The 54,604-nt window shown below is 35.5% G+C and carries 45 protein-coding genes, 2 tRNA genes and 1 pseudogene (1 of these 48 only partly in view); 26 read left to right on the forward strand and 22 right to left on the reverse strand.

Annotated elements, in window-relative coordinates; all coding sequences use genetic code 11:
- From clpX to GTZ96_RS04160, 7 genes are all read left to right on the forward strand, one after another.
- Window positions 1–285, forward strand: the 3' portion of a protein-coding gene (clpX, locus tag GTZ96_RS04130; protein ID WP_161641323.1) for an ATP-dependent Clp protease ATP-binding subunit ClpX. The gene continues 948 nt to the left of window position 1, outside the view; the window shows 285 of its 1,233 coding nt (coding positions 949–1,233); its start codon lies off the left edge, out of view; the stop codon is at window positions 283–285.
- 147 nt (window positions 286–432) lie between these two features.
- Window positions 433–2,337, forward strand: a complete 1,905-nt coding sequence (locus GTZ96_RS04135) for an NHL repeat-containing protein (protein WP_161641324.1) — start codon at window positions 433–435, stop codon at window positions 2,335–2,337.
- Between the two features lie 219 nt (window positions 2,338–2,556).
- Window positions 2,557–3,795 (forward strand): phosphoserine phosphatase SerB, encoded by a 1,239-nt coding sequence (gene serB / locus GTZ96_RS04140; protein ID WP_161641325.1) that lies wholly within the window; start codon window positions 2,557–2,559, stop codon window positions 3,793–3,795.
- Window positions 3,796–3,906: 111 nt separating this feature from the next.
- A complete protein-coding gene (locus tag GTZ96_RS04145) occupies window positions 3,907–4,308 on the forward strand; it encodes an SRPBCC domain-containing protein (RefSeq protein ID WP_161641326.1) in 402 nt (133 codons plus the stop codon).
- Between the two features lie 21 nt (window positions 4,309–4,329).
- Complete coding sequence (locus GTZ96_RS04150) at window positions 4,330–4,737, forward strand: VOC family protein (RefSeq protein WP_161641327.1); 408 nt, start codon at window positions 4,330–4,332, stop codon at window positions 4,735–4,737.
- A gap of 97 nt (window positions 4,738–4,834) precedes the next feature.
- The gene (locus tag GTZ96_RS04155) at window positions 4,835–5,269 is read left to right on the forward strand and encodes a VOC family protein (protein WP_161641328.1); all 435 of its coding nucleotides are present in this window, start codon (window positions 4,835–4,837) and stop codon (window positions 5,267–5,269) included.
- A 2-nt stretch (window positions 5,270–5,271) separates the two neighbouring features.
- The gene (locus GTZ96_RS04160; protein ID WP_161641329.1) at window positions 5,272–5,802 is read left to right on the forward strand and encodes an SRPBCC family protein; all 531 of its coding nucleotides are present in this window, start codon (window positions 5,272–5,274) and stop codon (window positions 5,800–5,802) included.
- Window positions 5,803–5,885: 83 nt separating this feature from the next.
- On the opposite strand, the gene GTZ96_RS04165 is transcribed toward GTZ96_RS04160, so the two are convergent.
- From GTZ96_RS04165 to GTZ96_RS04175, 3 genes are read right to left on the reverse strand one after another with little or no spacing between them, the layout of a single operon-like run.
- A complete protein-coding gene (locus tag GTZ96_RS04165; protein WP_161641330.1) occupies window positions 5,886–6,368 on the reverse strand; it encodes a GNAT family N-acetyltransferase in 483 nt (160 codons plus the stop codon).
- Between the two features lie 47 nt (window positions 6,369–6,415).
- Window positions 6,416–7,042 (reverse strand): hypothetical protein, encoded by a 627-nt coding sequence (locus tag GTZ96_RS04170; RefSeq protein ID WP_161641331.1) that lies wholly within the window; start codon window positions 7,040–7,042, stop codon window positions 6,416–6,418.
- Window positions 7,043–7,058: 16 nt separating this feature from the next.
- Window positions 7,059–8,582 (reverse strand): GH3 auxin-responsive promoter family protein, encoded by a 1,524-nt coding sequence (locus tag GTZ96_RS04175; RefSeq protein WP_161641332.1) that lies wholly within the window; start codon window positions 8,580–8,582, stop codon window positions 7,059–7,061.
- A gap of 96 nt (window positions 8,583–8,678) precedes the next feature.
- Here GTZ96_RS04175 and GTZ96_RS04180 point away from each other — a divergent pair, with 96 nt between their 5' ends.
- From GTZ96_RS04180 to GTZ96_RS04190, 3 genes are all read left to right on the forward strand, one after another.
- Window positions 8,679–9,473: a DUF2797 domain-containing protein gene (locus GTZ96_RS04180; RefSeq protein WP_161641333.1), complete on the forward strand. Its 795-nt coding sequence runs from the start codon at window positions 8,679–8,681 to the stop codon at window positions 9,471–9,473.
- Between the two features lie 157 nt (window positions 9,474–9,630).
- Window positions 9,631–9,927: a nucleotidyltransferase family protein gene (locus GTZ96_RS04185; RefSeq protein WP_161641334.1), complete on the forward strand. Its 297-nt coding sequence runs from the start codon at window positions 9,631–9,633 to the stop codon at window positions 9,925–9,927.
- Window positions 9,920–10,258, forward strand: a complete 339-nt coding sequence (locus GTZ96_RS04190) for a HepT-like ribonuclease domain-containing protein (protein WP_161641373.1) — start codon at window positions 9,920–9,922, stop codon at window positions 10,256–10,258. Before GTZ96_RS04185 ends, GTZ96_RS04190 begins: the two co-directional genes overlap by 8 nt.
- Window positions 10,259–10,369: 111 nt before the next feature.
- On the opposite strand, the gene GTZ96_RS04195 is transcribed toward GTZ96_RS04190, so the two are convergent.
- Complete coding sequence (locus GTZ96_RS04195) at window positions 10,370–13,030, reverse strand: AsmA-like C-terminal region-containing protein (protein ID WP_161641335.1); 2,661 nt, start codon at window positions 13,028–13,030, stop codon at window positions 10,370–10,372.
- 186 nt (window positions 13,031–13,216) lie between these two features.
- The gene (gene sppA, locus GTZ96_RS04200; protein ID WP_161641336.1) at window positions 13,217–14,977 is read right to left on the reverse strand and encodes a signal peptide peptidase SppA; all 1,761 of its coding nucleotides are present in this window, start codon (window positions 14,975–14,977) and stop codon (window positions 13,217–13,219) included.
- Window positions 14,978–15,101: 124 nt separating this feature from the next.
- Between sppA and folK the strand changes: the two genes are divergently transcribed.
- Window positions 15,102–16,238, forward strand: coding sequence for a 2-amino-4-hydroxy-6-hydroxymethyldihydropteridine diphosphokinase (folK, locus tag GTZ96_RS04205; RefSeq protein ID WP_161641337.1), 1,137 nt, complete (start codon window positions 15,102–15,104; stop codon window positions 16,236–16,238).
- Window position 16,239: 1 nt separating this feature from the next.
- On the opposite strand, the gene GTZ96_RS04210 is transcribed toward folK, so the two are convergent.
- The 3 genes from GTZ96_RS04210 to GTZ96_RS04220 form a co-directional block, all read right to left on the reverse strand.
- A complete protein-coding gene (locus GTZ96_RS04210; RefSeq protein ID WP_181033136.1) occupies window positions 16,240–19,488 on the reverse strand; it encodes a T9SS type B sorting domain-containing protein in 3,249 nt (1,082 codons plus the stop codon).
- A 73-nt stretch (window positions 19,489–19,561) separates the two neighbouring features.
- Window positions 19,562–20,098, reverse strand: coding sequence for an RNA methyltransferase (locus GTZ96_RS04215; RefSeq protein ID WP_161641339.1), 537 nt, complete (start codon window positions 20,096–20,098; stop codon window positions 19,562–19,564).
- Between the two features lie 82 nt (window positions 20,099–20,180).
- A complete protein-coding gene (locus tag GTZ96_RS04220; protein WP_161641340.1) occupies window positions 20,181–20,627 on the reverse strand; it encodes a DUF1573 domain-containing protein in 447 nt (148 codons plus the stop codon).
- Between the two features lie 163 nt (window positions 20,628–20,790).
- Here GTZ96_RS04220 and mutS point away from each other — a divergent pair, with 163 nt between their 5' ends.
- The 5 genes from mutS (at window position 20,791) to GTZ96_RS04245 (ending at window position 24,854) form a co-directional block, all read left to right on the forward strand.
- Window positions 20,791–23,397: a DNA mismatch repair protein MutS gene (mutS, locus tag GTZ96_RS04225; protein ID WP_181033137.1), complete on the forward strand. Its 2,607-nt coding sequence runs from the start codon at window positions 20,791–20,793 to the stop codon at window positions 23,395–23,397.
- A gap of 151 nt (window positions 23,398–23,548) precedes the next feature.
- Window positions 23,549–23,621 (forward strand) — tRNA-Gly (locus GTZ96_RS04230).
- Window positions 23,622–23,635: 14 nt separating this feature from the next.
- Window positions 23,636–23,721 (forward strand) — tRNA-Leu (locus GTZ96_RS04235).
- A 167-nt stretch (window positions 23,722–23,888) separates the two neighbouring features.
- Window positions 23,889–24,182 (forward strand): Bor family protein, encoded by a 294-nt coding sequence (locus GTZ96_RS04240; protein WP_161641341.1) that lies wholly within the window; start codon window positions 23,889–23,891, stop codon window positions 24,180–24,182.
- Between the two features lie 324 nt (window positions 24,183–24,506).
- The gene (locus tag GTZ96_RS04245) at window positions 24,507–24,854 is read left to right on the forward strand and encodes a YegP family protein (RefSeq protein WP_161641342.1); all 348 of its coding nucleotides are present in this window, start codon (window positions 24,507–24,509) and stop codon (window positions 24,852–24,854) included.
- Between the two features lie 104 nt (window positions 24,855–24,958).
- On the opposite strand, the gene GTZ96_RS04250 is transcribed toward GTZ96_RS04245, so the two are convergent.
- Together GTZ96_RS04250 and GTZ96_RS04255 are read right to left on the reverse strand one after the other, a co-directional pair.
- The gene (locus GTZ96_RS04250) at window positions 24,959–25,168 is read right to left on the reverse strand and encodes a hypothetical protein (protein ID WP_161641343.1); all 210 of its coding nucleotides are present in this window, start codon (window positions 25,166–25,168) and stop codon (window positions 24,959–24,961) included.
- A gap of 360 nt (window positions 25,169–25,528) precedes the next feature.
- The gene (locus GTZ96_RS04255; RefSeq protein WP_161641344.1) at window positions 25,529–26,776 is read right to left on the reverse strand and encodes a 3-deoxy-D-manno-octulosonic acid transferase; all 1,248 of its coding nucleotides are present in this window, start codon (window positions 26,774–26,776) and stop codon (window positions 25,529–25,531) included.
- Window positions 26,777–26,947: 171 nt separating this feature from the next.
- On the opposite strand from GTZ96_RS04255, the gene GTZ96_RS04260 reads away from it, so the two are divergent.
- Window positions 26,948–28,078 (forward strand): DegT/DnrJ/EryC1/StrS family aminotransferase, encoded by a 1,131-nt coding sequence (locus GTZ96_RS04260; protein WP_161641345.1) that lies wholly within the window; start codon window positions 26,948–26,950, stop codon window positions 28,076–28,078.
- Between the two features lie 129 nt (window positions 28,079–28,207).
- Here GTZ96_RS04260 and GTZ96_RS04265 read toward each other — a convergent pair whose 3' ends face one another.
- Window positions 28,208–29,545 (reverse strand): IS5 family transposase, encoded by a 1,338-nt coding sequence (locus GTZ96_RS04265; protein WP_161641346.1) that lies wholly within the window; start codon window positions 29,543–29,545, stop codon window positions 28,208–28,210.
- A gap of 127 nt (window positions 29,546–29,672) precedes the next feature.
- Here GTZ96_RS04265 and GTZ96_RS04270 point away from each other — a divergent pair.
- The 4 genes and pseudogenes from GTZ96_RS04270 (at window position 29,673) to GTZ96_RS04285 (ending at window position 35,623) form a co-directional block, all read left to right on the forward strand.
- A pseudogene (locus GTZ96_RS04270) lies at window positions 29,673–31,210 on the forward strand (IS1182 family transposase).
- A 139-nt stretch (window positions 31,211–31,349) separates the two neighbouring features.
- Window positions 31,350–32,363 carry a UDP-glucose 4-epimerase GalE gene (gene galE, locus GTZ96_RS04275; RefSeq protein ID WP_161641347.1) on the forward strand — a complete coding sequence of 338 codons (1,014 nt, stop codon included), beginning with the start codon at window positions 31,350–31,352 and terminating at the stop codon, window positions 32,361–32,363.
- A 537-nt stretch (window positions 32,364–32,900) separates the two neighbouring features.
- Window positions 32,901–34,265 carry a sigma-54-dependent transcriptional regulator gene (locus GTZ96_RS04280; protein WP_161641348.1) on the forward strand — a complete coding sequence of 455 codons (1,365 nt, stop codon included), beginning with the start codon at window positions 32,901–32,903 and terminating at the stop codon, window positions 34,263–34,265.
- A gap of 2 nt (window positions 34,266–34,267) precedes the next feature.
- Window positions 34,268–35,623, forward strand: a complete 1,356-nt coding sequence (locus GTZ96_RS04285; RefSeq protein WP_161641349.1) for a sensor histidine kinase — start codon at window positions 34,268–34,270, stop codon at window positions 35,621–35,623.
- A 14-nt stretch (window positions 35,624–35,637) separates the two neighbouring features.
- Here GTZ96_RS04285 and GTZ96_RS04290 read toward each other — a convergent pair whose 3' ends face one another.
- The 10 genes from GTZ96_RS04290 to GTZ96_RS04335 all read right to left on the reverse strand — a co-directional run bounded on the left by GTZ96_RS04290 (window position 35,638) and on the right by GTZ96_RS04335 (window position 45,212).
- The gene (locus tag GTZ96_RS04290; protein ID WP_161641350.1) at window positions 35,638–38,043 is read right to left on the reverse strand and encodes an ABC transporter permease; all 2,406 of its coding nucleotides are present in this window, start codon (window positions 38,041–38,043) and stop codon (window positions 35,638–35,640) included.
- A 21-nt stretch (window positions 38,044–38,064) separates the two neighbouring features.
- Window positions 38,065–38,754 (reverse strand): ABC transporter ATP-binding protein, encoded by a 690-nt coding sequence (locus GTZ96_RS04295; RefSeq protein WP_161641351.1) that lies wholly within the window; start codon window positions 38,752–38,754, stop codon window positions 38,065–38,067.
- Between the two features lie 50 nt (window positions 38,755–38,804).
- Window positions 38,805–40,055, reverse strand: coding sequence for an efflux RND transporter periplasmic adaptor subunit (locus GTZ96_RS04300; protein ID WP_161641352.1), 1,251 nt, complete (start codon window positions 40,053–40,055; stop codon window positions 38,805–38,807).
- A gap of 42 nt (window positions 40,056–40,097) precedes the next feature.
- Window positions 40,098–41,420 carry a TolC family protein gene (locus GTZ96_RS04305; protein WP_161641353.1) on the reverse strand — a complete coding sequence of 441 codons (1,323 nt, stop codon included), beginning with the start codon at window positions 41,418–41,420 and terminating at the stop codon, window positions 40,098–40,100.
- A gap of 394 nt (window positions 41,421–41,814) precedes the next feature.
- The gene (gene fabD, locus GTZ96_RS04310; RefSeq protein ID WP_161641354.1) at window positions 41,815–42,690 is read right to left on the reverse strand and encodes an ACP S-malonyltransferase; all 876 of its coding nucleotides are present in this window, start codon (window positions 42,688–42,690) and stop codon (window positions 41,815–41,817) included.
- A gap of 143 nt (window positions 42,691–42,833) precedes the next feature.
- A complete protein-coding gene (locus tag GTZ96_RS04315) occupies window positions 42,834–43,058 on the reverse strand; it encodes a (4Fe-4S)-binding protein (protein ID WP_161641355.1) in 225 nt (74 codons plus the stop codon).
- A 2-nt stretch (window positions 43,059–43,060) separates the two neighbouring features.
- Entirely contained in the window at window positions 43,061–43,468 is a 408-nt protein-coding gene (locus GTZ96_RS04320) for an OsmC family protein (protein ID WP_181033138.1), read from the reverse strand.
- Window position 43,469: 1 nt separating this feature from the next.
- Window positions 43,470–43,754 (reverse strand): GNAT family N-acetyltransferase, encoded by a 285-nt coding sequence (locus GTZ96_RS04325; protein WP_161641357.1) that lies wholly within the window; start codon window positions 43,752–43,754, stop codon window positions 43,470–43,472.
- A gap of 14 nt (window positions 43,755–43,768) precedes the next feature.
- Complete coding sequence (locus GTZ96_RS04330; RefSeq protein ID WP_161641358.1) at window positions 43,769–44,485, reverse strand: pirin family protein; 717 nt, start codon at window positions 44,483–44,485, stop codon at window positions 43,769–43,771.
- Window positions 44,486–44,636: 151 nt separating this feature from the next.
- A complete protein-coding gene (locus GTZ96_RS04335) occupies window positions 44,637–45,212 on the reverse strand; it encodes a Crp/Fnr family transcriptional regulator (protein WP_161641375.1) in 576 nt (191 codons plus the stop codon).
- Between the two features lie 402 nt (window positions 45,213–45,614).
- Here GTZ96_RS04335 and GTZ96_RS04340 point away from each other — a divergent pair, with 402 nt between their 5' ends.
- The 4 genes from GTZ96_RS04340 to GTZ96_RS04355 all read left to right on the forward strand — a co-directional run bounded on the left by GTZ96_RS04340 (window position 45,615) and on the right by GTZ96_RS04355 (window position 52,583).
- Window positions 45,615–46,214 carry an RNA polymerase sigma factor gene (locus tag GTZ96_RS04340; RefSeq protein ID WP_161641359.1) on the forward strand — a complete coding sequence of 200 codons (600 nt, stop codon included), beginning with the start codon at window positions 45,615–45,617 and terminating at the stop codon, window positions 46,212–46,214.
- A gap of 170 nt (window positions 46,215–46,384) precedes the next feature.
- Window positions 46,385–47,569, forward strand: a complete 1,185-nt coding sequence (locus GTZ96_RS04345; RefSeq protein WP_161641360.1) for a FecR family protein — start codon at window positions 46,385–46,387, stop codon at window positions 47,567–47,569.
- Window positions 47,570–47,662: 93 nt separating this feature from the next.
- On the forward strand, window positions 47,663–51,142 hold the full coding sequence (locus tag GTZ96_RS04350; RefSeq protein WP_161641361.1) for a SusC/RagA family TonB-linked outer membrane protein: 3,480 nt from the start codon (window positions 47,663–47,665) through the stop codon (window positions 51,140–51,142).
- Between the two features lie 31 nt (window positions 51,143–51,173).
- Window positions 51,174–52,583: a RagB/SusD family nutrient uptake outer membrane protein gene (locus GTZ96_RS04355; RefSeq protein WP_161641362.1), complete on the forward strand. Its 1,410-nt coding sequence runs from the start codon at window positions 51,174–51,176 to the stop codon at window positions 52,581–52,583.
- A 510-nt stretch (window positions 52,584–53,093) separates the two neighbouring features.
- Here the strand turns inward: GTZ96_RS04355 and GTZ96_RS04360 are convergent.
- Window positions 53,094–53,456, reverse strand: a complete 363-nt coding sequence (locus GTZ96_RS04360) for a DUF983 domain-containing protein (protein WP_161641363.1) — start codon at window positions 53,454–53,456, stop codon at window positions 53,094–53,096.
- An 89-nt stretch (window positions 53,457–53,545) separates the two neighbouring features.
- On the opposite strand from GTZ96_RS04360, the gene GTZ96_RS04365 reads away from it, so the two are divergent.
- Window positions 53,546–54,412 carry a helix-turn-helix domain-containing protein gene (locus GTZ96_RS04365; RefSeq protein WP_161641364.1) on the forward strand — a complete coding sequence of 289 codons (867 nt, stop codon included), beginning with the start codon at window positions 53,546–53,548 and terminating at the stop codon, window positions 54,410–54,412.
- Window positions 54,413–54,604 lie beyond the last annotated feature (192 nt).

Genomic DNA, 54,604 nt, shown 5'->3' on the forward strand with positions numbered 1-54,604 from the left:
ATTTTAACGCAGCCTAAAAATGCGTTAATCAAACAATACCAAAAGTTGTTCTTAATGGATGATGTGGAATTCACTATCACCAATGATGCTTTGGATTTTATTGTGGATAAAGCATTAGAATACAAATTAGGAGCTCGTGGATTGCGTTCGCTTTGTGAGGCTATCTTAACTGATGCAATGTATGAATTACCAAGTTCTGATGATAAAATATTAGAAATTGATGTAGATTATGCTAAGGAAACTTTGAATAAAAATTTATTGAAGCGTTTAGAAATTGCTTCTTAGTTAAATTTCAAGATCAAATCAAAATAAAACAAAGCTCAAAAACATTCGTTTTTGGGCTTTGTTTGTTTATGTCAATGATTTAAATGTGGATAAGAAAAGTTTTATATATTTGAAAGGTGTTTCAATTCATTATAATTAAGAAAATTTATGATAAAAAAAATCTCAGTCTCTATAGTAATCCTTGTTATCGCAAGTTGTTCATCTGTCAAAAAGAACACACAAGCCAACACAACAAACAAAATAAATCTTATTGAAAAAGTATCAGGAAATAATATAAAACCATCGAGGTCAACTCAAATTATAAATTACTCTGGGATATATGGAATTAACGATGCCTCTTTTAACGTTGCATCAAGTGCTATTAATTATAAAGGGAGCATATTACTAACCGACACAAATAATAATCTAATTAGGCAGATTAAAGACAATAAGATTACAACTTATGTTGGGAACGGTCAAAAAGAGAATATAGCAGGACAATATACTAAAGCTTCATTAAATAATCCAGAAAATATTACTGTTGACAGTAAAAAAAATATTTACGTTTCGGTAAATTATAATCAAATAAAAAAAATTGACAATTTTGGAAATGTTACACATTTTGCTGGGAAATATTCTCCAGGTTGGATTGATGGTGGAGTAGATAGCGCCAAAGAAACGGCATCATTTAAATTTATTTCAAGTTTAGTTGTAAATAAAAATGATGAAATATATGTGGCAGATAAAAATAAAATCAGAAAAATTGGTCTTGATGGAAAAGTAACAACTATTGCTGGAGGTGATCAAGGTGGAGATAAGCAAGGAAAAGCACTTGAATCTCTTTTTAATCAAATTTCTGATATAGAATTAAATAATGAACAAGAACTTTATATTGTAGATCAAGTAAATGGAAAAATAAAAAAATTAGGCACTGACGGATTGATTACAACTTTTATTCCCAAAGGAATAATTAAATGGCCTTCATCAATTGCCGTAAGTAATAAAGGATTTGTTTTAGTATTTGATAGTTCTGATAAAATACTGTATGTGTTTGATAAACAAGGAAAATTAATAAAAACATTAAAAAGTAATATCTTGGCTTCACAAGATTATTCTTTTCAAATGAAAATTACAGTTGATGAATATGACAATGTAATAATTCCTTCAAAAGATTTTATAAATATTATAAATAAAGATTCTCAAATAACCAAAATAGGTGAAAAAAATGGAAATTGTAGAAATGGAATTATAAATGAGGCCACGTTCAATTATCCATATGATGGTGTTTTTGATACGAATGGTAATCTCTATGTTATAGAGAAAGGAAATAGAGTCATTCGAAAAATTTCAGAAAAAGGTTTAGTAAGTACTTTTTCGGGAAATGGTAAATATGGTAGGACAGTTGGTGTAGCACAAAATACAAGTTTTATTAATACAGAAGCAGTAGCAATTGATAGTTTTGGAAATCTGTATGTTGTAGATGGAGACTGGAAAGAAGTATGTGTTAAAAAAATAGATGCTAATGGTACGTCTTCTGTCTTTATAGATCCTAAAAGTAAAAATTTAGAAATCGGAAGGTGGAACGATTTGGTTTTTGATTCTCAAAATAATCTATATGTTTCTGATAATGTTAAGAATAAGGTGTTTAGGTTTGATTCATTAGGAAACATAATTGAGTTTAATTTATCGGTAAAACTTAATGGACCAGCTGGACTTGCTATGGATAAAAATGATAATTTATTTATTTGTGACTCTAATAATAATAGAATTGTAAAAGTATCAAAGGATAATAAAACAGAAATAATTGTTGCTAATAATTATATTTTCTTTGATGAGCCAGAGAATATAACTATTGATAATTTAGGAAATCTGTATGTTACCGATAGAAATAGAACTAGAATAATCAAAATGGATTTGAATTTGGATTCAGAAATTTTTCTTGAGGAATCTTCTTTGGGGAAAAACAAGAATCATAATTTTAGTGAATATACTAATACATTAAAAATTGAAGCTTTCAAGAATGAGATTTATGTTTTTGACAAGTATGATAACCAGATATCTAAATTAAAATGATGTTGAGTTTTTCTTGTTTTGATAGACAAAACCTTAGTTTTGGAATTATTGATAAGAGAGATAATTTTGAAGAAATATGTCTTTTGAAGATTTTAAATAAATAGATTTTTTAGAATTAAATAAAAGAAGGTTATCTCTTTGTAAAAAACACAAAATCTGTTTTTTTATACGCAATATATTGTCGATTTTTGTCGCTTCTAAAATCAATATAGATTAAAAATGGCAATTGAGGATAAAGAGATTATTTTATTAAAAGTTTCTGGTCAGGATAAACCAGGGGTAACTGCTGGTTTAACATCAGTGTTGGCAACGTATAATGCCATTGTTTTAGACATTGGACAAGCTGATATTCACGATACACTTTCGTTAGGGATTTTGTTCGAAATCGAAGCAGGTTCTTCTTCAGCACCTGTTTTAAAAGACTTGTTGTTTAAAGCGTATGAATTAGGGATTAAAGTAAAATTTATTCCAATTACTATTGCTGATTACGAAAAATGGGTAAAAGCCCAATCTAAACAACGCTATATCATTAATATTTTAGGGGAAACATTGGCTGCGGTACAACTGGCTGCTGTGACTAAAATAATGTCCGACCAAAATTTAAATATTGATTCCATAAAAAGATTAACTGGAAGAACTTCGATTGTTGAAACAGAAGTATATCCTCGTTCTTGCGTGCAATTGTCCGTTTCCGGAGAAATTGTAGATAAGACTGTTATGACGGCTAGTTTTATGGAAATTTCCAGAACCTTAGACGTTGATATCTCTTTCCAGGAAGATAACATTTATAGAAGAAACCGTCGTTTAGTCTGTTTCGATATGGATTCTACATTGATTCAAACCGAAGTAATTGATGAATTAGCCGAATTGGCAGGTGTTGGTGAGCAAGTAAGAGCCATCACTGAATCGGCGATGAATGGTGAGATTGATTTTAGCGAAAGCTTTAAGAAACGTATGGCTTTGTTAGAAGGTTTAAGTGAAGATGTGTTGCACAATGTGGCTATCAATTTGCCAATAACAAAAGGAGCGCACCGATTGATGAAAGCCTTGAAATATTACGGTTATAAAACCGCTATTTTATCAGGAGGATTTACTTATTTTGGAAATTATTTGCAAAAAGAATTAGGTATTGATTATGTTCATGCCAATGAATTGGAAATTAAAGACGGTAAGTTAACAGGTAAATATATTGGCGAAATTGTTGATGGTCAAAAGAAAGCCGAATATTTGAAAGCTATTGCCGAAAAAGAAGGCATTCACATCAATCAAACTATTGCTGTGGGTGATGGAGCGAACGATTTACCAATGATTAATTTAGCTGGATTAGGAATTGCTTTTCATGCTAAACCTACGGTAAAAGAAAGCGCAGCTACTTCTATTTCGAGTTTGGGTCTTGATGGTGTTTTATACTTATTAGGCTACCACGACAGGCACATCGATATGATGGACGAAATTTAAACAACATAATAATAACATTTAAGAAACCTTAGTTCTGATTTTGAACTAAGGTTTTTTTATGGCGTTTAATTTAAAATCGTATTTTTATAATACGGACTTAAATAGAGCACAATGATAACAGTACAAACTAAAATTCAAGCTCCCATAGAAAAGGTTTGGAGTTTGTGGACATCGCCTGAGCATATTACAAGCTGGAATGCAGCTTCAGAAGATTGGCATACACCTTATGCAGAGAATGATTTGAAAGTAGGAGGGAAATTCAAATACACTATGGCTTCCAAAGATGGAACAATGAGTTTTGACTTTGTAGGTACTTATTCGGCTATTCTAGACAAAAAATTAATTGCTTATAGTATCGAAGACGGCAGGATGGTCATTGTTGTTTTTGAGGAGCAGGAAGATGGATTTGAAATAAGGGAATATTTTGAGCCGGAATCAGTAAATTCAGAAGAGTTACAACATCAGGGATGGCAGGCTATATTAGATAATTTCAAAAAGTACGTTGAAAACTAATCCGATATAAATTCAATAAAGATGACTAAACAAATATGGCTTAATCTTCCGGTAAAAGATATTAAGCAATCCAAGATGTTTTTTTCTAAACTTGGTTTTTCTTTTAACGAGGAACATGATACAGAATATTCTACCTGTATGTTGGTTGGGGGAAATAATTTTGTCATCATGCTTTTTGAACAAACAACCTTTCAGGAGTTTATAAAAAATAAAATAACCGATACACAGCAAAGTTCAGAAATGTTAATTTCGATAGATGCTGAAAGTTGGGAAGAAGTAGATGCAATCGCCTATAAGGTTGAGGAAGCTGGAGGAACAGTCTTTTCAAAACCGGCTTTGAGTCAGGGCTGGATGTATGGTTGTGGTTTTGCTGATTTAGATGGGCATCGTTGGGGTGTGCTGTATATGGATTTTAGTAAATTGTCTTAATTCATACGGATATGAAAACACTACATTTTTAAAGGCATTAGCGATAGTAAAGGAACTTTCAGAAGAATAAATAAATCAATAATTTAAAATTAGAATTATGGCAACAATCAACCCTTATTTAATTTTTAACGGTAACTGCGAAGAAGCCTTTTTGTTTTACAAATCAGTTTTTGGTGGCGAATTTCCATACATTGGAAAGTTTAAAGACATGCCTGCGGGAGACAATACTCCTGAATTATCCGAAGAGGAGGGGAATAGAATCATGCACGTTTGTTTGCCTATTGGCCACGCTGTTTTGATGGGAAGTGATAGTAATTCGGCTAGTGGCGATGTGGTTTTTGGTGGAAATGTATCTATTTCTATTAATGTGGAAAGTAAAGACGAAGCCGATCGAATTTTTAACGGATTGTCAGTAGGAGGAAATGCTTATATGCCGATGGCTGATACTTTTTGGGGTGCTTATTTTGGAATGTTTACCGATAAATTTGGGATAAACTGGATGGTGAATTTTGATAAAAACGAAAAACAATAAGTATGAGAATCATTAAAAAAATAGTATTTGGAATTTTAGCCTTAGTAGCTTTGCTTTTACTAGTAGCTTTATTTATCCCAAATGATTATACGGTTTCGGTTTCAACCACTATTAATAAGCCAAAAGCCGAGGTTTTTGATTATGTGAAAAATATTAAAAATCAGGAAAAGTACAGTGTTTGGGTAATGCAAGATCCTAATGTGGTTATGGATTACCAAGGGACAGACGGTACAACAGGTTTTAAGGCTTCATGGAATAGTAAGGATGATAATGTGGGCGAAGGATCACAACAAATTGTAGCTATTTCTGATGGACGAATTGATGTTGATTTGCATTTTGAACGACCAATGAAAGGCGATGATAAAGCCGCTACAATTGTAGAGGCAGTTTCAGAAAATCAAACAAAAGTTACAGCTGAATTTTATGGTCATGCCGCTTATCCAATGAATTTAATGTCACTGATAGGGAAGAAATTTATAACAGATGCACAGACGCAAAATTTGGCTAATTTGAAGAAGATTTTAGAAGAATAATTCTGTTTCAGTTTAGATAATTGAATAAAAATATAGAGTTACACACGAGTGCGATAATCTTATCGTACTTGTGTGTTTATGATTTAAATAAGTTTTTTTTCCATGTATGCTGTGCCTTCCAAAGCTACGGGCTGATATGGTTCAATTGAATAGAATCCGAACGAATAGTAGAGTTCTTTAGCTCTTGTTAAAGTAGGGATTACTTCCAAACGCAGGTAATGAAATTGTAATTGTTTTGCATTTTCTACAGCTGTTTCTAAAAGTCTCGCTCCAACTTTAAATTTTCGAAATTCAGGCTTGACATAGAATCTTTTTAATTCAGCAGTTTCTTGTTGTGTTTTTTTAACTGCTACACAACCAATCGCTTCATTGTTTTTATAAGCTAATAGTAGACATCCATTTGGTGCAGAATAGTGAATACTCAAAGATGTTAGTTCTTCATTGAAATTTTTAAATCCAGCATCAAAATTAATAGCTTTTGCATATTCTTTAAATAATTCAATCGCATCGTCAAATTCTTGTTGTGAGCCAGCAAGTCGAATTATAATATTGTCTGTATGGTTCATTACTTTTGTTTAATGTGAATTTTCAGTTGAGTCAAAAAAAGTAATTTCTATTTCTTTATGAAAGTATATGTTTTTAACGATTTTTTGTTTGGTAATATATTTTCCTCGAAGTCAATTTTACAAAATCCGAATTTTTTAGCACTTGATAATAAATCACTTTCAGAAATTAGCTTAAATATTTGTCCTGCTGATTTAATTGTTTCTATTCCTGTCTGACTGACAGAACTTACTCCATTATTTTCCTGAATAGTTATAATTAACTGTCCGTTTTCTGAAATGTTACTATTGATAAATTCAAAGCAAGTATCTGTTTCAACATATTCAAAAATTAATGCTGCCCAAATTAAATTGGCTTTAGTTATTTTTTCATTTTTGCTTGAAGATATGTCAATGTTAATCAGATTTAGATTTGGAATTTGGTCTTTGAATCGCTTTTTCGTTTCGTTGAGATAGTTTTGATTTATGTCGATTCCAAAAACTTGATTAGTAACACTATTGTCAATATACTCCAATCCATTTCCTCCTGCAATTCCTAAAAAAAGGACTGTTTTGGGACATAGTTTTTCCAAATATTTTTTAGTTAAATTGCTGAGTAAGTGTAATTGTCCAACAGATTTATGTTGCATATGAAGTTCATAATCTTCAAGAGGTATTTTATTCCAAACATTTTCCATTATGATATGGTTTTTTTTATTGATGCACTAGTTGCATATTTTTCAACTGTTCTAGATAATCTCTTTCATTTGATAATCTCGGAATTTTATGTTGACCGCCTAATTTATTGTTGTCTTTTAGCCAATCATAAAATAAATTTTCTCTGGCCACATTGATAACCAAAGGGTTTAGCGTCATGTTGTTGTAACGTTTGGCTTCGTAGTCGGAATTTAATGATTGTAGAGTTTCGTCCAATGCTTTTTGGAAAACTATCATATCGGCAGGCTTTTTCTTGAACTCAATCATCCATTCGTGTGCTCCTTTTTCTTTTTCTTTCATGAAAATTGGGGCTACCGTATAATCGACTATTTCGGCATGAGTGATTTGACAGGCTTTAGCTAAGGCTTGATCGGTGTTTTCGACCATTAATTCTTCACCAAAAACATTGATGTGGTGTTTGGTTCTTCCGGTAACTCTAATTCGGAATGGATTTAGCGAAGTAAAACGCACTGTATCTCCTACTAAATAGCGAAATAAACCCGAATTAGTAGTAATTACAACGGCATAATTTTTATTCAATTCTACATCGGCCAGGCGGATAGTTTTTTGATTCATTGTCCCAAAAGTATCCATTGGTATGAATTCATAGAAAATTCCGTAGTCCAGCATCAACAATAAATCACTGGAATGATTTAAATCCTGAATGGCAAAAAAGCCTTCGGAGGCATTGTATATTTCGTAATATTTAAATTCTTTTTTAGGAAGTAAGTTTTGGTATTGTTCGCGGTACGGATTGAAACTCACACCACCATGGAAATACACTTCCAGGTTTGGCCAAATTTCGAATAAATTCCCTTTGCCTGTTTCTTCGAGCATTTTGTTCATTAAAACCAACATCCAGGAAGGAACACCGGCAAAACTGGTTACATTTTCTCTTTTGGTTTCGTTGATAATGGCAGCCATTTTAGATTCCCATTCGCTCATTAACGAAATTCTATTGCTGGGAGTACTGCTGAATTCGGCCCAAATAGGCATATTCTCAATCAATATTGCCGATAAATCACCAAAAAAACTGTTGTTGTCTTCATAGATTTGGGAACTTCCTCCCAAACGTAAACTTTTGCCTGTAAAAAGCTCAGAGTTTTCATTGTTGCTTAGGTACAAACACAATAAATCTTTGCTGCCTTTGTAATGACAATCTTCGAGCGCTTCATTGCTTACTGGAATAAATTTGCTTTTCGCATTGGTAGTACCGCTTGATTTTGCAAACCATTTGATAGGCGACTCCCAAAAAACATTCTGTTCTCCTTGGCGGGTTCTTTCAATTAAAGGTTGTAATTCTTCGTAAGTAGAAATCGGAATTCTTTCTGCAAAAGTAGTATAGGAATTTATGGAAGCATAATCATATTTTTTACCCAATACCGTGTTTTTTGCAGCAGCAATCAAATTCATAAGTAGCTCTTCCTGAACCTCATTTGGGTATTTCAAGAAAAGTTCAATCTGATGGATTCGTTGTTTTAAAACCCAGGAAGCAAATGTATTGATGAGCTGTGTTGGCATTTTTAAAAAATAGGGTTATGAAATTTACCTTAGGAATAATAACTTTACCAAAAATAGGAAAATTTACGAAACATCAAACTTTAAAAACTAATCTTAATGCAATACGAAGGAGTACTTACTAAAATGGAAACCGAATACGGAAACCCGATTCAATACTACTTGGTTTTTGAGAGTAGTTTTTTGAATGTAAACCAGCTGTTAGATAAAAACATTGCCATTAATTTTGTAGGTTTCCAATGTTTGAATTGTAGAAAAAAGAAAAAAATATTCAGACAGGGTTTTTGTTATGATTGCTTTTATTCCAGTGCTGCTGTGGGCGATTGGATTATGAAACCTGAGTTGAGTACGGCACATTTAGGGATTGCAGATAGAGATTTGGCTTATGAAGAAAAAGTCCAATTGCAACCTCATATTGTTTATCTCGCCTTGTCGAGTGAGATAAAAGTGGGTGTGACCAGAAAAACACAAGTCCCTACACGATGGATTGATCAAGGTGCTAATGAGGCGATAGCTATTGTGGAAGTTCCTAATCGTTATTTGGCGGGGATTACCGAGGTGGCTTTGAAGAATCATTATGCTGATAAAACCAATTGGCGTAAAATGTTAACGAATGATATAGAAGCAGTAGATTTGGTTGCCGAACGATTGAAGTTGCAGGATTTAATTCCGGCTGAAGTTCAGGAATATTTTTATTCGGATAAAAATGATTTGTACCAAATGGAATATCCCGTTTTACAATATCCAGCTAAAGTAAAAAGTCTGAGTTTAGATAAAACACCTCATTTCGAAGGAAAATTAACTGGGATAAAAGGGCAGTATTTGTTGTTTGAAGATGGCACTGTTTTTAATATCCGAGGTTCGGAAGGTTATGTGGTGAGTATTGAGGTTTAAGAGGATTTAAAAAAGAATTTATTGTAGTTATCTTTTCCTCATAAATTAATTAAAAACGCAGTTTAGTTTTTGTTTATACGAACTGATATTGGGGCTAATTTGTTGATTTCTTGATTATCAAAAAGCTAAACTTTCGTATATTTGAAAAAAGTTTCAAATGACAACTAAAGAAAATATATTAAAAACGCTAAAATTGAATAAGCTAAAATTTTCGAAATTAGGTATTCGAAATATTGGTTTATTTGGTTCATACATTCGTAATGAACAATCGAGCGAGAGTGATATTGATTTGTTGATAGATTTTGAACCTGAAAAGGAAAACTTTGATAACTATATGGCAGCTTACGATTTGTTTGAAAAAATATTCAAAAACGAAAAAATCGAAGTTGTTACTAAAAATGGTTTGAGTGCATATATTGGGCCTAAAATCCTAAATGAAGTTCAATATGTCTAAAGATCCAGAAGAATATCTTAGACATATTCTGGATGAATGTTCATACATTCTTTCTGTTAGCGAAAACTTATTGTTTGAAGATTTCGTGGAAGATGAAACTTTGAAAAGAGCTGTAGTAAGGAGTTTAGAAATTATTGGAGAAGCTACAAAGAAAATTTCAGCCGACTTTAAAGAAAAATGGAATTCCATCCAATGGAAAAATATGGCAGGAATGCGAGACAGGTTAATCCATGATTATATGGGAGTAAATTATACAATAGTTTGGGATGTTATGAAAAACAAAATTCCTGATATGCATAAACAAATTTCTAAATTTCTAACAAAAGGATAAAGACTAACGTTAGTAATTATAACTGTCATCTTTAACTTGTATTGGATAAAAATAAACAAGTCGTCTCAAAGTGAAATTTGAGACGGCTTGTTTGTTTAAAAAAGATTATTGCTAATTCGTTTTAGTGGTATCGACAACTTTTTTCTTTTTGTTAAATAAACCATTTAATAAGTCAGAAGCTTTCGCTTTTACCTGTTCTTTGGCTTTTTCTTGTGCTTCTGCCTTGGTTGCAGGAATAGTTGTTTTAGTAGTATCTCCTGCTTTTTTGTTTTTATTGATAATATCCGTTAAGGCTGAGGTTCCTTTGTTAACTAATTTAGTTTTTTGTTGTTGAATCAATTGATTGGTTAGATTCGTAGCCGCAGTTTTTAAATCGGTTGTGATTTTAGGTTTCGAAAAACTACCGGTTAAAATAGCATTAATAGGAATGTTTTCCAGTTTTTGAGCATCGGCAGCAGATAATTTAGAAATTAAAGCATTGGCTTGGGTTCCAAGATATTTTGCGGGAACATTGAATTTAATATTGTAATTCATACTTTGGTCAAAACCATGAGACCCACCAATGGTTGCTTGAATATCTTGGTATTTGATGTTGAAAGGTTTTACGTTTACTTTTCCGTCTTTGAAGGAAATAGCCGCTTTCAAATCGTTCAAATTAATTTTACTCATGTCTAAGAACTTGATGTTTGAAGTTAGCGCCGTTAATAGGGTCGAATTACTTGAATTGATGGTAGTAGAAAGAAACTGACCTAATAAATCTCCTGTGATGGTTTTTAAATCGGGAGTGAGTTCGTTTGCATCCAGATTTCCATTCAATTTAATGGTAGAGTTAATTTTACCGTTAACAATTCCAGCAATAGGAGCTAATTTTTTAAGCATGTCCAGTTGGGTAAAAGACTGCGCAATGTCTACTTGAGTTAAGCCTAAGTCGATATTGAATGTTGGTGTTTTTTCTTTGGTAGAAACCGCACCATTTAATCCGATAGAACCGCCAAAAATAGAAGTTTTGATGTTTTCCATTGTTAGTTTTTCGTCTTTAACAATTAATTTTCCGGAAACATTTTTCAGTATTAAATTGTCGTATAAAACCGTATTGGCTTTTGCCGTAAGCGTACAATCCAAGAAAGCGGGGATTTTCATTGCCTCTGTTTTCTTCGTTTTTGTATTGTCGGTTGTTGTATTTGTAGTTCCTGCTTTTGGTTTTTCCTCAGTAGTCACAAAATCATCTACTGATAATTGATTTGAAGTCAAGTTGAAATTTCCTTGCAAGTTTTGATTTTTAAATATGAAGCCATAGAAATTTTCTAAAACTCCAGTAACGCTCAAATCGCTTTTTCCGGTCGAAGCATTAAATTGTTTTAAGTTAACCCTTGACGGATTAAATACAATCGCAGCGTTGCTAATGTTCATCGATTTGCCATTTTCGTCGGTGTATTTAAATCCTGACAAGCTCATTGTACCCGCATTATTAATGTTTTGGTACTGGCTTTTTTCTACCGATTGCATGTCAAATTTAGTAGTCACGTCGGCTTTTAAAATTCCGCTTAGGGGTTTGTCCAATTTGATAGGGTAGGCTTTAGATAAATTACCTAAGTTAATAGTCCCTTTTAATGCGGCATCAACAATGGCGTTTTGAGTGACGTTTTTGATATTGGCTTTGGCATTAAAAACATCCTGATCAATGCGGAAGGAAAGCTTGTCTAAGTTGACATAAGTATCATTTAAAATGCCAGTTTGATTGATGATTTTAGTGTCTATTATAATATTTTGTACTGATTTTGGCAAATTAGGATATTGAAAAGAGGCATTGTTAGATGCGATTTCGATATTAAATTTAGGTACTGTGGTGTCCGAATACAATCCTTTGGCAAAACCAGCTACTGTAAAATCACCAGTGGTTTTGACATTGTTTAAATTGGCAGCATAAGTAGCGGGAATAACACCTAAGAAGTTTTTAAAGGAAGAAGTAGGCGTTTTAAATTTCAAGTCGTATTCTTGACCAGCATCGACTAATTGAATAAAACCGTCAAATTCTAATGGTAATTGATTGATTAAAGCCTTGTTCTCTTTGAAGGTGTATTTGCTTTTTTCTAAATCTATTCCTAAAACGGCATCCAATGTCAAGGCTACATTTTTCATGTAATTGACCTTGTCCATATCCAGAGTTATTTTAGCTGTTGATTTGGTGTCCAAATCTAATTTGGAAGCCGCAAAATCTCCAGTTCCTTCATGGTTTAGACTGTCGATAAGCATTTTTATTTTCGAACTTTCGTCAAAATATCTAAACTGAAAATTTTCAAGTTTGTAATTCTGAATATTAAGTGCAAGCGGTTTGCTTTTAGACTCATCAGTAGAGGTTTTGTCGTCTTTTATGGCAATATCATAATTCCCAATTCCATCTTTGTTGAAAATAATATTGATTAAACCATTCTTAGAGCTAATCCCGTCAATATTTATGGGTTCATTATCTCCTTTAAAAAGTTCTTTAATTGACATTTTTAAATTGAGTTCGCCTAGTGAAAGCAAAGTATCTCCTTCAAAAGGCGCTTTGTTGATAATGGCTAATTTTTCGATGGTAACATTAGCATTAGGGAAGTTTTTAAACAAACTTAAATCGGCATCTGCAAAACTGACTTTGGCATCCACTTTTTGATTGATAGCGGCAATGATTTTAGCTTTTATTTGATCCTTGAAAAAATAAGGAATTGCAAATAAAGATCCTGCAAATAAGAGGATGATAGCAGCTGTGATTAGTATTATTTTTTTTAACATGGCTATGGAATGTTTATTTTATATAAAGAAGGTATGCTGTGAGCATACTCTATTACAAAAATAGGAGATTAGCTCATAGGAAAATTACAATATTTTCATAATATCTTACAATTTTTCAATTCCTTTGAATTTGTAAAAAGGGATAAAAAAACCGTTTAAGAATAACTTAAACGGTTGATGGAGTTTTTAGTAAATCGAAATTTCAAATGGCATCATTGCCTGAATTCCTTTTCGGGATTGGAATTTCTTTACTTGCTGTAATAGCTGGTAATTTTCGAGACCAATTTCTTCTTTTATGATGTTTTGCTTTGTGCTGGCAAAAGGAAATTTAGCGAATATTTCATCAAAATCTTTTTCGTATTCAGGGTAGTTTTGAGTGGTGTAATTTGAGGTTTTAGATAAACGAGCTGCTTCGACAATAGCAGCATTTAATCCGCCAATTTTATCTACAAGACCTATTTTTAATGCTTCTGAACCGGACCAAACTCTTCCTTGTGCTATAGAATCTACAGCAGCAAATTTCATTTTTCGTCCTTCGGCAACGTGACTTACAAAGGTTTTATAGATATGCTCAATGCTTTCCAGTGTAACGGCTTTGAAATTTTCGTCCATTGGAACAAAAGGACTGTAAAGAGCTGCATTACTATGTGTTTTTACCTGTTCGATGTTGATTCCTATCTTTTTTGTCAATTGACTAAAATTAGGTAAAATCCCAAAAACACCTATAGAGCCCGTAATGGTGTTGTTTTGCGCAAAAATAGTATTGGCATTACAAGCCATATAATAACCTCCTGAAGCGGCATAATTCCCCATAGAAACTACTACAGGTTTTACTTTTTTAGTTAATTCAATTTCTCTCCAAATTAAATCAGAAGTTAATGCGTTTCCTCCAGGGCTGTCGATTCTAAGTACAATAGCTTTTACTTTTTTGTCTTTTCTGGCATCTTGTAAAGAACGACGCATAGAGCCTTCGCCAATAGTATTTACATCGCCTTCACCGCTTTGAATTTCGCCTTGAGCAAAAATAATGGCAATCTTGTCATCACTTTCAGAAATCACTGAAGTGGTGGTCATTTTATGCGTATAATCGCTAATCGGTATTTTGTTGTAGTCTTTGTCAGGGCTAACTTTTAATGCTTTTTTGATGTCATTATGATATACATCTTCATAAGCGATATAGTCGATTAATTTTTGTTTTTTAGCCATTTCAGGAGTTCTGGCAAGCAAGCCGTTTGCAATTTCGTTTAATTTGCTAGTTGAAATTGCTCTGCTTTTTGAAATGTCAGCGCAAACTGAATTCCAAATGGATTGTAGTAATGCCGTTGTTTGTTCTCTATTGGCATCGCTCATTTTATTTTCTAAGAAAGGTTCAACGGCACTTTTATATTTTCCATGTCGAATAACTTCCATTTTTACGCCAGTTTTCTCCTGTAAATCTTTGTAAAACATGATTTCAGAAGATAATCCTTTAAAGTCTAATTCGCCCACAGGATTTAAATAAATATGATTGGCTACCGAATTCAGATAGTATTCTTTTTGCGAATAGCTATTGGCGTAAGCCATTACAAATTTGCCCGATTTTTTGAAATTTTCTAAAGCGTTTCTTAAGTCTTTGCTTTGCGCCATTCCTAATTCGGAATTGTTGTTTAAAATAGAGATTCCTTTGATTTTGTCGTCTATTGAAGCAACATCAATTGCATTGATAACGTCAGAAAGACCGATGTTTTTTTCATCAGAAAAAAAACTCATCCAAGGGTCTTTGTATTTTCCGGCATAATCAAATTTTACATCTTCAAGATTTAATTCGATTACAGAATCATTTTTAAGAGCTTCTGTTTCCGATTCTCCACCAAAAATAGCGGCGATAAAAAAGACTCCGAAAAAAAACAGCATTAGAAACACAAATAAACCTACAACAGTAGCGATAACATTGCTTAAAAACTTCATAATAATATTCTTTAATTTTGTAGAAAAAGTATCCGGATTATAGTTTCTTTCTTGAATTGAAATGCAGACACTTTGTGCAAATATATTGCTATTTCTAAAATTCTTTAGTTAATTTGTACTTAATATGAGAGCACAACATCAGGTTATTTTATCTATTGGGAGTAACCAAGGCGAACGGTTAGAGACAATTAAGCAATGTATTGCATTAATTCATCAGGAAATAGGAACGGTAATTCAAGTTTCCAGAGTTTATGAAACCGCAGCTTGGGGGTTTGATAGTGATACTTTTTACAATTGTGCTTTGGTTTTGCATACTTATAATTCAGCTCCACAAGTGCTTTTGAAAGCCTTAGAAGTAGAACAAAAATTAGGACGTATTCGACAAAATGCAAGTGGATATCAATCCCGGATTATTGATATTGATATGATTGCTTTTGATGAGGAAATTATCGATACCGAAACACTCACAGTACCTCACCCATTGATGCAAGACCGGAAGTTTGTTCTGCTTCCTTTTCAAGATTTGAAAGTAAAATGGACGCATCCTGTTTTACATAAAACTATTTCGGAGTTAATTGAAACTTCTTCGGATGAAGGAGAGTGTGTTGCTGTGGCCAATTTAGAATGTCCGTTGCAAAATGTTTCTTTTGATAAGATACATTATATTGCTTTTGAAGGAAATATTGGAGCCGGAAAAACTACATTGGCAGCTAAAATTTCAGAAGATTTTAATACTAAAACGCTTTTTGAACGTTTTGCTGAAAATTCCTTTTTGGCTAAGTTTTACAAAGACCAAGAGCGTTATGCTTTACCACTTGAATTGTCGTTTTTAGTAGATCGTTATCAACAACTTTCGGAGGATTTAGTCGCATTGGATTTACAAAAAGACTTTTTAGTAGCCGATTATCATGTTTTTAAGTCGCTTATTTTTGCAAAAGTAACTTTGGAAGAAGAAGAGTATCAATTGTATAAAAACCTCTTTGATATTATTTACAAAGAAATCCCTAAGCCTGATTTGTATGTGTATTTGTTGCAACATCCGGAGCAATTATTAAAAAATATTCAGAAAAGAGGTCGGGATTATGAGCAGTTGATTTCAACCGAATACTTAGAGAAAATCAATAGTGCTTATTTGGATTATTTGAATTCTCAAACCGACTTGAATATTCTAATTATTGATGTTACGGGCAAAGATTTTGTAAATAATCAATCGGATTATCTTTTTATTTTAGATGAAATTCATAAGAGAATTAAGAACTAATTTATCTTTTTAAAGAAAAATGCCCTCGAATCGGAGGTGTGTTTTTATCTAATGTTATGACGTACCAATAATCGGAAGCAGGTAAAAGTTTACCGTTGAATGTTCCGTCCCAATTGGGATGTAAAGCGTTTAGGGTTTTTAGGTACTTGCCGTAACGGTCAAAGAGTTGTACTTCGGCCAAAGGATATTTTATGATTCCTTTGATTCCCCATACATCATTGTAAGAGTCATTGTTTGGTGTGAAATATTTAGGGATTCCTACCACCACAATTTCTTTAGAAACAAATCCACAACCATTTTTATCATTGACAAAAACTTTGTGAATTCCGGCGGGTACATTATCAAAGAAATTAGAGTCTTGCCAAAAATTATTGGAGTCATCCAAGCTGTATTCGTAATCACCAGGTCCGGTTACGTTTACCGTAACGGAGTTGACATCAGTCAAATCTACCACATCGATAGATTGGATGGTTGCCATATTTGAGGCGGTGACCGTCAGGGTTCGGGTTCTGCTGCATCCGAATGGATTGCTTACATCAACGGTGTAAACTCCGACAGCATTTACACCCAACGTTGGGGAATTGCTGCCAATGTTGATTCCGTCTTTCTTCCAAATATAATTGTAATTACCGCTAGGGGAATTGTCTGTAATTCCTGCGTCGAGTGTTACAAAAAAGGAGGGGAGATTCGAGCAGACTAATTCGTCAGCTTGGCCATCTAGATTCAAATCAATTTTCGGAATCGGATGTACTAGAAAACGTATTGTTGTAGTGGCGGGGCAGTTTGTGTTTAACGGATTTTCTACCCGAGCAGTGATGTTTTGGGTTTCGCTTAGAAAAGGATTGGGCAACGGACTTGGTAATAGCACACCATTTTGGTCAAAATATTTGACTGTCATTCCGGTTTGTCCTCCCAGAATAGTGGCTTGAAATGAAGAAGTGTCAAAAGCAAATTTTCCGTCTTGGTCCAATGGGTTTGGCTCGTCATCGCACGTCGTTGTTAAAGCTGCGGGAACGGAAAATGCCTCCGGCAAATCATCCACAGTAAATGGTATCCTTGTTTCGTCAGAACATTGTAAGGTCGAATTGTTCTTCACGACCGCTTTTATGGTTTGCGAGGCGGTAGTGAACACGGCAGGAAACGGACTCGTAATCAGGATTCCGTTTGCATCTTTCAAGGGATTATTGTTTTGGTCAAAATAAGTAACGGTTAAATTGGTTTGCCCGTTTAATAAACTGGATTCAAGCGAAGCGGTATTGAATGTAAATATCCCATCCTGATTGTCATCACATTGTCTCGGTATAATCACTGGATTTGCCTTTGGCAACGCCTCAACATTTAGTGTCAGATAAGGACCTAAACCGTAACAGGCATTCTCCAAATCACTATCGATACGCACCCAGATATCTTGCGTATTCGGATAGCCGATATTTCTGTAATTTGAAATATTGGTGATGACATTGAGTTCTGACAAGGCATCCGCTTTATTTCGGTAGTAATTGATGGTATACACTTCAGTTGTTGGTAGAAGTGTCTGTATGGTTGCTTTAGACGCTGTCAGGTCAAAAGCGGCAATTCCGTCGCGATTATTGTTGTTGGTCGTATTGTTGCCATTACTGTCTAAAAAATCATCACACACAGGAGGGATTATGATTTTGTAGTTTGGAGGGATGTTAGTGGAGGAAACGGTTAAGGTAATTTTTGCCACACTATAACAACCGGTAATTGTATTGCTGACTCTTGCCCAAATGTTCATTGAGGTTGGGGTTGTGTTTTCAAAAGCCAATTGATTTGGAATCAAATCTGCCGGTAGCGCATTGTTGGCACCATTAAGAGTGGTGTAATAGGCGAAGGTTTCATTGGTGTAATTGGCAGAAATAACATCATTCTTTACGGTTAGATTAAAAAGAGTCTTTCCATCCGGATTCAGGTCGCTATCGCATTGAAAAATACTGATATCATTGACTACAGGTAGTGGGTTAATTATTGCGGTAATAGGTTTTCTTTCGTTTATGCAACCAGCATCAACATAATAAGTAGTTGAACTTGATATAGTAGGTGTGGTAAAACTATTTCCTGATGCTATTGGTGTGATTTCAGAAAGAGAAGTGTACCAGTATATGGTTCCATCAATAACAGTTGCTTCTAAAGTTACCGTTCCTGTTCCACATCTTGAGTTAGGAGTAGTACTAGTGACTTTAGACATTGTGATCGTTGTACTAGCTGAGGTTTCAATTAGATCTACATCCCCGGGAATCATTCCGCCATATTCTACAATATAGCCCTTTGGATGATAATTGCCTGGGGGATCTCCATCATTAGAGAGGTCGTTCCATGCTCCTGGCTTTCCGATTCCGGGTGCTGTAATATGGGCATAATTTTCCCCATTTGGTTTAAATGATTGTATATTGTTGTTAGGTTCATTATTATTCCAATTCGCATAGTAATCAGGAGCTGTTGTTGTTCCGTTTGCTTTTCCGATCCAAAATAATCTGCCGTTGCCTCCGTTTTCAAGACCTTCAGGACCTGTTACCCATCTCCAGTTACCTTCGTTTTGTTCATCGGTTCCACCAATCCATCCTGTGCCTGGTGCTTGTGCTCCGGCTAATTGAGCTTCGTCAGCGGCTGTTAGTGTAGCTAAGTAACCTTGTAAGCCGTAATGAGTTCTGGCTGCGGCAGCATCTCTGGCTGCAGTCCAAGTAATGCCTAGATTAGGTACATATTCATAAAAATGTTTATTTCTGGGTAAATAATTAGCTTGGCCTATTGATATAGAAAAGTTTTTAATTCCAGAAGGATTGGCAGATGAATTTCTATAAGTTACATCTTTTATAGCTGCGATAAATTCAGTGTATGTTACTTTTGTACCGGCAATTGGGCTTGAAAGTTTTAATTTGCCTTCAGTATTATTCCAACTGGAAGTAATTGTGGGATGTAATTCAGGATTGGATAATGTTAAAAAATCATTTCCGTTGATATACCCTGCCGAGATTTGGATATAGATTGCATCAGTGTCAATTTCATCGGTGTAATTTATTGTTACATCAGTAACAATTTTCATTAAAGTTCCTGGGCAATAAACTTGATTCCCAACAGCATGAATTACAGGTGGGGTATTCGATATTGGAACAACAGAAAATGCTGATGTTGTTTGGTAATAAAGAAAGTTAGATTTCCTTTTTGTAGGGCTTAAATTATTTTTATTGGGAAAAGGATTGGCTGGAAATACAGCAAATGAAAAAAAAATCAAATAAAAAAATATAATCCTTAAAAAATAATGGCTTTTCATGCCATAAAAGTATAAATTTTATTAAATTAAAAAATTATTTCGACCAATTTATTTTTTGAAATAGATCCCAAACTACAATTCCTGCACTAACTGAAATATTCAAGGAATGTTTAGTGCCTAATTGTGGAATTTCAATACAGCCGTCACATACAGCAACCGCTTCCTGAGCTACGCCATGAACTTCGTTACCAAAAACCAATGCATATTTTTGATCTTTTTCTACTTCAAAATTTTGTAGAAAAATAGCGCTTTCTACTTGTTCAATCGCCAAAGTAATAACCCCCTCTTGTTTTAAGGTGGCGATTGTTTCGAGTACATTTTCGTTATGTTCCCAAGTTACCGTTTCAGTTGCGCCTAAGGCTGTTTTGTGAATTTCTTTATTAGGTGGTGTTGCGGTAATACCACATAAATATATTTTTTCAATCAAAAAAGCATCAGCAGTTCTAAACACCGAACCAATATTGTGTAAACTACGCACATCGTCTAAGACAAGAATAAGAGGTGTTTTCTCCGATTTTTTGAAGTCTGCAATTGATTTTCGTTCTAGCTCGCTATTTTCTAGTTTTCTCATTTTTAAGGATGGAATTTTTTCGAATAAAAAAAGCTTCCGATTTTGTAAAGGGAAGCTTTTTTTGATTTTTATATTTTAAAAATTAGCTCTTTTTTGGAGCATCATCAGGAAGAACTGTTCCTTTGATAGTTAACGTTTTTGTAGTTTGTCCTTCAGCATTAGAAGTTACAGTTACCGTTTTTGTAAATTGACCTACTCTGTCAGTAGCATATTTTACACCAATAACACCTTTAGCACCAGGAGCAATAGGCTCCTTTGGAGTAGAAGGTACTGTACATCCACATGAACCTACAGCATTAGTAATAATTAATGGTTTGTTTCCGTTGTTTGTGAAAACAAACTCACGTTTTCCGTCTGCATTATGTGCAATTGTTCCGTAGTCAATAGTTTCGTTTTCGAAAACCATTCCTGCTCCGTTTACTTTTGCCATTTTAGTAGCCGTTGCTTTGATTTTTTTAGTTGTTTCTTGGGCTTTAGAAGTTGTAACTCCAAAAACAACTAGTGCAGCAAGTAAAATTATTTTTTTCATCTTAATTTGATTTTAGTATTCGTAGAACAAAACTAAAGAAAAAATCATGCCAATGGCTTAAAATTTACTTAAAAATGTTTTTAATTTTTTAAGTGATAGTTATTCGTTATAAAATTTTTAAATTCGCCTTCACATTTTTCTAATAAATTAAATACGATACAAATTGGCATCTAAAGACAAAGTAGTTAAGGAAACCCCACTAATGAAGCAGTATAATGAGATCAAGAGGAAATATCCAGATGCTTGTTTGTTGTTTAGGGTTGGCGATTTTTATGAGACATTTGGAGAGGATGCAGTTCGAGCGTCGAAAATATTAGGGATTACATTAACTAAACGTGGTGCGGGTTCAGAAACAGAAACTGCCTTAGCAGGATTTCCGCATCATTCTATTAATACCTATTTGCCAAAATTAGTCAAAGCAGGACTTCGTGTTGCTATTTGCGATCAGCTTGAAGATCCTAAAATGACTAAAACGATTGTGAAACGTGGCGTGACCGAATTAGTAACTCCGGGAGTTTCTATGAATGATGAGGTTTTGCAATCAAAAACCAATAACTTCCTGGCTTCAGTTTATTTTTCGAATAAAGCTATAGGGATTTCTTTCTTGGATGTTTCTACAGGAGAATTTCTTACGGCTCAGGGAAATGCAGAGTATATCGATAAATTATTGCAGAATTTTAGCCCTTCAGAGGTTTTGATTCAAAAGAATCATAAGAATGATTTTAAGTCGAATTTTGGAGAGGATTACCATTGTTTTTATCTCGAAGATTGGGTTTACAAAGAAGATTATGCTTTTGAAACTTTGACAAAGCATTTCCAGACAATTTCTTTAAAAGGTTTTGGAATCGAAGATTTGAAAGAAGGAATCATAGCTTCGGGTGCAGTTTTGTATTATTTGTCAGAGACACAACATAACAAAGTGCAACATATCACAGCAATTCAGCGTATTGCCGAAGATGCTTATGTGTGGATGGACCGATTTACGATTAGAAATCTCGAATTGTATCATAGTTATAATCCTAATGCGGTTACGCTTTTGGATGTAATTGATAAAACGCTTTCGCCAATGGGAGGACGTTTGTTGAAACGTTGGTTGGCTTTGCCATTAAAAGATGCAAATAAAGTACAGAGCCGTCATCAGGTGGTAGCGTATTTGAAAGAAAATCAAGAGGTGTTGCAAAAAATGCAATACCAAATTAAACAAATCTCGGATTTAGAGCGATTGATTTCTAAAATTGCTGCGGGGAAAGTATCGCCTCGTGAAGTGGTTTATTTGAAAGAATCATTAGACGCTATTATCCCTATAAAAACGCTGTCGTTAGAAAGTCCGCAGGAAGCAGTAAAAGTTATTGGAGATAATTTGCATAGCTGTGATTTATTGCGTGAAAAGATAAAAACTACTTTAAATCAGGATGCGCCAGTGGCTATTGCCAAAGGAAATGCTATTGCTAAAGGAGTCAATGAAGAATTGGACGAATTACGTGCGATTTCGACTTCGGGAAAAGAATTTTTAGAAGGAATAGAAGCTAGAGAGTCAGAACGTACAGGGATTTCTTCGTTGAAAATTTCGTTTAATAATGTTTTTGGTTATTATATCGAAGTTAGAAATACGCATAAAGACAAAGTGCCAACGGAATGGATAAGAAAGCAAACCCTTGTTAATGCCGAACGTTATATTACCGAAGAATTAAAAGAATACGAAGCTAAAATTCTGGGTGCTGAAGAGAAAATCCACAAAATTGAATCAGAATTATTCGAACAATTAGTGGCTTGGATTGCTACTTATATCAAGCCTGTTCAGCTGAATGCTAATTTGGTTGCTCAACTGGATTGTTTGTGTTCTTTTACGCAATTGGCAATCGAGAACAAATATGTTTGTCCAGAACTGGATGAAACATTTGAATTAGATATTAAAAACGGAAGGCATCCTGTTATCGAGAAACAATTGCCGGTAGGTGTTCCTTATATTGCTAATGATGTTTTCTTAGATAGAGAAACTCAGCAGTTGATTATGATTACTGGTCCCAATATGTCGGGTAAGTCGGCTATTTTGCGTCAAACGGCTTTAATTGTGCTCTTGGCTCAAATGGGAAGTTTTGTTCCGGCTGATAGCGTGAAAATGGGACTTGTAGATAAAATATTTACCAGAGTAGGGGCGAGTGATAATATTTCGATGGGCGAATCTACTTTTATGGTCGAAATGAACGAAACGGCTTCTATCTTGAATAATATCTCCGATAGAAGTCTGGTGTTGTTGGACGAAATTGGAAGAGGAACTAGTACATATGACGGAATTTCCATAGCTTGGGCTATTGCGGAGTATTTGCATGAGCATCCTTCTAAGCCTAAAACTTTGTTTGCTACCCATTATCATGAGTTGAATGAGATGAGCGAATCTTTGTCTCGAATCCAGAATTATAATGTATCTGTAAAAGAATTAAAAGATACGGTGCTTTTTATCCGAAAATTAGTCAAAGGTGGAAGTGCGCATAGTTTTGGAATTCATGTGGCGAAAATGGCCGGAATGCCTCAAATTGTAATTTCGAAAGCGCAAAAGATTTTGAAGAAACTGGAGAAAGATCATTCTGGTGCTGCGTTAAACGGAATTAAATCAGATAAGGAAGAAATACAAATGAGTTTCTTTAATTTAGACGATCCATTGCTGGAAGAGATTAAAGAAGAGATTTTAAATCTTGATATCAATTCGGTAACGCCAGTAGAAGCTTTGATGAAATTGAATGAAATTAAAAGAATGCTAACCAGGAAATAATTTTTTTGTTTTTTAAATTAAAGCAAATCAAAAGCTTAAAAAAAAATATTGATTATTTTTTCAAAAAACGCTTGTGTAATCGAAAAAAGCTCTTAAATTTGCATCCGCAATACAGAACAAGTATCGCGGTTCTTTTTAAGAATTGAAAAATGCGAAAATAGCTCAGTTGGTAGAGCGCGACCTTGCCAAGGTCGAGGTCGCGGGTTCGAGCCCCGTTTTTCGCTCGAAATCACATCATGCTCGGATGGTGAAATTGGTAGACACGCTGGACTTAAAATCCAGTGAACAGCAATGTTCGTGCGGGTTCAAGTCCCGCTCTGAGTACAAAGAAAGCTTCAAACTAATGTTTGGAGCTTTTTTTATTTTGATTGTTTGTAGGTGAAATGTTTTTTGTAGTATATTTTGCAAAAAAAATGTAGTTAAATAAGGTTGTGTTTATTTTTTTTATGTATTTTCGGGTTAATTATAAATCAATTAAATTCATAAAAAAAATGAAAAAAATGTTTACTCGTATGGCTGTAGCTTGTGGAGCTGCTATTATGTTGACTTCTTGTTACTCTTACACTAGTGTTGTAGGTAATGGAGGAAAAGGAACTGAAAAGGTTACTAAGTGGAATCACTATGTTATTGCTGGTCTTGCACCTGTAGGTGTTTCAGATGCAAAAGTAATGGCTGGTGGAGCAACTGATTATACTGTTTACACAAGACAGTCATTTGTTAATGGTTTGGTTTCTAGTTTAACTTTTGGGCTTTACTCACCTACAACTACGACGGTTACTAAGTAATTGCCGAACCTATAAACGAGCCTGTTTATAAAAAAATAATTGGAATATTGAAAATTTAAGAGGTTGAAAAACAGCGGAATACGTTTTGTAAATTGTGCTTTATACCACTCTGCAAAACTTAAAATCCAGTGAACAGCAATGTTCGTGCGGGTTCGAGTCCTGCTCTGAGTACAAAGAAAGCTTCAAACTAATGTTTGGAGCTTTTTTTATTTTGTACCAAAATCAGTTTTGTGGTTTGTTTTGAATCTTGTGAAGAGGTGAGGTTTTTGAATTCTAAATAATTGGAATTCTAAATAATTGGAATTTGGAATTTGAATAAAAAATATGGGAACTTTTGTTATTAGTAAAAGATTTAGCGGTGATTATAAGTTTGAATTTACTTCCAGGAAAGGAAAAACTATTTTCACCAGTAATGCATATGAATTAAGGATGGATTGTGAGGCAGATGCGGAGTATTTGCGATCTGTCTTAGAAAGTTGTTCTTATGTGAGATTTAAAACGTCTAAGGGGAAGTTTTTCTTTAGAGTTGTTGCTGATGGCAGGGTTGTGGCTGTAAGTCGAAAATACAGCACGGAATTGATGGTTCAGAAAGGAATTGATGAAATAGTGAAATACGGTTCGAAAGCAGAAATATTGGATTTTGCTAACAATGATTTTGAGTTTGTAGATTAAGCAGTTTTATTGGTGCTTAAAAAGATGTAGTGTTTGTTTAATTTTGGGCATAAAAAAAAGCCGGTCACAATGTGAGCGGCTTATTTTTTTACTGTAATTTAGAATTACTTAGCAGGAGCAGCTTCAGTTGCAGCAGCTGGAGCAGCAGCAGCAGAATCAACAGCAACAGCAGCAGTATCAGCTACAACAGCAGCAGAATCAACAGCTACAGCAGTAGTGTCAGCAGCAGCCTCTTCAACAGGAGCTTCAGCTTTTTTACAAGATACAACAGTTAATACAGCAACTACAGCTAAACTTAAAAATACTTTTTTCATCTTACTTTATTATAAAAGGTTAATTATTAATTCGAGGCAAAGATATAAAATTTTTGATATGTAAAATATTTTTTCATTTTTTTTTTGAAATAATATTCGATTATTTTTCCGACCTATAAAATGCAAATTCTATTAATAAAATAATAATTGAAAAGAATAAGTTGTTTTAAATGCGGTGAATTTATTTGTTTTTAATGATTTGATTATTAGTTTATTATGCGTGATTTTGTTTGTTTGTTTGTGAATTGTTAAATAAGAAGGTTTCTTTTTTGAGAATTAGATTTTTTTAAAAGCTAATTTTTAAGATTCGTTTAAAACCTTGTGTTTGGAATATCAGCAATAAAATCAGGTTAAAGGGACTCAATAGAGAGTTGTTTTTTTCTGGATATTTTCAAATATTATGCTTGTGGCTCCCTCGTTTGTGTTTACAAAATTGCTGCAAATAATTCCTTTTTTATTGCGTGTTTCATCATCTGTAACTAAAAGGTCAAAAGTTTGGCTCAATTCTTCGTTATTGGAGATGCTTATACAGCCTTCTAAATTGACTAATGCGATTGCTTCTGCAAAATGGGAAAAATTAGGGCCAATTACAATAGGCACACCAAATGTTGCCGGTTCTAATAGATTATGAACGCCTGGATTTCCAAAACCGCCACCCACATAGGCAATATCTGCATAACTGTATATTTTTGTCAGAATTCCAATTGTGTCAATGATAAATACTTCATAATCAGCCAGGTTTTCACCTTCTTTTTCAGAAAATAATACCGTTTTTCTCGTGAGGCTCTTTTTTAATTGCCCAATTTGCTCGCTTTTGATATTGTGCGGGGCAATAATAAATTTAACCGGAAGTGAGGTCTTATTTATAAAGTCGGTTAACAGTATTTCGTCTTTTGGCCAAGAACTTCCAATGACAATAGTTAAGGTGTTGTTTTTGAAATTTGAGATAAAATCCAATCTGTTGTCTTTTTCTAAAATAGCGGCAACCCTGTCAAAACGGGTATCCCCGGAAACGATGACGTTGGTTTTGCCTAATTGATACAATAACTTTTTTGAATTTTCATTTTGTACAAAAAAGTAGGTGAAGGTGTTTAATGCTTTTCTGTAAAAGCCGCCATACCATTTAAAAAACAGCTGGTTTTCTCTTAATATGCCCGAAATTAAATAGGTGGGCGTATTTTGTTTTTTTAATTCACTTAAATAATTAATCCAATATTCGTATTTAATGAAAAACACCATTTCCGGATGTGCTAATTTCAAAAATTCTTGTGCATTTTTTTTTGTGTCTAACGGAAGGTAAACCGTGGCATCGGCAATCGTATTGTTTTTGCGGACTTCATACCCTGAAGGGGAGAAGAAACTGATTATGATTTTGTGGGAAGGAAATTCTTCTTTGATTTTTTCAATTACCGGCAGACCTTGTTCGTATTCACCTAAGGATGCGGCATGAAACCAAATCGTCTTGTCAGAAGACTGGATTTTCTGTATTAATGTTGGGAATACTGCTTTTCTACCCTCTACAAAAAGTTTTATTTTTGGATTGAAAAGCGCAATGATTTTTAATGAAAAACCGGCAATATGAATAATTACATTATAAAGGAAAAGCATCAATAAATTTTTGCGGCTAAAATACGGTTTCTTTATTTTATTTTGATTGGTTTGAACTCATTAAATAACTATTTTTGTTCCTCGTTTTACGAAAGTGTTTGTTGTTTCCAGAAACCTTAAAATAACGTCACCTAAGCTCAGTCGAAAGGTGGCCTTTTAACCAAAAATTCAATGAAAAAAATCCAAATGGTTGACTTGAAAAGTCAATACGATACAATTGCATCTGTTGTAAATGCTTCTATTCAGGAAGTTTTAGATACAAACACTTATATCAATGGGCCGCAAGTTCATCAGTTTCAAAAATCTTTAGAAGAATATCTGGGTGTAAAGCATGTCATTCCGTGTGCGAATGGTACCGATGCCTTGCAAATCGCCATGATGGGATTGGGATTGCAACCGGGAGACGAGGTTATTACTGCCGATTTTACCTTTGCCGCAACCGTTGAAGTGATTGCTTTGTTGCAACTGACACCGGTTTTGGTTGATGTGGATTTGCACAACATGAATATTTCTATCGAAAGAATCAAAAAAGCCATTACGCCAAAAACCAAAGCGATTGTTCCGGTACATTTGTTTGGACGTGCCGCTAATATGGAGGCAATTATGGCTTTGGCCCAAGAACATAATTTATTTATTATTGAGGATAATGCACAAGCGATTGGAGCTAATTATGAGTTTGCTGATGGAACCAAAAAGAAAGCAGGGACTATCGGGCACGTGGGAGCCACTTCTTTTTTTCCATCTAAGAATTTAGGTTGTTATGGAGATGGTGGAGCCATTTTTACCAATGATGATGCTTTGGCACATACCCTTCGTGGAATTGTAAATCACGGAATGTACGAACGCTACCATCATGATGTGGTTGGGGTAAATTCCCGTTTAGACAGTATTCAAGCGGCAGTTTTGAATGCAAAATTACCGTTATTGGATAAGTATAATACGGCACGTCGATTGGCTGCGTCACAATATAATAAAGCATTTTCAGGTCATTTGAATATCCTAATTCCAGAGTTTGATTGGAATGGGGATGATCATGTTTTTCACCAATATACCTTGCGAATCATTGATGCTGACAGAAATGGCTTGATGCAGCATTTGCTTGATAAAGGAATTCCTTGTGCTATTTATTACCCAATTCCGTTGCATTCGCAAAAAGCGTATACAGATATTCGCTACAACGAAGAAGATTTCCCGGTAACGAATCAGTTGGTGAAAGAAGTGATTTCCTTGCCGATGCATACCGAATTGGATGGGGAACAAATCCAATTTATTACCGAAAGTGTTTTGGAATTTTTAAAATAATTCCCGTAGGAAGCCGTCTCAAAACTGAGGCGGTTTTCTTGTGTTTTACATTTTATTTTTCATGGGTTATTTCGTATATTTAGTTATTAATTTTACAGATATTTAGTCATTCCTTAAAAAGCCACTATTTTAAATTTCGAATAAAATAGTGGTTTTGTTTTTAGTCAAAAAGTTGAACAATAATTGTAGACAATAAATAATTTGCTCTTTGATTTGGTTAAATCTGAGCTTTAAATTGTATCCAATTCCCGCCAACAATGCATTATGAATATCACCAACCACTCCTTTGAGGAAGTTTAATCCTAAAGCATGATTTCTTTTTAAATGTGAGATTGTAGGTTCAATAGCAGCTCTTGCTCTAAATCTTTTTCTGGCAACTTCTTGTTTGTATTTTGTTTTCTCTTTGCTATTCTTTGGTATGAGTATTTGAGTACTTCCTACTTGAGTTTGACCTCTAAAACCTCTATCTGTACTGGCCATTTCAGGTCTTGTTCCTCCAATTTTTGTTCTCACTCGTTGGCTTTGCGATAATGAATCTTCTAAAGTTTTACTGTCGTTCGGATTGCCTGAAAACCTCTTTACTGCTGTAATCACTCCTGTTTTACGACCTCTTACAACGACTACTTTTGTTCCAAATTCATACGCCTTATGCGCTTTGCCTTTGGCTATACAAGCTGTTTGTGGTTCATGTAAACTATAGATTTTGTCTTTGCTGTTTCGCTCCTGAGTGAGTACTTTTTTGTAGATGATAAACTCTCCTTGGTAATGATTTTGTAATTCCTGAGGTAATTTCCTTTCTAATTCTCGAACAACTCTTAAACCAAGGGTCCTTAACTTTTTTCGAGCCATCACAGCTTTCTTTTTTCTTTTTGGATGATGACCAAAATAAGCATCTCGAAGGTGTTGTTTACTGATTCTCTTATAGGTTTGTCTTTGTTTAATTCCTTCTCTATCGGCTATTTTAGTGCAATTATCAATCACCTTCTTGGCTAATTTTGCATCCGTTGGAAAAGTGATATTCTTTTCTTGAACTGTTGTGTCAATCTGAACTTCTTTTTCGTTTTTCGCCTTAGGATGCAGCGATACGCTTTGGCTTAACAAAAACTCTAATCCTTCTTCTTTTAGGCGTTTTCTAAAATGAACAAACTCACTTGGATCAAAAGGTTGATGGGTTTGGAAAAACTCTTCTCCTGTAAAATATTGCCAATAAGCATTTTCTATCCAACGTTCCACTACTGATTCGTCACTTTCTTTAAACATCTCTTTTAAAAGTAACATTCCTGCTATTTTACGAATAGGGATAGAGGGTCTTCCTTGGTTAGAATATAAATTTTCGAACTCAACCTCCATTTTATCCCAAGGAATCTCCTGTGCTAATTTTACCAGTGGATGTTCTAGGTTTATAAGGTCTGTAAGTCTAGTTTTGAATAAATTTTGTTGAAAATCGGGTTTTATTTTACCTAACATATTGCCACTTTTTTATACCTAAATATACACTTTTTGGCGATTTAATTTATCGTTTAAAACAAATTATTACATACAAATAGCTAACAATCAAACTGTTAATTTGTTCTTAAGGGGTGACTATTTAGTTATGAAATTCAAACATTACAACCAGCAACAAATGGTACTTTTACCTTATTCGTTTGATGATTTAATTCCAGAGAAACATCCTGTTCGGGTAGTTGACCAAGTTGTTGAGTCGATTAATATTCAGCCTCTTTTAAAAGCCTACAGCAAAGAAGGTAACCCAGGCTATCACCCAAAGATGTTGCTTAAAGTGATGCTGTATGCCTACATGACTAATGTTTACTCTTCACGAAAAATAGAACTGGCACTTCGTGAGAACATTAACTTTATGTGGTTAACTTCTATGACCATTGTTGACCACAATACTATTAATCGATTTAGAAGTGACAAATTAAAAGACAGTTTTAAAGAAATTTTCAAACAAGTGGTGTTGATGTTGGCATCAGAGGGATTAATCACTTTGAAGCAAATCTATACCGATGGTACAAAAATAGAAGCACAAGCAGGTCGTTACACTTTTGTTTGGGGTAAAAGTATCAAAACCAACAAAGCAAAAATGTTGACCCAGTTGGAAGATTTATGGAACTACGCCCAAAGCATTGCTAATGATGACGACCCTAATCCAGAGCCAACTGAGTTTAAGGAAATCAGCAAAGAAGTAATTGAGCAGACCGTTGCTAAAATAGCCGCCAAACTCTCTGGAAATGAAAAAGCAAGTTCCAAGGCAAAAGCCAAATTGCGCTACATCAGGAATAATTTTGTTGGCAATTTAGAAAAATACGAACATCAAGCAGCCATTTTAGGAGAACGTAACAGCTATAGCAAAACCGACAAGGAAGCTACCTTTATGCGTATGAAAGAAGATCATATGCAAAACGGGCAACTCAAACCAGCCTATAACACGCAAATATCAACCGAGAATCAAATCATCGTTCATTATACGATTCATCAAAACCCAACCGACACCAAACTCTAAAACCACACTTAGAGAATTTTGAGCAAACCTTCGGAAAAGAAGCACTCCAGGAATTAGAAGCAATAACAGCCGATGCAGGTTACGGCAGTGAAGAAAACTACGATTATCTCGAACAACAAGAACTTATAGCTTATGTGAAATACAACATGTTTGATAAAGAGCAAGGCAAAAATTATCAAAAAAAGCACAAGCCCTTTAGCAAAGAAAATCTTTATTACAGTCAAGAAGAAGATTACTACGTATGCCCAATGGGACAAAAAATGCACAAAACACATCAAAGCAAACGCATCACAGAAGCCGGTTATGAACAACTAGTGAGTCACTACCAAGCCAAAAACTGCGAGGGCTGTCCACTGCGAAGTCAGTGTTTTAAAGCCAAAGGAAATAGAAGCATCGAGAGAAATCACAACCTTGAAAGGCATAAACAAAGAACAAGAGAATTATTGTTAAGTGAAATGGGAATCCAAAAAAGAAAGCAACGCACTGCCGATGTAGAACCTGTTTTTGCTCAACTCAAACATAACAACGGATTTAGACGATTTTCGTTAAAAGGACTTCAAAAAGTAGAACTAGAGTTCGGATTAATGGCTTTAGGGCACAACTTAAGAAAGAAAGTTGCTGCTTAAGAGCATTTTAAAATATCTTCAAATCTGAATCAACTTGAAATATAAATATAAAACCGCCTCAAAAAATGTTTTGAGACGGCTTCTTTTTAGTAAACGAAAAGACGCGATGAATTGCGTCTGTACAAAAAATAAAAAAAATATGAAAATACTAGTAACAGGAGGATTAGGTTTTATCGGTTCGCACACCGTGGTCGAATTGCAAAATCAAGGTTTTGAAGTAGTGATTGTTGATGATCTTTCGAATTCTTCCGAAGAAGTTTTAAAAGGAATTACTGCAATTACGAATAAAAAACCGCTATTCGAAAAATTGGATTTGCGTGAGAAAGCAAAAGTTCAGGATTTTTTCAAAAAACACCAAGACATTTCGGGAGTAATTCATTTTGCGGCATCAAAAGCGGTTGGCGAAAGTGTTGGAAATCCGTTGTTGTATTATGAAAACAACATCAACAGTTTGGTTTATTTGCTTCAAGAATTGCAAAAACTGCCCGAATCCAACTTCATTTTTAGTTCGTCTTGCACGGTTTATGGTCAAGCCGAAAAAATGCCCATTACCGAAGACGAAGCCATTCAAACGGCAATGTCACCTTACGGAAACACCAAACAAATAGGCGAAGAAATCATAACAGATACGGCCAAAGTAACCAATATCAAGGCTATTTTGTTGCGTTATTTCAACCCGATTGGAGCATATCCCTCGGCTGAAATAGGAGAATTACCCTTGGGAGTTCCCCAAAATTTAGTGCCGTTTATCACTCAAACCGGATTGGGTCTGCGAAAAGAATTATCGGTTTACGGAGACGATTATGCCACGCCTGACGGAACTTGTGTTCGTGATTACATTCATGTAGTCGATTTGGCGAAAGCCCACGTAATTGCTTTGAAACGTTTGTTGGATAAAAAGAATTTGGACAAAGTCGAGATTTTCAATTTGAGAACAGGAAAAGGAAGTTCTGTTTTGGAAGTGATTCATTCTTTCGAGAAAGTGAGCGGACAAAAACTGCCTTATAAAATCGTGGCTCGCAGAGAAGGCGATATTACTTCGGCTTACGCCAATACAGATAAAGCGAACAATATACTGGGCTGGAAAGCGCAATATACATTAGATGAAGCGATGGAAAGTGCCTGGAAATGGGAACAGAAGGTTCGTTCGTAGTTTCAGTTTTTAGTTAACAAAAATCCCAAATTATCGAGTTGATGATTTAGGATTTTTTGTTTTAAGAATTTATGTAAAACAAAAGTCATGAATCCTAAAATAACCAAAATGGAAGAAATTTGCCGTGGTTTATGAATTTTCGAAGATTGAATCTAAAGGGATTGATAGTGCTATTTTCAATTTTGATGCTGAATTCGAAAAAGGTTATACTCCAGAAAAATTCAGGGCAGAAATGCATAAGAATTAGATAGACATCCAGCATCTTACTTTTCATATGTTGATATTTATTGTTTTTTTATTGGTCATGTGTAATTGCTTCGCTTGTTCGCAAAAGCTCGGGTCGCATATCATCATTGGTGTTTATCTCATCGGTTTTTATCTTATTTTGGTATTCGATGATTTTCAATTGCGACCAATTAATCGGTTATGCTCATTTCATATTGGTCATTTTTCCGCATTTTTAATTTTAAAACCAAAAAAACTTCGTAATCTGGTAATAAGCATGTATTTTTATAATATAATTCATCCCCATTATTTATGAAGACTGGAAGTATTTTGGTTGTCGATGACAACAAAAATGTATTGAGTGCATTACGCATCTTGTTGGAAAACTATTTTCAGCAGGTAACACTAATATCATCGCCAAACCAATTGCCTTCTAAGTTGAGAGAACTTACGCCCGATGTAGTGCTTCTTGATATGAATTTTTCGGCAGGAATCAATTCCGGTAACGAAGGATTGTTTTGGCTGTCGGAGATTAAAAAGGTTGATGGCGAACTGCCTGTCGTTTTATTCACGGCTTATGCTGACATTGATTTAGCTGTAAAAGCGCTGAAAGAAGGTGCCAGCGATTTTGTGGTAAAGCCGTGGGACAATGCCAAATTAATTGCAACTCTACAAGCGGCTTATGCGCTTCGTCAATCGCAAAGGGAAGTGAAACGATTGCGCGAAAAACAAGGTGTATTGAGCCGTGAACTCAATCTCGGTGAAACCATCTGCTGGGGACATTCAGCCGTAATGCATGAACTGCGGAGGTTGGTGGAGAAAGTTGCAAAAACGGATGCAAACATTTTAGTTACGGGCGAAAATGGAACCGGGAAAGAACTTATTGCCCGTGAAATTCACCGTTTATCTTCGAGGAAAAATGAAGTGTTGGTTACCGTAGATATGGGTGCTGTAAGCGAGACATTGTTTGAAAGCGAACTTTTTGGTCATGTGAAAGGTGCTTTTACCGATGCCCGTACCGACCGTGCCGGAAAGTTTGAAGCTGCCGATGGTGGAACGCTTTTTCTTGACGAAATTGGAAATCTGAGTTATCCGCTACAAGCTAAATTGTTGACTGCGATTCAATCCAGGCAAATTGTTCGCGTGGGTGACAATAAGGCGATTCCGGTAAATATCCGTTTGATTTGCGCCACCAACCGCAATTTGGATCAATCGGTTCAAAATGGCGAGTTCAGGGAAGATTTGCTGTACCGTGTCAATACCATTCACGTTGAAGCACCGCCATTGCGCGAACGGAAAGCAGATATTCCGCAGTTGGCCGATTTTTTTCTACAAAAATACGCTTCTAAATATGGTAAAAAGTACTTGACTTTTGACAAGCAAACCATCATAAAGCTGGAAGATCACGCTTGGCCCGGTAATGTTCGTGAATTACAACATGCCATCGAAAAGGCGGTTATACTTTGCGACAGCAATGAATTATTGCCTTCCGATTTTTACATGAAAGAACAAAATGCTTCGACTTCAAAGATTGAAAACATGAGCTTGGAAGATGCCGAACGGCTGTTAATAGGTAATTCTATCAAAAAGAATGGTGGAAATTTATCGGCTGTGGCAACCGAGCTTGGCATTACAAGACCAACGCTTTATAGTAAGATAAAAAAATACGTTTTGTAAAAATGTTCAAATCCATTCAATACAAACTTGCATTATTTGTAACGTTACTGATTCTTGCGGTAGCAGCATTGACTTATTGCCTTATTTTTAAGCAATATGTGTTTGCAATTGCTTCGGGAATTATGGCATTATTCAGTCTTAATTCTTTACAAAGTCATTATAAAAAATTCAACAGCAATATATTGTTTCTGCTGAATGCATTGGATAATGGCGACTATTCGTTTCATTTTTCGGAAAACAACTTGTCGCGCCGAGAAAAGGAACTTAACACAATGCTGAACCGCATTAAAGAGATTTTATCGAATGCGCGCAAAGAAGTGATTGAGAATGAAAAGTTCTTGAGCCTGATTATCGAAAGTGTTTCTACCGGAATTATTATCATGGACGATTATGGCCATGTGCAAACTGTGAATAGGTCGGCATTGCATTTGTTGGGGTTGCCTGTTTTTACGCATATCAACCAGTTGAGCGGTGTGAATGAAAGCTTTCCGGAACTTTTTCGGGATATGAAAACAGGTGATAATCCCCAAATAGCCATTTCTAACGAACGTGAAGAAATTCAAGTGAGTTTGCGCCTTTCGGAGATTAAGTTGAAGAATGGTCGAATGAAAGTCATCACGTTGAATAATATTGGCAACGAGCTGGAATCCAAAGAAATGGAGTCGTGGATTCGGTTGATACGAGTAATGACACACGAAATTATGAACTCCATTGCCCCGATAACTTCGTTGAGCGAAACGTTGCTCACTTTGCATAAAATGCCTGAAGTAAACGAGGCAAATGAAAACCTGAGAAATAATACAATCGAGGCTTTTGAAACCATTCATTCAACTGCCAAAGGCTTGCTTTCGTTTGTGGATTCGTACCGCAAATTCACCGGAATTCCTAAACCGGTTATTAAAGCTTTTAAACTGAAACCATTGCTTGATAAAATATTGCATCTGAAAGAAAAAGCCATAAAAGAGAAAAATATCAAGCTGCAACTTGATTCGGAAGTTGAAAAAGTAGAATTTTTGGCTGATGAAAAGCTGATTATGCAAGTGCTTGTAAACCTGCTGAAAAATGCCATTGAAGCCATAGATCCGACTGAAAATGGACAGATTATTATCCGTATCAATAAACAAACCACAGGACAAGTCGGCATTGATATTTGCAATACGGGGAAACCCATCCCGCAAGATGTGCTTCCCCATATTTTTATTCCATTTTTTACCACCAAGGAAACTGGCACCGGCATTGGGCTTAGCGTTTCGCGCTACATAATACGCTTACACGGTGGAAAGCTGGTACACTCTAATTCTCCCGAAGGTTGGACAGTGTTTACGGTAATTAGTGAGTCTTTATCTAGCGGTGCCTAATAGCCGACATCAGTTCACTCGCACTTCAAAACCTCCGCAGGATTGCGCACAGATGCTTTATAACTTTGCCAACTTACCGTAAGCATGGTGATGAAAAGCGTTACCAGCCCGGCAACCACAAATATCCACCAACTTATTTCGGTATGGTAAGCAAAATTGCTCAACCATTTATCCATCGCCCAGTATGCGAGCGGACAAGCAATTACAAAGGCAATAGCCGTCCAACGCAGAAAGTCACGGTTTATGAACAGCATTACTTCCGATACTTGTGCCCCATTTACCTTACGTATGCCTATTTCTTTTCTCTTTTGGTTGATGAAATGCAGCAATAATCCATATAATCCAAGGCAAGCAATGGATAGTGAAAGAATAGTGAGCAGGATATAGAACTTCCCAAATCGTACTTCGGAGAAATATTGACGGTTAAACAATTCGTCGGCAAAGAAATAGTTAAATGGATCTTCGGGGAAATGCCGTTTATAAATTTTCTGCAATTGGGCAACCGCCTCCTGCATGTTCTGGTTATTTACGCGAATGGAATAGAACCCAAACTCGAATGGATGATCATTATTCCAAACCATCGGATAAACGGGCTTATGCAACCCCTCGTTGTGGAAATCTGCCACCACACCAATAATTTCGACCGGTTTCCGGTTGTTGCCGGTGGGTACAATCTGCTTGCCTATAGCATCTTGGGCGTTTGCAAAACCTAACTTTCGGGCAGAGCTTTTATTTATCAATATCTTATTGGTATTATTGGCCGGAGTGACGGAAAAATTTTGCCCCGCCAGTAACTTCAACGAATACGTGTTGATAAAACCATCATCAGCATTGTTGGAGCAGAAAACCGCCCCAGGTTGAATTCCTGCATCCGGACGGACGAACTCACTGGAACGCCAACGTGGCTCGTCTCCCGGAACGTTCATGGTAGCCGTTGCAGCTATAAAATGAGGGTCGGAAAGCACTTCATTGCGAAACGAAAGGAATTTCGTCCTTCGTCCTTCTCCCTGGGTATTTGTTGATGCTGGACCGCTTAAGATTATCACATTGTCGATTTTCATACCCAACGGGTAATTCTGCATAAAGCGTATCTGCTTAAACACTATAATTGTTCCGCTGATAAAAATAATGGAAATAACCAGTTGGGCTATCACCAGACCTTTCTTGAAACCGCTTTTGCCTTTCACGTCTTTGCGTCCGGTGAACACTCCCATCCGGAAAATGCTTAACGACGTGTATATGCTTGAAAACACAATTCCGGTAAGGCACGCAATCGCCAGAAAGAATACGATTTTTCCGCTGGGAATATAGGCATGTTCGAGTGGCAGGCTAAAAAACTGCGCAAAAGGCATTAGCAAAACCTGATATAACATATATGCCAAAGCGACTGACAAAACGCTGATAATTAAACTTTCGATGAGCGATTGCAACCAGATATGAAAGCGTGAGGCTCCGATAAGCTTCCGGATCATGATTTCGTGCGAACGCTTGACCGACTGGGCGGTAGAGAGGTTCACAAAGTTTATCCATGCAATGAGCAAGGTAAGCAGCCCTACAATAAGAAGATTTACCAGAGATTTGGGGTTGGTGCCAGCTCCGAACTCGTTCTCGAGACCGCTAATGAAATGCAGGTCGGGCAACTGTTGAAGGTGGAAATGAGCTGTTTTTCCCTCTTTTTTCAAAAATGCCATGTAACGATCCACAAATTCGTTAATGCCAGCCTCAGCCTCTACCTTAGAAACTCCCGGCTTCAGGCGTATATAATTCCACCAATCCGGCGAATTCCAGTTACCCTGTTCGCCTATCCAACCAAAATGAACAAAAGTTTTTATCGATATAAAATATTCGGCATCGAGGTGCGTGTTCGAAGGCAAATCGGCAAAAACACCTGTAACCTCCACGGGCATTCCCTCGTTCACCTTAATAATCTTGCCCACTGGGCTTTCGTTGCCAAAAAGTGCTTTGGCTTTGCTGGCGGACAATACTCCCGTAAGAGGTTTTTTGAAATCGGCCTTACCCTGCAACATGGTGAGCTGAAAAACCTTCTCAAAACCCTCGTCCACCCAGAGCACGTTTTGGTCGCTGTAACCAATTACGCCATTACGAATCAGACAACGCTCAAGGTACGTCAGGGTATTGGCCTCTACGCCGGGGATTTCCCGTTTTAGTGCGAAGTACAACTGTCGGGGAGTTTGAGTTCCTTCGTAGGTGCTGGCTCCATCTTTGGTCATTGACATATTGACACGATAAACGCGCTCGCTACCTTCAAAAAAACGGTCGTATGAGGTTTCGTAAACAAGGTAGTGGAGGATAAACAGGAATGCAGTTAACCCAATAGTTAGTCCCATAATATTGATGAGGCTCACACTCTTGTTCTTCTTCAAACTTCTAAAAGCTGTAATAAAATAGATACGTAACATTGTTGTTTGTTTTTTTGATGTTTAAGCTAAAATTCCTATTTTTTTCTCTATACCTATTATTTGTCCATCAAACAGGTTGATGACGCGGTGCGAAAACGAAGCATCGTGCTGCGAGTGTGTTACCATTACGATGGTGGTTCCTTCGCGGTTCAGCTCCGAAAGTAAATCCATTACGTCTTTACCATTTTTTGAATCCAGATTTCCGGTAGGCTCATCGGCCAGAATCATTTTCGGGTTGGCAACTACCGCCCGTGCAATGGCCACACGTTGCTGTTGGCCACCCGAAAGTTGATTGGGAAAATGTGTGGCTCTATGGCTGATATTCATCCTGCGCAAGGTTTCTTCCACACGTTTTTTTCGTTCGGAAGCTTTTACTTTCATGTATACCAACGGCAATTCCACGTTTTCGAACACATTCATTTCCTCAATCAGGTTGAAACTTTGAAAAATAAAGCCGATATTGCCTTTGCGCATGTCGGTGCGTTGTTTTTCTTTCAAATGTCCCACTTCGATTCCGTTCAGGAAATATTTACCTGAAGTAGGATTATCCAGCAACCCAAGAATATTCAACAAGGTTGATTTTCCACATCCGGAAGGCCCCATAATGGCGATAAATTCACCTTCGGTTACGTGCAATGAGACTCCACCCAAAGCCATTGTTTCAATTTCTTCCGTACGAAAAACTTTTTTTAATTCGTTAATCTTTAGCATAATATGATTATTTTTAAATTAGTAGTAAGAATCTATTCATTGATAATTGTTTACTGCAAAACCAACTCTTGCACATCTCCAAAGGTATCATACCCCGAGGTAATAACTTTTTCGCCAGGTTTCAAACCGGTTAACACTTCATAGTAAAGCGGATTCTGCCTTCCGATGGTGATGGTGCGCCGTGTGGCTGTTTTTCTGTCTTCCGAAACCACAAAAATCCATTGTCCGCCAGTAGTTTGATAAAATGAACCACGCGGAATCAGGATAGCTTCGGCAGGCTGTCCGAGTTGCAAATTGATATAATAAGTTTGTCCTGCACGGATATTGTCTGGTCGTTCGCCGGCAAAAATAAAGTCGGTTCTAAACTGTTTTTCTCGCACTTCGGGATATACTTTCCGTACACGCAAGGCGAAATTTTTGTCCTGGCGTTCGAATGTTGCACCCAGGCCGATTTTTACCTTGTCGATATAATGTTCGTCAATCAATGCTTCAATTTTATAGTCGGACAACACGCTGATTTGCCCAATGCGACTGCCTGCCGCCACCGACTGTCCGATTTCCACTTCCAATAAACCAAGTTGACCGTTCACAGGAGCTTTTACGTTTAGATTGTCAATGCGCTGACGAACCAATGTCAGGTTTTCACGCATATTGTGCAAACTTTCTTCCATTTGTTTTATCTGGATGCCACGGAAAATGGAATCTTGCTTTTGCCGTTCGATAACCAGTTTCCGCCCGCTTAGAGCAAATTCATAATCTTCTTTGGCTTGCAAATATTCTTCTTGCGAGGTTAGTTTCTCGATGTTGAGTTGCTTGTATTGTTGGAATTTGCGTTTTTTGCGTTCCACATCCATGTCCAGTTGCAGTTTTTCTTTTTTTAAACTGAGTTTTTCCTGCTCCATTTGCACTTGCGTATTGCGAAGGAAGTTTTGCTTTTCGGCCAATTGTGCTTCGCTATCGAGGATATTCAGGTTCAGCATTGGGTTTTTTAGACGAATAATCACATCGCCTAGCTGTACCATGGCGCCTTCTTCCACCACTTTTTGTTCCACCATTCCACCTTCCACGGCACTCAACTGGATGGTATTTATTGGCTCCACCTGTCCGCTTATACGGATATAATCGTTGAACTTGCTTTTGCTTACCACCTCAATCATTAGTTTCTGGCTGTCAACCGTCAATCGCGATTTGTGATTACCGAAAGCCATCCATAAAACGAGAAAAATCAATGCACTTCCTCCAGCCATATATGGAATATGTTTTTTTCTCAGTCCTTTTTTCTTTTCAAGTATAATATCCATAAATTTGATTGTGTAATTATTGAATCGTGTAATTGTAAATTATTAATTGAACATGGAAGCTCCTTTGTAATAATTCAACAATTTCATTTTTAGTTGATATTTCAGGTTGGTGTAAAGTTCCTCTATTTGCACTTGCAGCAACCGGTTGGAGCTGGTGTTGAGTTCTAATGCGCTAATCAAACCTTCGGTATATTTCCGTTGATTGACTTGATGCGCTATCTTCATCGATTCGGTGCGTTTTCCGGCGTGAGCGTATTCGTCCGACAAGCCGTTGACATCTGCCACTGTTTTTTCAATATCGCTGTACACTTCCCGCAAGATTTCTTCCCGTTCGTTTTGTACAATAATCAACTGCTGTTTGCTGCGTTTCAGGTTGGTGGAACGGGAAAATCCATTGAAAATGGGAGTATTGAGCGATAAACCTACATAATAATTTTGATTGGTATTTAATTGCTCTTTAAACGGCGTGTACGTTTTTCCATCCATCAATTTGGTGAAATAGGTATTGATGCCTCCATAAAGTGAAAGTTTTGGTAAAAATAGGCCTTTAGCCACGTTAATCTCCATTTTAGTAGATTCTACTGTTTTGTTGGAAGCCAGTACTTTGGGTAAATATGTTAACGCTTTTTGATAAATTTCAAAAGCATTTTCCTCTAAAGTGTCGATATGCAATAAGGTGTCAGAATCGGCCGTCTTTAAATCCCTGTTTACCGGAAAATTCATTTTCGCTTTCAACCGGATGTGTTCCTGCACCAACAGATTTTTTTGCTTGGTCAGCAAGTATCTGTCTTCGGCTTCCTTGGCTTGTAACTCTGCCACATCGGGAATCGACTTCATGCCCAGTTCCTCCATCCGTTTCACCCGTTTCAGGTTTGCAGTGCTTTCGTCCAATTGTTGCGCAGCCAATTTCACTGTACCTTGATAATACTGCACGTTGAAAAATATTTCCATCGTTTCGTAAGCCACCCTGTCTTTGTTTTCCTGCAATTGCTGAAGTCCTTTCAGTCGATTTAGTTTTTCCATTTTCACTCTCGAAAATTGTGCAAAACCGTCAAACAGCGCTACCGATGAATTGATGCCGTAATCATTGTACAATGTATTCGTATTGACATATTTATAAGTGTTTTTATCCAAAACCCGTCCATAATACATCGTTCCATCGGTACTCGCATTTAACGATGGCAATAAACCTCCAACGGCTTCAAGTTGATTCTGTTTATAAATCTCGTTTTGCGCTTCCTGCTTAATACGTAGGGTACTATTTTCCACCGCATAGCGCATACATTCATCCACTGTCCACGCTTTTTCTTGCGCTGACATCAGCAAGCCTGACATCCAAAACACGATTACTATTAATTTCTTCATTCAATATTCAGTTGATACGGCACCTCCATTTCCAGAACCGTGCCAAAAGGTATTTCTTGTTGATAATGAGTAGTATAGGTAATATGGTGATTATGAGTAGTGTAAAATAAATTTACATGTAGTGATGGATATTTTACACTTCTAGTAATGAGAGAACTTAGAAAAGTGAACATTTTTGTTAATTCCGCTTTTTTTGGAATTAAGCTTTTAATATTCATTTTATTAGTTTATTTTTTTCTATACGTTTCTTTTTCAGTACTATTGCCACTTCGTAAATATACACAACTCCTGATTGCATTTATAATATTAAAAGCAAAAATCCCCACAAACATAAGTCTATGAGGATTCAATTTATAAATATGCTGGTCACTAAAAACTGACCACTGAATAGTAATTATGCATTTGCCGTAGCCGCTTCTTTATTGATTTTCCCAATTAAACCGGTCAATACTTTTCCAGGACCTACTTCGGTAAATAAAGTCGCACCATCTGCAATCATTTGTTGAACCGATTGTGTCCATTTTACCGGAGCAGTCAATTGGATGATTAGGTTTTTTTGGATTTCGGCAGGATCAGAAATCGCACTGGCTGTAACGTTTTGATATACCGGGCAAATTGGAGTAGAAAAAGTGGTTGCTTCAATAGCAGCGGCCAATTCTTCTCTTGCCGGTTCCATCATTGGTGAGTGGAAAGCACCACCCACAGGCAATAACAGCGCCCGTTTTGCACCGGCAGCTTTCATCGCTTCACAGGCTTTTTCTACCGCTGAAAATTCTCCTGAAATTACCAATTGTCCCGGGCAGTTATAATTGGCTGCCACCACAACTCCATCGATAGAAGCACAAACTTCTTCCACGATATTGTCTGCCAATCCTAAAACAGCCGCCATGGTTGATGGGGTAATTTCGCAGGCTTTTTGCATCGCCAAAGCTCTTTGTGAAACCAGTTTTAGTCCGTCTTCAAAAGACAAAGCACCATTGGCTACCAAAGCAGAGAATTCACCTAATGAATGTCCGGCTACCATTTCCGGTTGGAAATCGTCACCTAATGTTTTGGCCAAAATTACCGAATGCAAGAAAACAGCGGGTTGGGTTACTTTGGTTTCTTTTAGTTCTTCGGCAGTGCCTTCAAACATGATATCAGTAATACGGAAACCTAAAATTTCATTGGCTTTTTCGAATAACGCTTTGGCCTCTTCAGAAGTTTCATATAAATCTTTACCCATTCCTGTAAATTGTGCTCCTTGACCCGGAAATACGTATGCTTTCATCTGTTATTTTTTAATTTAAAGTTTTAAAATAGAAAGATTGAAAAATAGCTTCAATCGAGGGGCAAAAATAACACTTTTTACTATAATGGCATTTGTATCTCTGTTTTCTTTAAAAAAGAGCAGATGGGGAATAGGAAATCAGATTATTTATTCAGGTAAAAAGTTAACGCTCCCGAAGGGCATTTTTGTATTGTTTCGATAATTTTATCTGTGGTAGAAGCGTCAATTTTTATCCAAGGTTTTTCTTTGGGTTGAAAAACAGCAGGGTTATTTCGAACACAATTACCGGAGTGAATGCATTTCCCGGATTGCCATACCACGGTAACTTCCCCGTTGGTATATTCCTTAACGATGTCTTTTGGATCCATGATTAAAGGTTGGTGTTAATGGTTATTTTTCCTTTCAATAATTTCGAAATGGGGCATTTTTCCGCAATTAATAAAAGGCGTTCTTCCTGTTCGGGACTTATTGCTTTCGAAAACGAGATTTTTCGTTTGATTACAGTAGTAAAATCAGTTGTGTCTTCTTGATGTAAATTTAATGAAATATTTATTTCCGGGATATCCCATCCTTTTCGGTCGATATACATTCGCAAAGTAGAAAGGGTACATCCTGCCAATGAAGCCAACAAAGTAGAGAAAGGGTCAATGCCAAGGTCTTTGCCGCCTGTTTTTTCGGGCTCATCCATTATGAGTTCGTCCTTTCTCCATTTGATGGTACACAAGTATTTTTGTGTACCAATACTTCCTGTAAGGTCATTTTCGAAAATAGGTCCCATATTATAAAACGCTTCTTAGTTCAGGATTTCTATCAAATACACTTTTGGCATAAGGACATAGCGGAATGATCTTCATGTTTCTTTCCAAGGCAAAAGCAACGGCTCTTTCCACCATTTTTTTTTCATATCCTTTTCCGTTATTTCCCGGGTTCACTTCGGTATGATCAATGATCAGTTTGTCATTTCCTGCAAAAACAAAAGTCATTTTGGCTTCTGTTTTTCCGTCGACAGTAATAGAGAAACTTCCCTTTTTGTCATTAAAATCTACATTTATAATTTCGTTCATGCTGGTCTGTTTATTTAATGTTGCATTGGAATTTCCATTAATAAAAATTTAGCATCGGTTGTGGCTTTGATGTCTAAGGTTTTAAAATCGGTTATTCCTAAACCGTCACGGGTTTCCAATTCCTGACCGTCAACGGTAATGGTTCCGGAAATTACAAAGACGTACATTCCGTTTCCTTCTTTTTTGATTTCATAGGTTTTAGAAAAATCTTTGTCAAAATCAGCTAAATGAAACCAGGCATCCTGATGAATCCAAACACCCGCATCATCAGCATTTGGAGATAATATTTGGGCGAAATTGTTTTTTTGTTCCGTTGTGTCTAAAGTAATCTGTTGGTAACGAGGCTCCACGTTTCTGGTTTTCGGAAACAACCAAATTTGAAACAATTTAGTTCGCTGATCGGCATTTGGATTGAACTCACTGTGTTGAATTCCGGTACCGGCACTCATTACCTGTATGTCGCCTGTTTTTATGGTGGCGGCATTTCCCATGCTGTCTTTATGCGCCAAATCCCCTTCAAGCGGAATCGTGATAATTTCCATGTTATCGTGGGGATGTGATCCAAATCCCATTCCCGGTGCAACGGTGTCATCGTTTAAAACGCGCAGGGTTCCAAATTGCACTCTTTCCGGATTGTACCAACCGGCAAAACTAAAACTATGGTAAGCATTCAACCATCCATGATCTGCATGTCCTCTTGTATCTGCTTTGTGTAATACTGTATTTTTCATTTGTTTGATTTTTTGATTTTGTTATTATTATGATACAAATGTATCATCGGAATCCGCAAATGGCACTTAACCTAGATTAAGAAAATTAGTAAACAGTATTCAGTCTCAGTTTGCATTTTATAGGACTGAAAACTGCGACTGCGACTGAAAACTACTTCCTAAGAAGCTTACTTTTCATTTTACTAAAGAATTCAGGTGTTACACCTATATAAGAAGCAATTTGTTTTTGGGGGATTCGCTGAATTAAACCTGGATAGCGTTTGCAAAATTTATCAAAGCGTTCTTCGGCGGATAAACTTAAATTATCCATTAATCGCTCTTGGTTAGCCACTAACGCGTTTTCGGTAAGGATTCTAAAAAAGCGTTCCAGTTTAGGAATCTCAGTATAAAGTTGGTTTTGATTTTCTTTCGAAAGCAAGACTAATTCAGCATCTTCTAAAACCTCGATAAAGAGATTGCCTGGTTTTTGCGAAATTAAACTGTACATATCGCCAATCCACCATCCTTCGCAGGCAAAGTTTAAAACATGTTCAACGATATTGTCATTGATATTAAAACTTCTTAAAATACCCGAGTTTACAAAATAAGAATGCTTGCAAATTTCCCCCGAACTCAGCAGAATACTCTTTGCTTTGTAGTGTTGAATTTCGGTCTTACTCAAGAAAAGTTGCTTTTCTTCGGCAGTAAGTTGAACGTGTTTTTCAATATTGTTTATAATCAGGGACATTATTCTTTTTTGAAAAATTGACTCTGCAATATAGCTATTTTGCTTCGTTTGTTCTTTTCTTAATTCGAATAATTCATCAACAATAGAAAAAGACATTAGTAATCTTATCGAAACAAATCATAAGGCAAAGTTGGTTTAAGTGTCTATTTGACAAAAAACTTGAATATGCTGAATTTTGCTTTTGTGAAATGGTTTAATCCAAAATATTAATCGAGTTTAGGTTATGGGAAAGAATTTTATGTTAGTTCTAATATTAAATGTTTTTTACACGTTTAATTTAATTAATATTGCAATTCAAATTGTTATATTAGTATTGAGCGGGGTTCTAAATGAGAATTTTTATACAAAACAAGGGATTTTATAGTAAATCAATAATTTATATATACATAGAAGCTATTCGCAATGTCTGAAACAAAAGCAATTAATAATAAACTATTGGTTACAGAACTTATGGTGGGTAATGAAAAAGCCTTTAGTGAGCTTTTTAATACATATTGTAATGATGTTTATGCTTATAGTTTAAGCATGCTTAAAAATCAAGTCCTTGCAGAAGAAATAGTTCAAGATGTATTCTTAAATATCTGGTTACACAGAGACAGACTTAATCCTGATTTATCATTCAAGTCCTATGTATTTACCATTACACGTAACTTAACATTTAATCTTATTAGTAAAGTAGCAAACAGCCATAAGCTTAAGGAAGAAGTGTTTTACGTAAGTCAAAAGTCGTATAGTCCAATTGAGGACATCATTGCAGAAGCTGATTATGATGTTATAAAAAATAAGGCTATTGAACAATTGTCTCCCAAGCGTAGAATTATTTTTGAAATGTCACGTAATGAAGAAATGAGTTATGAGGAAATAAGCAAGAAATTGAATATTTCTGTAAGTACCGTAAAAGGTCAAATGAGTAAGGCCTTAGCAGAAATTAGAAATTTTTTGGAAACTCATGGAGATGTTACACTTCTTATAAGTCTTCTTTCATCCCGTTGGCTGGAATAATGATTCATTAATTATTATTGTTTTTTTTCTTTCTTTTTTATTTTCTATTTCTTTTTATTTATTTCTTTTTATTTCTTTTCAGTTATTGTATTATTATTTTTCGAAAAAAATAATAATACTCGATAGTACTTTTCCTTTTTTCATCTGTATTATATGTAAGAACGTATATTATGCAACACGATACTCATATCCAAAAAATAGTAAAAAAATTTATTCTGAATCAATGCTCTAAAGAGGAGGTTGATGAAGTTGTACAGTATATTCAAGGATTAACCAATTCAAGTGGACTGCCAACTGTAGAAGAGGTGCTGGCAATTTTAGATGAAAAACCAATGATGGATGAGCTTGACGCTATTCGCATTAAGAACAAAATACTAGCAGTTCCTCAAAAGCAACAAAATACTTCATTAAAAAGGAGATCCTATTTCATGAAATATGCAGCTGCCGCTATTTTTGTGGGTGTTTTGACTACAGCTTATTTTTTTAAGGATGTTATTTTCAACAAGCCGGTTCAAGTTACTCCAGCAATTGCAAAACAAGATAAAAAAGCCCTTGAACCTGGTACTGATAAAGCAATACTTACCCTAGGAAACGGATCGCAAATAGCTTTAGTAAATGGGGCTTCATTGAAAACACAAAATGCCAAAAGTAATGGCGAGGAAATTATTTATGAAGCTAAAACAGGCAATACAGCCAGGGTGGTCTATAATTATTTGACAATTCCCAGAGGAGGTAAATTCTGTATTAAATTGTCAGATGGTACTCAGGTGTGGTTAAATTCTGAAACTAAATTAAAATTCCCGGTAGCTTTTATTGAAGGACAAACCAGACAAGTAGAATTAGTTTATGGAGAAGCCTATTTTGATGTATCACCAAGTACAAAGCATAAAGGAGCGCATTTCAAAGTGTTGAGTAATAAACAGGAAGTAGATGTTATTGGTACCGAATTTAATATCAAAGCTTATAAAGATGAAGCTAACATCTATACAACCTTAGTTGAGGGCAAGGTCGATGTAAGCATTGAAAAAAGTAAGCAACGATTAATGCCTAATCAACAATTCAATTTAAATATTAAGACAAGCAATTCGTTTGTGAAAAATGTAGACGTTTATAATGAAATATCATGGAAAGAGGGTGTCTTTAGTTTCGAAAATATAACACTTAAAGATATGATGAAAGTACTGTCTCGCTGGTATGATTTTAATTTTATATTCAAAAATAAAGCAATTGAAAACGAAATTTTTGATGGGGTTTTAAGAAAAAACCAAAGCTTAGATGAAATTTTGAGAAGTATTAAAAATTTTAAAATTATAAAAAACTATGAAATAAAAAATAAAGAAGTGATTCTGGAATAAAAAACCGAGAAGTAAGCATAGAATTTTCCAGTGACGCTTACTTCATCCACCTTTTTAATCTATTGTATAACAAACCAACCAATTCAAAAAATTATGAAAATTAAAGTACTCAATGCCTTTGATCATTTTAGAGAAAGGCTAATTAAAACCGTTATGAGAGCATTTGTTTTTTTATGGTGTACAAATGTTTTTTGTCTCAATGTAGGCACTACATTTGGGCAAGTGAATGTAACTATTGAAAAAAATCAATCGGCAACAATTTATCAGGTGTTTAAAATTATAAAACAGCAGACCGATTTGAATTTTGTTTATCCTAGAAAAGTTTTTAAAGACATTCCAGATGTTGAATTAAAAAAAGGTACAATTGCAGTGTCTAGATTATTAAGACAATGTCTTTCAGCTAATAATCTCGATTTTGAGGTGACAGAAGATAATACGATCTTAATTAAAGAAAAGACTGTAATTGAGAATAAGGAAGTACAACAGAAAACGATAAGCGGAAAAGTTACTGATGCTTCTGGACAACCTGTACCAGGAGTAAATATTATTGAAAAAGGAACTAAAAATGGAGTTCAAAGTGACTTTGATGGTAACTTTTCATTAAGGCTAAAAAGCGAAAAAGCAATATTGGTGGTTTCTTATATTGGTTTTAAAACAAAAGAAATTTTAGTAAGCGGACAAACTAATCTTACGATTAAATTAGAGGAAGACTCAGCTAAGTTGGAAGAAGTAGTTGTTGTGGGTTACGGCTCCGTTAAGAAAAAGGACCTGACCGGAGCAGTAGTTTCTATTGGCGCCGAAAAATTGGAAGGCAGATCGAATAGTAATGTACTTCAATCACTTGCAGGACAGGCCACAGGTGTACAAATTACACAGTCACAAGGTGCTCCGGGTCTTGCTCCTACAATAAAAGTACGTGGTGCTTCTTCTATAAATGCAGGGACTACCCCACTTTATGTTATAGATGGTATTCCGCTGGAAGATAATACAACGAATTCAACTGATACGGGAATTAGTACAGGGAGTAATTTGAGTTTTAACCGAAATCCATTGAATTTTATTAACCCTAACGATATTGAGTCGATTGATATATTGAAAGATGCATCTTCGGCAGCTATTTATGGTTCCAGGGGGGCAAATGGTGTTGTTATCATTACAACCAAGCAAGGAAAAGCAGGTAAAACCAAAATTGATGCGACTTTTGAGTCGGGTTTTTCTCATGTCAACCGTAAGACTGATATGATGAATGCTTCAGAATTTATCGCTTTCAACACGGCAGCCAGAAATAATTCATGGGCAACAATTGTTGCTGCAAATCCTTCGGCAACCAGAGGAATCAATGTAACTGTTCCTGTGGAATTCTCTGATCCGGCCTGGATTGCCCGTATCGGAAATGGAACGGATTGGCAGGATGTTGTATTTAGAACTGCACAAAACAAAAAAATTCAATTATCGGCTTCTGGTGGTAACGAGAAGACACAATTCATGGTGTCAATGGGTTATCTGAATTCAGAAGGTGTTGTTGACAGGAACACTTACGAACGAATTAATTTAAGATCTAATATCAAGCATAAGTTCAGTGATAAAGTTCGTATGGGAATGAACATTGGTCTTAGCCGTGCAAAAGAAGCGCCATACGGAACAGGTGGAAAAAGTGACGTGGTGAGTTTGGCTTTGCAAAGTGATCCATTTTTTCCCCTTTATGTTGAAACAGGAAGTCTTGGTTTTAAAGATCCTGCTTCAATTTGGAATACATTTTCTAAATATGGTTTCCAGCTTTGGCACCCTTATTCATTAACAAGGGAAGCAAGTACTAAAAAAATAACGAATGTATCTACCGTTACTTCTTATCTTGAATGGGATGTTATTAAAGATTTAACTCTTAAAACTTCTGCAAGTTCTAATATTGAGAATACAGTTCATAATTTCTATTGGAATGCAGGTCAGAACTGGGGATACTCGGGATGGGTGCCAGCGCAAGCCGATTTCAAAACGCTGCAATCTAATAATTGGATTTCGGAAACTACACTGAATTACAATAAGACATTTAATCAAAATCACAATTTAAATTTATTGGCTGGGTATTCTGCTCAAGAACAACGTACAGATATTAGTAGTATGACGGCGGGTAGTTTCTCGAATGATTTAGTACATACCTTGAATGCAGGTGTTGTGAATGCAGGTAACACTTTTTCAGAAGAGTGGTCATTAGTTTCTTATTTAGCTCGTGCTAATTATTCTTATAAAGGTAAATATCTTGCATCTGCAGCAATTCGAGCAGATGGCTCTTCCCGTTTTGGAGCCAATAACAGGTGGGGGTATTTCCCATCAGGATCGCTTGCCTGGCGTATTTCTGAAGAATCTTTCCTGAAAGATGTTTCTTGGTTAACTAATATGAAAGTTAGGTTAAGCTATGGGGCAACGGGTAACAATCAGATTCCAAACTACGGATCGATTGGGGTATTAGGTTACAGTCCATATGTAAGTTCAGGTACCGTGAACCAGGGTATTTACACATCAAACTTTGCAGATAAAAATTTAAAATGGGAAAAAACGGGTCAGACCAACTTTGGGGTTGATTTCAGTGTTTTTAATGGACGTGTGAAATTTACAGGTGATATCTATTATTCAAAAACGAAAGATTTATTACTTAATGTACCTATTCCAATTCTTTCCGGTTTCTCTTCTACTTTGACGAACATTGGGGAGTTAGAAAACAGAGGATTTGAAATAAATCTTAATACACAAAATATCGACAGTAAATTCAAATGGAATACTGATTTTAATATTTCTGCCAACAGAAATAAAGTGTTAAAATTAGGTGTAAATGATGCTCCAATAGATATTAATGTTAGTAGTATGACATCACGCACAGCTGTAGGAGAACCAATTGGTATGTATTATGGTTATGTTATTGACGGTGTGATCATGTCAAAAGCGGAGTTGGATAGCAAAGCTTATCCGGTATGGCCAGGCAGTGAAGCGGGTGACCCAAGGGTAAAGGATGTTAATAGTGATGGTAAAATTGATTCTAATGATCGTACCTATATTGGTAACTATCAACCTGATTTTCAATGGGGATTAACGAACAATTTTTCTTATGCAGGATTTGAACTTTTAGTTTTGTTGCGCGGTTCGCAAGGTGGAGAAATTCTTAACCATAATGCCCGATATTTGAAATCAGGTGTAGGTGGAGGGAACCGTAACATGTATTCTGTTGTAAATAATTACTGGAAATCGGATGCTGATCCTGGCAACGGAATGATTCCTAAACCTCGTATGTTACCAACTACTGTTCGCGATTTTGGGTCAAGTTATTGGGTTGAAGATGGATCATTTGTTCGTATCCAAAATATACGTCTAGGGTATAATTTACCAAAAACATTAGTTGAAAAAATAAAGGTAAGTAACATAAAGTTATACCTGAATATGGAAAATGTACATGTATTCTCTGATTATTTAGGTTATGATCCGGAAGGTAGTACTTATCAATCGGGTGTATTGGTAGGCTTTGATTATGGTGCTTATCCAAATCCTTTTACAGCCACTGCTGGATTAAATATTAGTTTTTAACATCTGGATCAATCATTTAAAACGTAAGAAAATGAAAAAAATAACATATATCATACTTTTTTGCAACTTATTCCTATTGGGATGTAGTTCAGATTTTTTAGACAAAGCACCTATTTCAAATGCTAATGAAGAGAATTTCTATAAATCCCAGAAGGATATTGAAACAGCTATGTGGTCTGCTTATAATTCGCTTTATAGCTTGTATGGACCTGAAAGTTTGCCGTCGTTCTATGGCGAGTTAATGTCTGATAATGCATATAGTGATAATGCTGCCGGAAGAATACAAGACTATGAAAGTTTTGAATTGCACACGATGACTATCGACAATGAGTTAGTATTCAATTACTGGAATAATTATTATAAGGCAATCTATATTGTAAATAATATTATTAGCAGTGCCGAAAAACTTGATTTTACTAGTCGGGATGCCTTAATTGGAGAAGCTAAGTTTTTACGTGCTTTATATTATTTTGACATGGTTCGTGTCTGGGGCGATGTACCATTGGTCATATCTCCAATCAGTATTGCTGATGCTTATGCACAAGGGCGCACACCAAAAGATCAGGTTTATGCTCAAATTGTTGCCGATCTTGAGTTTGCGGCAGCTAAATTGCCGGTAAAAACAAGTCAGCGTTTTGTAGGTGCTGCCAGCCAGGAAGCCGCCAATACTTTACTTGGTAAGGTTTATCTAACTATGGGTAATAAAGCAAAAGCTTCTGAAACTTTGTTGAAAGTTTATGGCAAGTTTAGTCTGGTTCCTTATGCTGATTTATGGAATTTAACTAAGAAAAATGGCGCATCGTCTATTTTTGAAATTCAATATAAAGGAGGTGTATCTAATCCATACAGTTTATATTGGGCCATGTTCTCACCGGTTGACAATCGCGTGGTTACTGCATGGGGTGGAGGATTTAATCAGATTACCAATGATTTATGGAATGCTTATGAAACGGGTGACCCAAGGAGAGATATATCTATTCAAAATGGGTACACAACGGCTAATGGCTCATTTGTCAATGTAAAATTCCCAATTAAATGGAAAGATAAAAGTGCTCCTGTTGCTGGTTTAAGGGAAGCTTCGGATAATAACTTTATCGTTCTTCGTTATGCGGATGTTCTTTTAATGCTGACAGAAGCAACTTCAGATCCAAAATACATGAACGAAGTTCGTGCCAAAGTTGGCTTAGTAGGTTATGGTAGTGTAGGTTATCCAACTAAGTACAATACAGTTGAGTTAGCTTTGGAACATGAAAGTCAGGTTGAATTTGCATGCGAATTCCATCGTTGGTTTGATTTAATAAGAACCGGAAGAGCAATTCCAGTAATTAAAGCTAGTGGTAAAAACATTACTACAACTGAGGCTAAATTATTATTGCCGATTCCGTTTTTGGTAATTAATCAAAATCCGGATGTGATTACTCAAAATGAGGCTTATAAATAAAAATTGGTATTTGAGTTAGTGTGTTAGTTTGGTTAGTGGTAAAGACTGTTTCCTTGTCAAATAGACTAGGGAGCGGTCTTTCTTTATTTCAAAGTCTGTTATTCCATCTGTCAGTTCGAGGTATAATTTTTTTTACAAAAAAATGCAATATAAAATGACGTTATCTTTGTCTTTGATTAAAAATTTAACTCCTGTTATTTCCGAGTTTTAATTGTCCTTAGCTTTCGCAGTCGAGCGTCAAATGTTTGAAGAATACGTAAAAAGAAAAGCTGTTTGAGCGTTAGCGAGTTCTTTTCTTTTAGTATTCGAAAACTAATTTGACCGATGAGGAAGCGTAAGACTTGATTTTTTTGTTTCTTTTTTGATCAAGCAAAAAAGAAAATTGGTCAATCTAATTTTTTACTTTTAATAAAAACGTCATTGGTAGCGCAGTCGAGAACAACTATTACATCTCGACTGCGCTCGATGTGACAAAAAGTAGATGAGACTACATTGTTTTGGGGTTCATTATTAATTCGAATAGTTTTTAAACATATAAATCCATAATAATCTTGATAATCTTATGTTTAATGGAGACAAAGCGATTATTACGCCCATAATAATGGGAATGATTCTTAAGTCGAAAGTTTCTTTAAAAAAGAAACTGGCTATAACATAAGTGGTAATACTTTGAGCTACTGTGAGTCCGTAATTAACATACATGGCGCCAAAAAAATAACCGGGTTCTTTTTTGAATTTATAATGACAATGCGAGCAATATTCGTTCATTTTTGGGAAACTGAATTTAAAAAAAATACTGTTTTCTTTAAAAATTTTTCCTTGATGACAATGCGGACAATCATTTTTCAGAATATGGATAAGTGTATTTGACATGATATCTATTTTTTTCAAAGGTATTTATTATCAATCTGCTAGCTATTTTCTATATTCGCTTATTATAGGACAAAAAAGACATTTTCAGGATGAAAAAATATCCCATTTATAGCATAGAACAGTTTAATTGCAATTCGGTAACCAGCGATTTGTATATTAATACTTTTAAAAATCACTTGATCAATCATAGTTTTATAGAAAAACCACATCGGCATAATTTCTATCTGTTAGTTTTTTTTACCAATGGTTCCGGAATTCATGAAGTCGATTTTGACCGATTTGACATTCGTCCAGGAAGTGTTTTTGTTTTGCAGCCAGGACAAATGCACCATTGGATTTTGTCCGAAGATATAGAAGGTTTTATTGTTTTTTATACTGCCGAAATGTATAATTTGTATTTTGGAAATAAGACTATCGAAGATTATCCGTTTTATTTTTCGGTGCAAAATAGTCCTGAAATTGTATTGGAAAAAGAAGAAATAAAATCCATTTTACCTTATTTCGAAAATTTGATTGCCGAAATGCAAACCAATAAAGTATTGAAACGCGATAAAATAATGAACTTATTGGATATTATTCACATTGAACTCGCTCGTAAATACAGCGAAATTTACATTCATGAAGCTCATTCGTACAATGTGAAAATTAAAAATATGGAGCAGCTTTTAGAGACGAAATTTAAAGAAGAAAAATCGGCGGCGTTTTATGCCTCTGCATTAAATGTCAGTTTAAAGCATTTGAACCGAATTTGCAATGAAATCCTAAAAAAAACAACCACCGAAGTGATTGTTGATCGTGTTATGCTGGAAGCCAAACGAATGTTGCTAGACAAAAACTGGACAGTCAATGAAATTGCAATCGAGTTGGGCTATGAAGATTACTCTTATTTTACGCGTTTGTTTAAAAAACACAGCGGAACGACACCAACAAATTTTCGATTATTGAAAAAAGATTAGACTTTATTTCTTTTTAAGATAGATTTTTTAACCGCAAATTGCACAAATTTCCTCAAATTACTTTATTGAGTTAGTCATTTAGTTTCTGTATTTTTATGTCTTTAAAAACAGTCGTTATGGAAGTATTTGAAGGACAAAGCATACTAAACTTTATAAAAGAATTGCCAAATGATGAAGCTTGCAAAGCTTATT

Origin of the sequence: Flavobacterium undicola, from assembly GCF_009909155.2 — a bacterium.
GTDB classification, from domain to species: domain Bacteria; phylum Bacteroidota; class Bacteroidia; order Flavobacteriales; family Flavobacteriaceae; genus Flavobacterium; species Flavobacterium undicola.

Bases quoted from the DNA above. Each gene is read 5' to 3' on its own strand.
- GTZ96_RS04135 (WP_161641324.1), top strand. From the start codon at position 433: ATGATAAAAAAAATCTCAGTCTCTATAGTAATCCTTGTTATCGCAAGT.
- serB (WP_161641325.1), top strand. From the start codon at position 2,557: ATGGCAATTGAGGATAAAGAGATTATTTTATTAAAAGTTTCTGGTCAG.
- GTZ96_RS04145 (WP_161641326.1), top strand. From the start codon at position 3,907: ATGATAACAGTACAAACTAAAATTCAAGCTCCCATAGAAAAGGTTTGG.
- GTZ96_RS04150 (WP_161641327.1), top strand. From the start codon at position 4,330: ATGACTAAACAAATATGGCTTAATCTTCCGGTAAAAGATATTAAGCAA.
- GTZ96_RS04155 (WP_161641328.1), top strand. From the start codon at position 4,835: ATGGCAACAATCAACCCTTATTTAATTTTTAACGGTAACTGCGAAGAA.
- GTZ96_RS04160 (WP_161641329.1), top strand. From the start codon at position 5,272: ATGAGAATCATTAAAAAAATAGTATTTGGAATTTTAGCCTTAGTAGCT.
- GTZ96_RS04165 (WP_161641330.1), bottom strand. From the start codon at position 6,368: ATGAACCATACAGACAATATTATAATTCGACTTGCTGGCTCACAACAA.
- GTZ96_RS04170 (WP_161641331.1), bottom strand. From the start codon at position 7,042: ATGGAAAATGTTTGGAATAAAATACCTCTTGAAGATTATGAACTTCAT.
- GTZ96_RS04175 (WP_161641332.1), bottom strand. From the start codon at position 8,582: ATGCCAACACAGCTCATCAATACATTTGCTTCCTGGGTTTTAAAACAA.
- GTZ96_RS04180 (WP_161641333.1), top strand. From the start codon at position 8,679: ATGCAATACGAAGGAGTACTTACTAAAATGGAAACCGAATACGGAAAC.
- GTZ96_RS04185 (WP_161641334.1), top strand. From the start codon at position 9,631: ATGACAACTAAAGAAAATATATTAAAAACGCTAAAATTGAATAAGCTA.
- GTZ96_RS04190 (WP_161641373.1), top strand. From the start codon at position 9,920: ATGTCTAAAGATCCAGAAGAATATCTTAGACATATTCTGGATGAATGT.
- GTZ96_RS04195 (WP_161641335.1), bottom strand. From the start codon at position 13,030: ATGTTAAAAAAAATAATACTAATCACAGCTGCTATCATCCTCTTATTT.
- sppA (WP_161641336.1), bottom strand. From the start codon at position 14,977: ATGAAGTTTTTAAGCAATGTTATCGCTACTGTTGTAGGTTTATTTGTG.
- folK (WP_161641337.1), top strand. From the start codon at position 15,102: ATGAGAGCACAACATCAGGTTATTTTATCTATTGGGAGTAACCAAGGC.
- GTZ96_RS04215 (WP_161641339.1), bottom strand. From the start codon at position 20,098: ATGAGAAAACTAGAAAATAGCGAGCTAGAACGAAAATCAATTGCAGAC.
- GTZ96_RS04220 (WP_161641340.1), bottom strand. From the start codon at position 20,627: ATGAAAAAAATAATTTTACTTGCTGCACTAGTTGTTTTTGGAGTTACA.
- GTZ96_RS04240 (WP_161641341.1), top strand. From the start codon at position 23,889: ATGAAAAAAATGTTTACTCGTATGGCTGTAGCTTGTGGAGCTGCTATT.
- GTZ96_RS04245 (WP_161641342.1), top strand. From the start codon at position 24,507: ATGGGAACTTTTGTTATTAGTAAAAGATTTAGCGGTGATTATAAGTTT.
- GTZ96_RS04250 (WP_161641343.1), bottom strand. From the start codon at position 25,168: ATGAAAAAAGTATTTTTAAGTTTAGCTGTAGTTGCTGTATTAACTGTT.
- GTZ96_RS04255 (WP_161641344.1), bottom strand. From the start codon at position 26,776: ATGCTTTTCCTTTATAATGTAATTATTCATATTGCCGGTTTTTCATTA.
- GTZ96_RS04260 (WP_161641345.1), top strand. From the start codon at position 26,948: ATGAAAAAAATCCAAATGGTTGACTTGAAAAGTCAATACGATACAATT.
- GTZ96_RS04265 (WP_161641346.1), bottom strand. From the start codon at position 29,545: ATGTTAGGTAAAATAAAACCCGATTTTCAACAAAATTTATTCAAAACT.
- galE (WP_161641347.1), top strand. From the start codon at position 31,350: ATGAAAATACTAGTAACAGGAGGATTAGGTTTTATCGGTTCGCACACC.
- GTZ96_RS04280 (WP_161641348.1), top strand. From the start codon at position 32,901: ATGAAGACTGGAAGTATTTTGGTTGTCGATGACAACAAAAATGTATTG.
- GTZ96_RS04285 (WP_161641349.1), top strand. From the start codon at position 34,268: ATGTTCAAATCCATTCAATACAAACTTGCATTATTTGTAACGTTACTG.
- GTZ96_RS04290 (WP_161641350.1), bottom strand. From the start codon at position 38,043: ATGTTACGTATCTATTTTATTACAGCTTTTAGAAGTTTGAAGAAGAAC.
- GTZ96_RS04295 (WP_161641351.1), bottom strand. From the start codon at position 38,754: ATGCTAAAGATTAACGAATTAAAAAAAGTTTTTCGTACGGAAGAAATT.
- GTZ96_RS04300 (WP_161641352.1), bottom strand. From the start codon at position 40,055: ATGGATATTATACTTGAAAAGAAAAAAGGACTGAGAAAAAAACATATT.
- GTZ96_RS04305 (WP_161641353.1), bottom strand. From the start codon at position 41,420: ATGAAGAAATTAATAGTAATCGTGTTTTGGATGTCAGGCTTGCTGATG.
- fabD (WP_161641354.1), bottom strand. From the start codon at position 42,690: ATGAAAGCATACGTATTTCCGGGTCAAGGAGCACAATTTACAGGAATG.
- GTZ96_RS04315 (WP_161641355.1), bottom strand. From the start codon at position 43,058: ATGGATCCAAAAGACATCGTTAAGGAATATACCAACGGGGAAGTTACC.
- GTZ96_RS04320 (WP_181033138.1), bottom strand. From the start codon at position 43,468: ATGGGACCTATTTTCGAAAATGACCTTACAGGAAGTATTGGTACACAA.
- GTZ96_RS04325 (WP_161641357.1), bottom strand. From the start codon at position 43,754: ATGAACGAAATTATAAATGTAGATTTTAATGACAAAAAGGGAAGTTTC.
- GTZ96_RS04330 (WP_161641358.1), bottom strand. From the start codon at position 44,485: ATGAAAAATACAGTATTACACAAAGCAGATACAAGAGGACATGCAGAT.
- GTZ96_RS04335 (WP_161641375.1), bottom strand. From the start codon at position 45,212: ATGTCCCTGATTATAAACAATATTGAAAAACACGTTCAACTTACTGCC.
- GTZ96_RS04340 (WP_161641359.1), top strand. From the start codon at position 45,615: ATGTCTGAAACAAAAGCAATTAATAATAAACTATTGGTTACAGAACTT.
- GTZ96_RS04345 (WP_161641360.1), top strand. From the start codon at position 46,385: ATGCAACACGATACTCATATCCAAAAAATAGTAAAAAAATTTATTCTG.
- GTZ96_RS04350 (WP_161641361.1), top strand. From the start codon at position 47,663: ATGAAAATTAAAGTACTCAATGCCTTTGATCATTTTAGAGAAAGGCTA.
- GTZ96_RS04355 (WP_161641362.1), top strand. From the start codon at position 51,174: ATGAAAAAAATAACATATATCATACTTTTTTGCAACTTATTCCTATTG.
- GTZ96_RS04360 (WP_161641363.1), bottom strand. From the start codon at position 53,456: ATGTCAAATACACTTATCCATATTCTGAAAAATGATTGTCCGCATTGT.
- GTZ96_RS04365 (WP_161641364.1), top strand. From the start codon at position 53,546: ATGAAAAAATATCCCATTTATAGCATAGAACAGTTTAATTGCAATTCG.